Annotated in this window: 47 protein-coding genes, 1 tRNA gene and 2 pseudogenes (2 of these 50 running past the window's edge); 22 read left to right on the top strand and 28 right to left on the bottom strand. The window is 44.9% G+C overall.

From position 1 onward, the window contains the following. Both GWP40_RS13575 and GWP40_RS13570 read right to left on the bottom strand, forming a co-directional pair. Nucleotides 1-226 carry the 5' portion of a hypothetical protein gene (locus tag GWP40_RS13575; protein WP_414162758.1) on the bottom strand. It extends 188 nt beyond the left edge of the window, so the window shows 226 of its 414 coding nt (coding positions 1-226); it begins with the start codon at nucleotides 224-226; its stop codon lies beyond the left edge, outside the window. A gap of 13 nt (nucleotides 227-239) precedes the next feature. Next, nucleotides 240-695, bottom strand: a complete 456-nt coding sequence (locus GWP40_RS13570) for a hypothetical protein (protein ID WP_414162757.1) — start codon at nucleotides 693-695, stop codon at nucleotides 240-242. Nucleotides 696-812: 117 nt separating this feature from the next. Here GWP40_RS13570 and GWP40_RS03170 point away from each other — a divergent pair, with 117 nt between their 5' ends. Further along, nucleotides 813-1,961, top strand: a complete 1,149-nt coding sequence (locus GWP40_RS03170) for a glycosyltransferase (protein ID WP_212566020.1) — start codon at nucleotides 813-815, stop codon at nucleotides 1,959-1,961. Between the two features lie 48 nt (nucleotides 1,962-2,009). Here GWP40_RS03170 and GWP40_RS03165 read toward each other — a convergent pair whose 3' ends face one another. The 3 genes from GWP40_RS03165 to GWP40_RS03155 form a co-directional block, all read right to left on the bottom strand. Continuing rightward, the gene (locus tag GWP40_RS03165; protein WP_212566019.1) at nucleotides 2,010-3,083 is read right to left on the bottom strand and encodes a DUF2804 family protein; all 1,074 of its coding nucleotides are present in this window, start codon (nucleotides 3,081-3,083) and stop codon (nucleotides 2,010-2,012) included. A 28-nt stretch (nucleotides 3,084-3,111) separates the two neighbouring features. Further along, the gene (locus GWP40_RS03160; RefSeq protein WP_212566018.1) at nucleotides 3,112-4,164 is read right to left on the bottom strand and encodes a s-methyl-5-thioribose-1-phosphate isomerase; all 1,053 of its coding nucleotides are present in this window, start codon (nucleotides 4,162-4,164) and stop codon (nucleotides 3,112-3,114) included. A 66-nt stretch (nucleotides 4,165-4,230) separates the two neighbouring features. Continuing rightward, nucleotides 4,231-4,314 (bottom strand) — tRNA-Leu (locus GWP40_RS03155). Between the two features lie 86 nt (nucleotides 4,315-4,400). Here GWP40_RS03155 and GWP40_RS03150 point away from each other — a divergent pair. Further along, nucleotides 4,401-6,369, top strand: a pseudogene (locus GWP40_RS03150) (DEAD/DEAH box helicase). A gap of 140 nt (nucleotides 6,370-6,509) precedes the next feature. Here GWP40_RS03150 and GWP40_RS03145 read toward each other — a convergent pair. The 11 genes from GWP40_RS03145 to GWP40_RS03100 form a co-directional block, all read right to left on the bottom strand. Then, a complete protein-coding gene (locus GWP40_RS03145) occupies nucleotides 6,510-7,649 on the bottom strand; it encodes a M20 family metallopeptidase (RefSeq protein WP_230974567.1) in 1,140 nt (379 codons plus the stop codon). Between the two features lie 302 nt (nucleotides 7,650-7,951). Then, complete coding sequence (locus tag GWP40_RS03140; RefSeq protein ID WP_212566017.1) at nucleotides 7,952-8,347, bottom strand: type II toxin-antitoxin system VapC family toxin; 396 nt, start codon at nucleotides 8,345-8,347, stop codon at nucleotides 7,952-7,954. Continuing rightward, nucleotides 8,344-8,583 (bottom strand): type II toxin-antitoxin system Phd/YefM family antitoxin, encoded by a 240-nt coding sequence (locus GWP40_RS03135; RefSeq protein WP_212566016.1) that lies wholly within the window; start codon nucleotides 8,581-8,583, stop codon nucleotides 8,344-8,346. The genes GWP40_RS03140 and GWP40_RS03135 overlap by 4 nt, the downstream gene beginning before the upstream one ends. Before the next feature lie 333 nt (nucleotides 8,584-8,916). Continuing rightward, on the bottom strand, nucleotides 8,917-9,306 hold the full coding sequence (locus GWP40_RS03130; RefSeq protein ID WP_212566015.1) for a toxin-antitoxin system HicB family antitoxin: 390 nt from the start codon (nucleotides 9,304-9,306) through the stop codon (nucleotides 8,917-8,919). Nucleotides 9,307-9,385: 79 nt separating this feature from the next. Further along, a complete protein-coding gene (locus GWP40_RS03125) occupies nucleotides 9,386-9,688 on the bottom strand; it encodes a hypothetical protein (RefSeq protein ID WP_212566014.1) in 303 nt (100 codons plus the stop codon). 118 nt (nucleotides 9,689-9,806) lie between these two features. Continuing rightward, the gene (locus tag GWP40_RS03120; RefSeq protein WP_206182354.1) at nucleotides 9,807-10,112 is read right to left on the bottom strand and encodes a helix-turn-helix domain-containing protein; all 306 of its coding nucleotides are present in this window, start codon (nucleotides 10,110-10,112) and stop codon (nucleotides 9,807-9,809) included. A 77-nt stretch (nucleotides 10,113-10,189) separates the two neighbouring features. Then, a complete protein-coding gene (locus tag GWP40_RS03115; protein WP_230974566.1) occupies nucleotides 10,190-10,462 on the bottom strand; it encodes a type II toxin-antitoxin system RelE/ParE family toxin in 273 nt (90 codons plus the stop codon). A 75-nt stretch (nucleotides 10,463-10,537) separates the two neighbouring features. Continuing rightward, on the bottom strand, nucleotides 10,538-11,002 hold the full coding sequence (locus GWP40_RS03110; RefSeq protein ID WP_212566013.1) for a hypothetical protein: 465 nt from the start codon (nucleotides 11,000-11,002) through the stop codon (nucleotides 10,538-10,540). A gap of 357 nt (nucleotides 11,003-11,359) precedes the next feature. Further along, nucleotides 11,360-12,790 (bottom strand): polyphosphate kinase 1, encoded by a 1,431-nt coding sequence (gene ppk1 / locus GWP40_RS03105; RefSeq protein ID WP_269140254.1) that lies wholly within the window; start codon nucleotides 12,788-12,790, stop codon nucleotides 11,360-11,362. Beyond that, nucleotides 12,744-13,535: a polyphosphate kinase gene (locus GWP40_RS13235; protein WP_269140253.1), complete on the bottom strand. Its 792-nt coding sequence runs from the start codon at nucleotides 13,533-13,535 to the stop codon at nucleotides 12,744-12,746. The genes ppk1 and GWP40_RS13235 overlap by 47 nt, the downstream gene beginning before the upstream one ends. Before the next feature lie 36 nt (nucleotides 13,536-13,571). Continuing rightward, nucleotides 13,572-15,002, bottom strand: a complete 1,431-nt coding sequence (locus GWP40_RS03100) for an MGH1-like glycoside hydrolase domain-containing protein (RefSeq protein WP_212566012.1) — start codon at nucleotides 15,000-15,002, stop codon at nucleotides 13,572-13,574. 259 nt (nucleotides 15,003-15,261) lie between these two features. Between GWP40_RS03100 and GWP40_RS03095 the strand changes: the two genes are divergently transcribed. The 3 genes from GWP40_RS03095 to GWP40_RS03085 all read left to right on the top strand — a co-directional run bounded on the left by GWP40_RS03095 (nucleotide 15,262) and on the right by GWP40_RS03085 (nucleotide 18,849). Next, nucleotides 15,262-17,646, top strand: coding sequence for an asparaginase domain-containing protein (locus GWP40_RS03095; RefSeq protein WP_230974565.1), 2,385 nt, complete (start codon nucleotides 15,262-15,264; stop codon nucleotides 17,644-17,646). Nucleotides 17,647-17,659: 13 nt separating this feature from the next. Next, nucleotides 17,660-18,097: a GrdX family protein gene (locus GWP40_RS03090; RefSeq protein ID WP_212566010.1), complete on the top strand. Its 438-nt coding sequence runs from the start codon at nucleotides 17,660-17,662 to the stop codon at nucleotides 18,095-18,097. Between the two features lie 116 nt (nucleotides 18,098-18,213). Continuing rightward, nucleotides 18,214-18,849, top strand: coding sequence for a HEAT repeat domain-containing protein (locus GWP40_RS03085; RefSeq protein WP_212566009.1), 636 nt, complete (start codon nucleotides 18,214-18,216; stop codon nucleotides 18,847-18,849). 52 nt (nucleotides 18,850-18,901) lie between these two features. Here the strand turns inward: GWP40_RS03085 and GWP40_RS03080 are convergent, their stop codons facing one another. Beyond that, complete coding sequence (locus GWP40_RS03080; RefSeq protein ID WP_212566008.1) at nucleotides 18,902-19,843, bottom strand: hypothetical protein; 942 nt, start codon at nucleotides 19,841-19,843, stop codon at nucleotides 18,902-18,904. 428 nt (nucleotides 19,844-20,271) lie between these two features. On the opposite strand from GWP40_RS03080, the gene GWP40_RS03075 reads away from it, so the two are divergent. The 7 genes from GWP40_RS03075 (at nucleotide 20,272) to GWP40_RS03040 (ending at nucleotide 32,157) form a co-directional block, all read left to right on the top strand. Then, on the top strand, nucleotides 20,272-20,763 hold the full coding sequence (locus GWP40_RS03075) for a prolyl-tRNA synthetase associated domain-containing protein (RefSeq protein ID WP_212566007.1): 492 nt from the start codon (nucleotides 20,272-20,274) through the stop codon (nucleotides 20,761-20,763). A 264-nt stretch (nucleotides 20,764-21,027) separates the two neighbouring features. Then, on the top strand, nucleotides 21,028-21,936 hold the full coding sequence (locus GWP40_RS03070) for a 2-dehydropantoate 2-reductase (RefSeq protein WP_230974564.1): 909 nt from the start codon (nucleotides 21,028-21,030) through the stop codon (nucleotides 21,934-21,936). 335 nt (nucleotides 21,937-22,271) lie between these two features. Continuing rightward, on the top strand, nucleotides 22,272-24,887 hold the full coding sequence (gene xdh / locus GWP40_RS03065; protein ID WP_212566006.1) for a selenium-dependent xanthine dehydrogenase: 2,616 nt from the start codon (nucleotides 22,272-22,274) through the stop codon (nucleotides 24,885-24,887). A 63-nt stretch (nucleotides 24,888-24,950) separates the two neighbouring features. After that, nucleotides 24,951-26,315 carry a PGN_0703 family putative restriction endonuclease gene (locus GWP40_RS03060; protein ID WP_212566005.1) on the top strand — a complete coding sequence of 455 codons (1,365 nt, stop codon included), beginning with the start codon at nucleotides 24,951-24,953 and terminating at the stop codon, nucleotides 26,313-26,315. Between the two features lie 136 nt (nucleotides 26,316-26,451). Beyond that, a complete protein-coding gene (locus GWP40_RS03055; RefSeq protein ID WP_212566004.1) occupies nucleotides 26,452-27,741 on the top strand; it encodes a glycine/sarcosine/betaine reductase component B subunit in 1,290 nt (429 codons plus the stop codon). A 10-nt stretch (nucleotides 27,742-27,751) separates the two neighbouring features. Continuing rightward, nucleotides 27,752-29,041, top strand: a complete 1,290-nt coding sequence (gene grdB / locus GWP40_RS03050; protein WP_230974563.1) for a glycine reductase complex selenoprotein B — start codon at nucleotides 27,752-27,754, stop codon at nucleotides 29,039-29,041. Between the two features lie 356 nt (nucleotides 29,042-29,397). After that, a complete protein-coding gene (locus tag GWP40_RS03040) occupies nucleotides 29,398-32,157 on the top strand; it encodes a PD-(D/E)XK nuclease family protein (RefSeq protein WP_212566002.1) in 2,760 nt (919 codons plus the stop codon). A 37-nt stretch (nucleotides 32,158-32,194) separates the two neighbouring features. On the opposite strand, the gene GWP40_RS03035 is transcribed toward GWP40_RS03040, so the two are convergent. The 3 genes from GWP40_RS03035 to GWP40_RS03025 all read right to left on the bottom strand — a co-directional run bounded on the left by GWP40_RS03035 (nucleotide 32,195) and on the right by GWP40_RS03025 (nucleotide 36,235). Continuing rightward, a complete protein-coding gene (locus GWP40_RS03035) occupies nucleotides 32,195-33,586 on the bottom strand; it encodes a YfcC family protein (protein ID WP_212566001.1) in 1,392 nt (463 codons plus the stop codon). Nucleotides 33,587-33,606: 20 nt separating this feature from the next. Next, entirely contained in the window at nucleotides 33,607-34,743 is a 1,137-nt protein-coding gene (locus GWP40_RS03030; protein WP_212566000.1) for an amidohydrolase family protein, read from the bottom strand. 79 nt (nucleotides 34,744-34,822) lie between these two features. Then, nucleotides 34,823-36,235 (bottom strand): YfcC family protein, encoded by a 1,413-nt coding sequence (locus tag GWP40_RS03025; RefSeq protein WP_212565999.1) that lies wholly within the window; start codon nucleotides 36,233-36,235, stop codon nucleotides 34,823-34,825. A 155-nt stretch (nucleotides 36,236-36,390) separates the two neighbouring features. Between GWP40_RS03025 and GWP40_RS03020 the strand changes: the two genes are divergently transcribed. After that, nucleotides 36,391-37,134, top strand: coding sequence for a MerR family transcriptional regulator (locus GWP40_RS03020; protein ID WP_212565998.1), 744 nt, complete (start codon nucleotides 36,391-36,393; stop codon nucleotides 37,132-37,134). A gap of 106 nt (nucleotides 37,135-37,240) precedes the next feature. Here GWP40_RS03020 and GWP40_RS03015 read toward each other — a convergent pair whose 3' ends face one another. Both GWP40_RS03015 and GWP40_RS03010 read right to left on the bottom strand, forming a co-directional pair. Then, the gene (locus GWP40_RS03015) at nucleotides 37,241-37,660 is read right to left on the bottom strand and encodes a flavodoxin domain-containing protein (RefSeq protein WP_230974656.1); all 420 of its coding nucleotides are present in this window, start codon (nucleotides 37,658-37,660) and stop codon (nucleotides 37,241-37,243) included. Between the two features lie 188 nt (nucleotides 37,661-37,848). After that, a complete protein-coding gene (locus GWP40_RS03010) occupies nucleotides 37,849-38,667 on the bottom strand; it encodes an SDR family NAD(P)-dependent oxidoreductase (RefSeq protein ID WP_212565997.1) in 819 nt (272 codons plus the stop codon). Nucleotides 38,668-39,065: 398 nt separating this feature from the next. On the opposite strand from GWP40_RS03010, the gene GWP40_RS03005 reads away from it, so the two are divergent. Both GWP40_RS03005 and GWP40_RS03000 read left to right on the top strand, forming a co-directional pair. Then, complete coding sequence (locus GWP40_RS03005) at nucleotides 39,066-39,590, top strand: OmpA family protein (RefSeq protein ID WP_212565996.1); 525 nt, start codon at nucleotides 39,066-39,068, stop codon at nucleotides 39,588-39,590. A 44-nt stretch (nucleotides 39,591-39,634) separates the two neighbouring features. Further along, nucleotides 39,635-40,732, top strand: a complete 1,098-nt coding sequence (locus GWP40_RS03000) for an OmpL47-type beta-barrel domain-containing protein (protein ID WP_230974562.1) — start codon at nucleotides 39,635-39,637, stop codon at nucleotides 40,730-40,732. A gap of 113 nt (nucleotides 40,733-40,845) precedes the next feature. Here GWP40_RS03000 and rlmN read toward each other — a convergent pair whose 3' ends face one another. The 3 genes from rlmN to GWP40_RS02985 are packed head-to-tail and all read right to left on the bottom strand — an operon-like array spanning nucleotide 40,846 to nucleotide 43,394. Continuing rightward, a complete protein-coding gene (gene rlmN / locus GWP40_RS02995) occupies nucleotides 40,846-41,844 on the bottom strand; it encodes a dual-specificity RNA methyltransferase RlmN (protein WP_212566517.1) in 999 nt (332 codons plus the stop codon). A 58-nt stretch (nucleotides 41,845-41,902) separates the two neighbouring features. Further along, nucleotides 41,903-43,069 carry a tetratricopeptide repeat protein gene (locus tag GWP40_RS02990; protein WP_212565995.1) on the bottom strand — a complete coding sequence of 389 codons (1,167 nt, stop codon included), beginning with the start codon at nucleotides 43,067-43,069 and terminating at the stop codon, nucleotides 41,903-41,905. After that, nucleotides 43,062-43,394, bottom strand: coding sequence for a hypothetical protein (locus tag GWP40_RS02985; RefSeq protein WP_016522184.1), 333 nt, complete (start codon nucleotides 43,392-43,394; stop codon nucleotides 43,062-43,064). The genes GWP40_RS02990 and GWP40_RS02985 overlap by 8 nt, the downstream gene beginning before the upstream one ends. A 141-nt stretch (nucleotides 43,395-43,535) precedes the next feature. Between GWP40_RS02985 and GWP40_RS13565 the strand changes: the two are divergent. Together GWP40_RS13565 and ychF are read left to right on the top strand one after the other, a co-directional pair. Continuing rightward, nucleotides 43,536-44,182: pseudogene (locus GWP40_RS13565) on the top strand (DUF4143 domain-containing protein). Between the two features lie 113 nt (nucleotides 44,183-44,295). Next, complete coding sequence (gene ychF, locus GWP40_RS02975) at nucleotides 44,296-45,402, top strand: redox-regulated ATPase YchF (protein ID WP_212565993.1); 1,107 nt, start codon at nucleotides 44,296-44,298, stop codon at nucleotides 45,400-45,402. A 443-nt stretch (nucleotides 45,403-45,845) separates the two neighbouring features. Here the strand turns inward: ychF and recG are convergent, their stop codons facing one another. Together recG and GWP40_RS02965 are read right to left on the bottom strand one after the other, a co-directional pair. Next, nucleotides 45,846-48,023, bottom strand: a complete 2,178-nt coding sequence (gene recG, locus GWP40_RS02970) for an ATP-dependent DNA helicase RecG (RefSeq protein ID WP_212565992.1) — start codon at nucleotides 48,021-48,023, stop codon at nucleotides 45,846-45,848. After that, on the bottom strand, nucleotides 47,959-48,252 hold the full coding sequence (locus GWP40_RS02965) for a hypothetical protein (RefSeq protein WP_212565991.1): 294 nt from the start codon (nucleotides 48,250-48,252) through the stop codon (nucleotides 47,959-47,961). The genes recG and GWP40_RS02965 overlap by 65 nt, the downstream gene beginning before the upstream one ends. Nucleotides 48,253-48,361: 109 nt before the next feature. On the opposite strand from GWP40_RS02965, the gene GWP40_RS02960 reads away from it, so the two are divergent. The 5 genes from GWP40_RS02960 (at nucleotide 48,362) to GWP40_RS02940 (ending at nucleotide 55,755) form a co-directional block, all read left to right on the top strand. Next, entirely contained in the window at nucleotides 48,362-48,577 is a 216-nt protein-coding gene (locus GWP40_RS02960; protein WP_212565990.1) for a hypothetical protein, read from the top strand. A gap of 761 nt (nucleotides 48,578-49,338) precedes the next feature. Continuing rightward, nucleotides 49,339-50,550 (top strand): substrate-binding domain-containing protein, encoded by a 1,212-nt coding sequence (locus GWP40_RS02955; RefSeq protein ID WP_212565989.1) that lies wholly within the window; start codon nucleotides 49,339-49,341, stop codon nucleotides 50,548-50,550. A gap of 484 nt (nucleotides 50,551-51,034) precedes the next feature. Beyond that, nucleotides 51,035-52,528 (top strand): sugar ABC transporter ATP-binding protein, encoded by a 1,494-nt coding sequence (locus tag GWP40_RS02950; RefSeq protein ID WP_212565988.1) that lies wholly within the window; start codon nucleotides 51,035-51,037, stop codon nucleotides 52,526-52,528. A 100-nt stretch (nucleotides 52,529-52,628) separates the two neighbouring features. Further along, entirely contained in the window at nucleotides 52,629-54,371 is a 1,743-nt protein-coding gene (locus tag GWP40_RS02945) for an ABC transporter permease subunit (protein WP_212565987.1), read from the top strand. 304 nt (nucleotides 54,372-54,675) lie between these two features. Then, nucleotides 54,676-55,755 (top strand): 6-phosphofructokinase, encoded by a 1,080-nt coding sequence (locus tag GWP40_RS02940; protein ID WP_212565986.1) that lies wholly within the window; start codon nucleotides 54,676-54,678, stop codon nucleotides 55,753-55,755. An 81-nt stretch (nucleotides 55,756-55,836) separates the two neighbouring features. Here the strand turns inward: GWP40_RS02940 and fusA are convergent, their stop codons facing one another. Continuing rightward, a protein-coding gene (gene fusA, locus GWP40_RS02935; RefSeq protein WP_212565985.1) for an elongation factor G crosses the window boundary here: on the bottom strand, nucleotides 55,837-57,671 show its 3' portion. 229 nt of this gene lie beyond the right edge of the window; the window shows 1,835 of its 2,064 coding nt (coding positions 230-2,064); the start codon falls outside the window, past its right edge; it ends in the stop codon at nucleotides 55,837-55,839.

The raw sequence follows: 57,671 nt of genomic DNA, 5'->3' as shown, positions 1-57,671 counted from the left end.
AACCGCCTAATACAATTTCCATATTGGAAAGGAACGGCTGATTGTACTCAACAAAGCCCTTAAACGTAAAACCGACGGGATTGATTTTCTTCATTTGTTTTTCGGTAATTAACAGCGTTCCCGTTTCGCTGGAAAAATCAAGCCCTGCTTCTCTTTTTAATTGTTCCACTTCATCCGGAGTAAGGTTTGTGTACAATTCATAGATAGGCTGCGGATCAAGCGGCATCCTGATGCCGGTATTAACCCCTAAGGATAGGCGGTTGCGTAAAAAGTACGAACGTACCCCTGAGGTAAGGGTCAACACCGGAGTCATGTGCACACGGCAAAAAAACATCGATCTTCTTGCCAAGCTCTTTATTATACTGCCCCGAAATCTGTCCCGAAAAGCCTTGCCCAAGCCCAAGTGCAAAGTTCCAGCCCAAGCCGCCGAATACGCTGTTATCTTGCAAGCGAAAGTAGCGTATCGAATCAAAAAGATAGGTTAAATCAGCTTCGCCGGTGGTAACATAGCCGAGCGTACCTTTCATACCATCGCCGCCTAAGTAGTCCATATCCTTCTTACTTATCTTGGGATCGGTAAGAGAGCCGGTTAAATTTGCCTTTAGTCCCAGCGTAAAACCGGAATCAAATGCATAGGCGTGGACGACAACTGCGGCCAAAAGTACCGCTGCAACTGTTTTTTTATGTAAGTTCATACTTCTCTCCTCATATTAGGTAATACATAAGATTATTAATGCTATCGGTAAAATACGCAGTTTGTCAAGACTTAGTGTTGATTGTATTTGCCGTTTCTTTTTGATATAGTGTTGACAATGGAACAACGTATCGGCTTTTTATATCTAAAAACAGGCGGTGGACATGTTTCCGGGGCCAATGCACTTATTGCACGCTTAAAAGAAAAATATTCGGATAATGCCGAATATATACCGCAAAACGGCTTCAAGAACTCCAATTGGATTTCGCGTATTTTTTTTGAAAAAGGATATCTCGCAACTTCAAACTACTTTGAACTCGGTTACGTCGCATTTTATCAGTTAACAAAATCGAAAAAGATTTTAACATTTTGTAGATGGCTACTGCGTCCGTTTATTGTAAAAAATCTGGTAACATTTCTTAAAGCCGAAAAAATCACCAAACTGATTTGCCTGCACGAAATACTTATCCCGCTTGCACGGATTGCAATCGATAGGGTGAATCCCAGTATCCCATTAATTTCCATCGTGATGGATCCGTTCACCGCACATCCGTCATGGTTTTATGCAAAAAATACTGAGCTTATTGTTTTTTCCCAGAAATTGCAAAAAGAAGCGATCTCACACTATGGCTTTAAACCGGAACAGGTTCATCAATTTCCTATTATGCTTTCGCGGAATTTTGACCGGCGGTATACGGCCGCGGAAAAAATTGCAGCGAAACACCGGCATGGCATACCGCTTGATAAAAAAATCGTAATGGTTGTCGGCGGGGGGGAAGGCTTAAAATCGACACTTGCGATTGTCAACGCTTTTATCTTTCAGCGATGCCCCGCACATTTAATTGTTATCTGCGGCAAGAATAAAGTGTTAAAAACGCAACTGGAAATTCTGCTTAAAACTACGAACATTACCAATATTCAGGTATTCGGTTTTGTTTCGTTTATGCCCGACTTAATCAATGTATCCGATTGTGTCATCACCAAAGGCGGGCCTGCTACCGTTATGGAAACACTGTCAGTTGGAAAGCCATTAATCCTTGCAAGCTATGTGCGTGGACAAGAACTGGGAAATATGCTCTACGTCGTAAACAATAACCTCGGCTGGTATATTCCTCACCCGCGAAAAATAATAAAAAAAGTAAAAGAGATAATCGCCGACGATTCCTTATTGCATTCTATAGAAGAGAAAATTGACACGATGCATATTCAAAACGGATTGGAACCTATTGCCGATTTTATCTATCGTTTTCCGGAAGTACAGAGCTAAGCACAAAACTAAAGGAGAAAAACTGCGGTAGACACCTGCCGATGTCCTTTACATTCTCATCCTAACTTTTTTTGCGATGCCGGGGAACCCTTTTAATTTGAGCTCTACACCGTCTTCAATTAAAAAAGAGCCTTCAAAAGTGCCGCAGATGGTCTTATAGTCCCGCCGCCAAACGAGGATATTCAGATTCCGCTGAGAGATTGCGCTTGGGGTAAAGGTTAAATCGACCATGCTTTCGGTATCTTGGATAATCCAATTTTTAGAAGAACCGAACGGGTATGTAATACGTACCGGCGGCAACGGGATGCGTTTTCCACCGTAAAATAAAATATTGTCGTTATAGCTGTAGCTGTCGGGAGCGATGGAATTACTTAAATGGAAGGAAACTTGGGTGCCATCAATAATACCCAGCCCGATAACAACACTCCGCTTTGTGCGGGGAGGCGTATAGGTTTTTCTAAAATCCAAAAAGCCGACCGCGGTTGTTTTATTTAATTGTATATCTTGATTATGTCCAAACGTAACCCAACCGTTTACGGCAAATGATCGGAAATACACGGCTTGGCACCGGCGGCTCACAAAAGCAGGAATGACAGCAGAATAGTCGGTGCATTGCGGCGAACGCGAATCAAAATCAAGCCTGCCCTCGCATGACGGCCGGTCGTTGGCAGCAAGAAAATCGAAATCGGCATAGAGCATCCCTTTGGAAAGACGGGAAAAAATGCGAACATATCGCCGTTTAACGCGGCAAGTTGCAACGCTGTACGCAATGTATTTGGGCAGATGCACAAACCCCAGCGGCAAAAGTTGCCGGTAGGCAAGCAAGCGGTTCGTCTGGCGGTTCCACAGCGTTGTTTCCATAAAAGCAAAATATCCGCCATAAAAAAATTCAATTTCGCCGATAAGGTTATCATCGCAAAAAAGGAGCCGCAATGTGTCGGTTATGCGGATATCCGTAAGAAAAGTAGGAAATGGCAAATCGCCAAACGGCTTCTTGACGCCTCGTATGTCAAAGGTATGGAACATCCCCGAGTACGACCCAAACAGCGGTACTGCATTTTCGATGGGGCGGCGAGGAGCCGGAGTAATAATGCGGGTATAAGGAACTTTTTGTATATCCATAGTAATAACCTAGCAATCTCGTAATTATCTAATAGAATCGATCCTGCGGCGTATCAAAATACGCACCAAGTTCTTGGGAACGGTATATCCCCTTATCGGTTACAACCCCACGGATAAGCTGAGGCGGAGTAATGTCAAACGAGGGATATATCCCTTTTACCGCAGGATGAGTATGCCGTACTCCATGGCACGAAAGCGTTTCTTCAGGGTTACGCTGTTCGATGCGGATATCGGCGGCGCTTTTCTTATCTGCATCCGGTATGCCGGTTACATAGTACGGTATATCGAACCGTTCTGCAAGCAGGGCTATCTGAAACGTGCCGATTTTATTCGCGATATGCCCGTCCCGCGTAATGGTATCCGCTGCCGAGGTAAAAAGATCGACTTGCCCTTGCTGCATCGTATATGCAACCATATTGTCGGTAATAACGGTGGTATCAAACCCCATATCGGCGGCGCAGCTTGCAGTTAAGCGGGCGCCTTGCAGAAACGGCCGCGTTTCGGCACAGATTATTCTAACGGGATTATTGTGCGCGCGGGCTGCCTTCAGCATCATCCCGACAATCGTTTCTCCAAAACACTGGGTAAGAACGCCACCCCCTTGCGGGAAAAGCTCTGCAAGGTAGTTTCCAACCTTTTCCATTATACCGTAACGCCGATTCAGCGAATCTATTGCAGTGTTAAAAAGGGCGGTTACTACATCTTGCCCCGCATTCAAGGCATTTTCAGCCACAGCAAGACTGCCTGCAGTAATTTGCCCCATTCTGTTTGCCGTCGTCGGTCGGGCATGAGCCAACCCCTGCGCCGCCTCTTCAAGAAAGTGCCGCTGCTTTTCCGCCCCTTCATTCCGTACTTGATATGCGGCAAGCGCCATCCCCATAGCGGCAGCCGTGTACGGTCCGGCGCTCTGGGTTACCATATCGGCAATCGCCTGTCGGACTTCATCCCACGAAGAACATTCAACATACGTTATTTTTTCGGGATAGATGCGCCGGTCAAGGATTCTGACACGTCCTTTTTCATACCATGCGACATTTTCGTATTGCAATAAAAATGCAAGTTCTGCGTCTTTTCGTTCCATATTTCATTTTTAGTAGTTTTGATAGATTGAAGACCGGTGGATTAACAAGTGGTGAATTGAAGAACATGCCGGCGAAGGGACTTGAACCCTTACGGAGTTGCCCCCAATAGATTTTGAGTCTATCGTGTATACCAATTTCACCACGCCGGCTTTCGAGGGGATACTTTAGCATATTAAGTTTCTTTTGTAAAGTAGGCTATGAACTTATCGTCGTATCTGATATACTCGCACCGATTATGGATATATCTTTTAGAGATTTGGGACTCGATGAGTCCGTGTTGAATGCGGTAGCGGCAAAAGGATTTGAAGAGCCGACTCCCATTCAAGTGTTGGCAATTCCGCGCCTCTTAAACGGCGATGCGAACGTTATTGCAAAGGCGAGAACGGGTACCGGTAAAACCGCCGCCTACGGATTGCCGCTTGTACAGGAATTGAGGGAACCGCGGGAAAAACCGCGTGCGTTAGTACTGGTACCTACTCGCGAACTTGCGCTGCAAGTCGCTTCGGAAATAGAATCGTTTAAGGAAGGACCCCATCCCCGTATCACCACCGTATACGGCGGCGCGTCGATTGTCGAACAATTACGAAACTTAAAGCGCGGATGCGAAATTGTTGCCGGAACCCCCGGCCGTGTTATCGATCATTTGGAGCGCGGCTCACTGAATTTGGACAGTATCGAATATTTTATTTTAGATGAAGCTGATGAAATGCTGAACATGGGCTTTATCGAAGATATCGAAACGATATTCAAAAAGGCAAATCCCGATTCGCGGGTGCTGATGTTCTCGGCAACGATGCCCAAGCAGATTTTGAAAATCGCTGCCGACTTTATGGGCGAATATGAAATTGTAGAAGAAGAGGCGTCGGAAGAACCGCTGCCGCTTACCGAACAGTTTTTTTGGATGGTGAGGGAAGAAGATAAAACCGAGGCATTGGTTCGCCTGATCGACACCGCCGAAAACTTTTACGGGCTGGTCTTTTGCCAAACTAAGGTTGACGCCGATGCGGTTGCGAAAGAGCTTGATGAGCGGCATTACGAAGCCGCCGCTCTACATGGAGACATCCCGCAGGGGCAGCGCGAAAAAAATCTTGAGCCGGTTTCGGGCGGGGAAAACCCGTATTCTCGTTGCAACCGATGTCGCCGCCCGCGGTATCGATATCGAGGGGATTACGCACGTTGTCAACTATTCCATTCCGTATGACGGCCCCACGTACACGCACCGTATCGGTAGAACCGGACGGGCGGGGGCGAAAGGGACGGCGGTAAGCTTTATCCGCCCGAATGAGCGGCGCAGGATTGACTATTTGCGACGTCATGCACGAGGCGAGTTGCAGGAAGGAAAAATTCCTTCAATAGAGAAAGTTCTCGCACAAAAACAGGAGCGGCTCTTTTCCGAGTTGCGGCGTCAGCTGGACACCGTCCGTGCCGAACATACGGTCAACAAGCCCTTTATCGAACTCGCTCGGGAACTCTTAGCCGGAAATAAAGCAAGCCTCGCCGCCACTGAGGAAAACGCCATTGCGTCCTACACCGAGAATACCGAAAGCAACGTCAAGAATATTGACAGCCCTGCGGATAGCATAAACGCCGCCGATAACATAGACGCGGCCGCAAATACTGCAAACGTTGACGAAGCCGTTGCTTTCGGTGATGAGGCTGCCGCTGCCCCCGCCGCAGGGAATATCGACAGAGCCGAAGTACTTGCCGCCGTGTTGCAGTTGCACTACGGTTCGGTGCTGTCTGCTTCCCATTACAGAAATATCAAAATCCCCCGCACCGAAGACAAGCGGGGAAAATCATCCGGCGGGAATACCATCAGGCTCTATATCGGATTGGGCAGGAAGGACGGGACAAGCAAGCGGAGCCTTGCACAGTTTTTCAGCACGCTGCTTTCCATCCCCGAACACGCAGTTGACCGCATCGAATTATTCGACCGCTTTTCGCTTGCGGATTTACCGGCCGACGCTGCTCACGAGGCACTGAGGCTTTCAAAGAAAAAAGCAAATATGCCGCACATCCACATCGACACAAAATCGGATTCCGTAAACGAAAAGAGTTCGCACACAGCCGGTTATGCAAAAAAAAGCCCTTCACGAAAACTGCGTGAAGGGAACCGGCGCGAAGCCTTTTTCCGCGACAAAGACACGAGAAAGAAACATCCTGTCAGCGCAGGCTCCGCCGCCGCCTATAAAAAGCGGAAATGATACGTTGAGGATTTTCAGTAGCGGCACGGATGCCGCGCGTATTAAGCAGAAACAAGTTTGACACTGGTCAAACTTGTGTTCAGCAAAGTACAGGGATGTACTTCGCTGAACGAGCGACGAAGTAGATACGCCGTATATTTTCAAAAGGTAAGCATTATGGAAAGATACAACCTCGCCGCCCGATAAAGTTGAGAAAGCTTAATATGCTCGTTTTCGCGGTGGACGACGGCAAGATCGCCTGGGCCGATGATAACGGGAACGAGTCCCTGCTTTACTAGTATGCTGCCGTCGGTAGAACCCGCAAAGATGTCCGGGATATACGGTAAGCCGGCGGCTTCCAGCGCTGTTTTGCAGCGCTGTACCAACGGTTCGCTTTCCGCCGTTGCCCACGAAGGGCGCCTATCGATAACGGTATACGACACTTGAGCGGTAGGAACTTCTTGATGCAATGATGCAATCAGTTTATCCAGCTGCGCCCATACTGCATCGATGGGATGACCGACGGCAAGCCGCGCATCAACGGTAAATATGCAAGTATCAGGGACTACCTGCGGTTCTACTCCCGCCTGTATCGCCAGTGTCCGCCAAAAGGACTCCCCGTTTTCCGCCGAAGAATAGTCCGACAACTCGGTATGCTTAATCTTTTCTATTAAATTGATTGCTGTGTAAATCGCATTATCTCCGGCGCCTGCTTGTGAACCGTGAGCTGTTTTACCCCGTACACAGACATCCGCCCATGTTCTCCCTTTCCCTTTTATGCACAGCTTTAAATCGGTTGGTTCGCACACCACTAACGAGCGGGCGCCGTCAAACAGCGGAGAGTATAAAAGCTTCTTCGAGCCTTTCATGTAGTTTTCTTCATCGATTGTCGCGGCAAAGATAATATCAGTCGGCGGAACAATACCGTGCCGCTGTAAAACAGACATTGCATAAAGCGCAGCTGTCAGTCCGCTTTTCATATCGCTGCTGCCGCGGCCGTAAAGAATACCGTCTCGTGTTTCGGCGCCGAACGGGTTAAAGTTCCATCGTTTCCGCTCTTCGTCGGAAACCGGTACGACATCCATGTGTCCGGTAAAGATGATGCTATTTTCACGGGTTTTCCCGCACACCCGAGCGACAATATCACAGCGGCTTCCTTCAACCGGAATCCGCTCATATTCAATCTTATTCGCTTGTAAAAAATCTTCTATATATTTCACCATCGGTGCTTCGTTCCCCGGCGGATTAATACTGGGAATTTTTACAGCGCCTGCAAAAAAATGCGCAGAGTTCATCATCATCGATATAATCAAAATAGTTTTGCATTGGTACTATCCTTTATCCTTTAAAAGCTTACCACTCAATTTTGAGTAATTTTCCGTAGTGAATTTCAGTAAATCATCTTTATTTCTTGCCCGCGTCATAGCTCTCTCCTATCCCAAAGCGTCTCGCAGAGCCGTCCACATAACATCGTTTTAAACTGCATTGCCGTGCCCGTATAGGGCTTGGCGTGGAAATTGCATAAAAGAGCGCAGCCACTTTAGTGACACAGCGACATAAGCAATTTCCATGGCAAAGGCTTTTGTCAGCGTTGAAGCGGGTGTTAGGATAAGATTTTTAAGCCATATTTTTTATACTTTATAACCTGTGTATCAACAGATAAAAAATAATAATCAGAGTTTATTGATTGCCAAATCATAATTCTATCAAATGGGTCTTTGTGTTCTATCGGCAATTTATAAAAACTAATTAATTCATCATTTTTAAAAGGTCTACATTTAAAAAAACTATTTTCTACTTCTTCATAGAATTCTTCAGGAGTTATTCCTTTTAGGGATAATTTGCCCATATTACATTTTATTGATATTTCCCATAAACTAGCTTGACTATAAAAAATTTCATTTTCGTCTGCTAATAATTTATTATAAACTGATTTAGATATTTTACTTGTATCAATAAATGCCCATAATAAATAGTGCGTATCTAATAGGATTTTCATACATTAATAAACTCTTCATCTGTTATTGTCCAGTTCTCACTGAATTCAACCTTTACTTTTCCTTCTAATGTGCCAAGCTTTCTCGCTTTGATTCTTTTGTACTCGTCAATTGGAACAATCACGGCTATCGTTTCTTGTTTTCGACCAAAGGCAATACCAATTTCATTACCTGATTCTACTTCTTTCAAAAGCGCGGAAAAATTCATTCTTACTTTAGCTATCGATAAAGTTTTCATATACGTATATCATAATATATATGTACAACATAGTCAAGTTGTTCTTAGTTAGGGTTTCTGGATTATAAATAAAATATATAACATTTAAAAGCTTTGCTTTCGTGATTTATAACAGTATTTTTGTTGAATTTTATGCAAAAATCTATATTGGAGAGATTTAAATAATCAAATTTTCCTGTCAGTATTAAAAAATTTTAATAATAAGGATAACTGCCCTTTTATTTCAAAAATCAATCATCAAATTTTGTTTATTATTCGTGCCGCAGGCATCCGTCTAACTTGCGTTTTAAACCGCAACGCAGCTTGTCTGCGTTGTCGGCTTTGAAAACGGTGTTATACGAATACAGCTTGTTCTTGCGATAATATATGTTCTTTTTCTGAATTCTTTGCAAGAAGATATACGCAATATTGGTTCATACTTACTCCTTCCTTTTTAGAATCTTCGGCAAGAGTCTTGTGCAAAGATTTTGGAATACGTAGTTTGAATTGACCGGAATAAGAATCGGCACTTTTTGGTTCTGCAATTTCAATATTTTCTTCAATGGCAGCCAAGAACCACTCCTTTTTTGCATCTTCTGCATTATTAACTGCATCAGAAATTGTTGAACCGCAAGTTATACAACCCGGAAGGTCTGGATATGAGGCTACAAAACCTGATTCTTCTGAATCCGGAATAATTTCCAGTTTATATGGCATTTTCATATATTCATCAATTGTTTTCATATCAGTTCTCCTTTCCCTTGTGTGCCTCTTCTGATTCTACAACCTCTTTTACCATTCTTACATAAATAATTTTATTGTATCACTCCAGATCACAATGATAAACAAAAAGTTCTATTCCTTTTTCATCAAAAATTATTTCCGCTCTCCTTTTAGTCGCTTCATAAGTTGGATAGCCTTGCTTTGTTTTACCGTTAGAATCAAGGCAATAACTTATATGATTTGGTGTCTGACGCTCTTTTGGTGAAAGGTGCCAGTAACCACATCGTGAGCATTTATAACTTACTTGTTCATTCCCATATTGTCTTTTCACATATTCAATAGCTTCTTGAGCTTCATATTCAGATTCATAGTCTTTAAGGGTGAACCATCTTTTTTCTTGCAAATATCACTATCAAACATTTTTCCTCCTAAACTGCTGCCCGAAGGGCAGTCCACATAACATTCGCTTAACCTGCATTGCCGTAAAGGCAATGTCAGGTTGAAGCGGGTGTTAGGTCTTCTTATACTTTCAAAAGAACTTTTTCCTGGTTTTTAGAAAAAGCAAGTTTTGGATAAGTAATAATTTCAAGTCCCATTCCGAGACTGTCGAGATAGTCTATTAAAGTTGAAATTTTTATATCTTTCCTTTTTTCAATTTTAGAAACAGATGACTGGGTAAAATTAGTCATTTCTGACTGTTTTACATTCTGTTCTTCGCGAAGCTGTGCAAGACGAATTGTCATAATATCCTGCTCGGCTTTTATGTGAGTGCGACGAACAGCCTCTGGAGACATATTACTTTCCATCATTTTGATTGCGTCTTTCATTTTCTAACTCCTTCTCATGTCTTTCAACTATTACTTCGGATTCGGCTATTAAATCTTTGTAAAACTTATCCCGGTCTTTACCTTTCTTGTCTCCGCCAGTAAGCAAAAAATGCATTTCTAGCAGAATCAAAGTAATAGGCAACTCTCAAAAGATGTTTCTGAGTCTGGTTTCTCAGTTCTTTAAGGTTACTAAGTTTCTTAGAACCATGAAGGACATCTGCATACGGACGTGAAAGATTTGGCCCGTATTGTTGTAGTAAAAGAACTCTTTGCAATACGGCTTCCTTACATTTTTCGTCCAATGTTAGAAACCAAGCATCATATTCATCTGATGAATCTACATTCCACATAATTTATTATATGAACTAAAGTGAATATTTGTCAAGAAGAAAAAGGCGGGCTTGACCCGCCAGATTATTTAATTATTATGGATAGGTAAATTCAGCAACATTGCTCCAAGCACTGTCAGAAACATTATATGCAGGACTTGTTACTTTTAACCAGAAATAGTACTTTTTCCCAGATGTTGGCTTGAAATAAGGTGCAATATTATAGACATAATTTACGGTACGTGTATTTTCCCCTGCTTCTACAGTAACAGAAGTATTTGTATCACTATAATCGGCTTTAGAAGAATCATTTGTAGTTGAATACCCTAAAACAGCTTGATATGCGCCATCTATGCCTGTTTTTCCATTATATGTAAATGAAAAATTAACATCACAACTAATTGTGTTATCCGTAATTGAATTGATAACCAGATTTGTCGGGGCAGCAAGTTTAGTTATTGTGTTCCCATCATCATTTGAACTGGGATTTTTGCATCCGGTGAATACAACCGTTAATACCAACGCTACAAAAATTGCAGCATTTTTTAATAAATGTTTCATAAAATCCTCCTACGATTTTATTTTCTTTAGTCGAAAATATGTTGGAAGATTTACCTTATTAACAATAAGTGCCGCTGTGCGGCATCAACCTAACACCCTTTCGACCTTTCCTCATAATATCATAGGACAACCCTATTCGCAATCTAAACTTACCTGTTTGAAAATCATCATCTTTCTACCATAACATCAGCCGGAACACATCACTAACGGGCAGATTAGGCCTATCTTCACTAAATGATATAAAGACGAATCACATTCGGTCGATAGGGCTTTGAACGCCGAAACCACCGCGGTTGAGGACGTGGGTGTAAACCATAGTGGTTGAAACATCGCTGTGACCAAAAAAGCTCTCTAAAGCTATTCATCGGCAGTTTGACTTTCAAAAAATCGATGCAAGGCTTCTTGCGCCCGAATCGGCGCCTGATCCTCTTGCGGAGTTTGACGACGCCAGCTTCCGTCCGGCAGCATTTTGAACGCCTTTACATTATCTGCAAAGTACACGCTAAAAAAATATTCCAGAAGCTTCTGATTCTGCTTATCCAAAACAGGAAACAGCAGCTCTACTCGCCGCTCAAGATTGCGGGGCATCCAGTCCGCGCTGGAAAGGTACCATTCAGGATTACCACCGTTTTCAAAATAGAATATCCGGCTATGCTCCAAATAGCGGTCGATAATACTGACGACACGGACATTGTCACTAATGCCACGCTGCCCGGGAATAAGCATACAGATACCCCGCACGTTTAAATCGATACGGACACCTGCCTGCGAAGCCTTGTATATGGCGGCAATCAGTTCAGGATGAGAAAGGCTGTTCATCTTTGCGATAATGCGGGCAGGCTTATGCTGTCGCGCAAAGTCGATTTCCCGCTCGATATATCCCAGCAGGATATGCTTGAGTGCGTCAGGCGCGGTAATGATATAGCGGGGTGTCTCTTGCGTATATTTGCCGCACAGACGCGAAAAAATAATGTGCGCATCGGCAATCATCCGTGGATGAACGGTAAACAACGATATATCCGCATAGAGCCGCGCGGTGGTGTCGTTGTAGTTGCCGGTCGACAGGTGCAGATAGCCCTGCTCACCGTGCGCCTCACGCCGCATAATCAACAAAAGTTTTGCGTGAACCTTCAAATGCGGCAGATCGTACACCACCCGCACACCGTGCTTTTGCAACCGCTTTACCCAGCCGAGATTCCGCTCCTCATCAAAGCGCGCTTTTAATTCCACAAATACCGTAACCTGTTTTCCCTGCTTTGCAGCCTCTACCAGCGCGCGCACAACAGGCGAGCTTTTACTGGTACGGTACAAGGTCATGCGGATGGACGTTACGGCAGGGTCTTTCGCGGCGTCAGACAAAAGCCTGATAACCGGTTTATATGACTGATACGGCACGTGCAGTAGAATATCGCGGGTTTTGATGCTATCCCATAGCGTACCGTCAGAGGGAAAGGCAGGGTGTGCAAAATGCTTCCATTTTTCATTCCTCAGCCGTTTAAACCCGTCTATTTCCGTGATTTTTGCAAAAGAGGAAAGCCCAATGGGCGCCTCGCTTAAATAGACATCCTTTTCTCCCAGCTGAAACAGCCCGCTCATGCGTGCAATGAATGCCGGTGATTCATGGGTACTCGTCATCCGCACGACAAACGAGTGTCGACGCCTAATAAGAACTTCTTCCAATGCCTCGATAAAGCTGTCATCGGAGGAATCGTCAACCGTCAGACTGGCGGAACGATTAATCTTAAAGATTCCCGTTCCGGTAATCCGGCAGTCGGGAAAAAAAGGCACCGCCGAAATATCGAATCAGCTCGTCGATCAGTACGAACCGAACCTTTTTTGCAGGGGTGTTGATTTCGCCGTCTACCGGTGAATTAATGTCGCGTTTCGGCGATTCATGTTCACCCTTCGATACTGCACCTTCGTTGTCTGATAGTGATTCCCGTTCATTCTTAGGCGGTTCATGTCCCGCTTCCGATTGCAAAAAGACAAAGCGCGGAGCCGACGACACCGGCACAATTGCCAGCCGGTCTTGTCCGCCTGCATCATCCGAAAGCAAAAACCCGACATGCAGCCGCACATTGGCAACACTGTCTGCAAGTGCCTGTTCATTTTCGGAAACTTGCGGGGTAATAATCGGGTAGAGGCGCCGGTAAAAATAATCTTTCAAAAAATGCCGCTCCGATTCGGAACATTCTTCCGGCTTGCAATAGGCAAACCCATGCGCTTTTAGCTGGGGTAAAATTTCGGTATTTAACACTGCTTCTTGAATGTCAAACAAGACGCGCGTTTTTTGCACGATGGCTTCTAACAGCGTTTCTACCGGCCAATCGTCAGCGTCGGCAGGAGAATGCCCGCTTTTATAAAGCTCCTGCAAGCCGGCCACCCGCACCATAAAAAACTCATCAAAATTTGAAGATACGATACCGATAAACTTGAGCCGCTCCAAAAGCGGTACCGTAGAAGAGCACGCTTCCGCCAATACCCGCTCGTTAAAATCGATCCATGAAAGTTCCCTGTTAAGATAGTCCATCATAGTGAAGGTCTCGCAAAACCTTGCAGGCAGCTCCGCTTACAGTTTATCGATGAGCATCGAACACTTACCGGAAGGTATCGGCAGCGTTTTCTTTTTTTGTCCGAGGATATTGATGGTAAAGTAATAGAGCTTTTCGCTTTCCATGTGGATTTCCCAGCCCCGCTGCGTTTTTGACGACAGGATGGTAACAAGGTTCCGTTTCAGGCTCAAGTTTTCGATGCCCATCACCTCAAGATTCGGAATAATCCAATCGACGGTTTTCCGCGGGAAGCTGATGGAAAGCCCAATCACATTTTCGATCATCAATGTGATGGTCGAGAGCGCTGCTGAAAAGAGATATTGTTTGCGCGGGAAATTTTCATGGTCAGGCCATTGCGCATGGCCTTCTTTTTGCGGCAAATACGCTTCCCACAACGCGCCTTTTTTGCTGTTGCCGTCGGGAGCAAGGCCGTCAAGCACATAGTAGATATGCCGGATAGCGCATTCTCGCGCAAGTTCCCACCGCTCATATTTTTCCAAGCCCTTAATGACGATAAAGTTCAAATGCGGGAATACACTGCCTAAGGCTCCCATACCGCGCTCATTATACGAAGCGTCATCAAGCGACAAACTGGGAATGGGATGGTCGGAGCCGAAGGTTTCGGGATTCAGCAAGTGCGCGGAAAGCTGTTCGGCTTTATCCTCATTGGGGATTTCGGCAAGCAGCGGCCAAAAACCGGCGATTGTCTTTTGCGGTAACTGCTGTTCATTCGCATCGATATCGTGATAAAAACCGGTTTCGGCATTCCACATTAAATTATTAATACGGGTTTTCAGTGTAAAATAAACCCGCTTATACTGAAAACTCAATTCCTTGTCGTTAAGAATATCGCCCAGCACCGACATATACAGCGCATTAACCGCGACCGCTGCGTTAAAGTCTACCAGATATGCGGCTTTCTTGCGCGGCGTATTGTACATCTCTACGGCTGCGAGCGGGACGGTATATAATCCGTTCGGTTGTTTAAACGAAGTATCCAGCCACTTCATATAGCGGGTGAGTACCGGCATGACATCCTTCACCCGTTTTTTATTCGCCGTCTTGTGGAACATATTGTATTCCGCCCATGCAAAAAGCGGCATACCGACACCTTCGGGATTATCGCTCGAAAACACCGGCTCACCGGTTTCGACATTATACCGAGACCGAATCGCTCCCGACTCTTCCTGATGTGCATAGAAAAAATCCAATCCCTGATTCGCACTATAGTTTCGGTTTGAATAGACAAAAAAGAACGATGAAAAGATGGTTTCATACTGATTTAAAAACCATCCATTGTTATCGGGATACAGAAAGAAACTTTCAGTTGTTCCTTTTTCGGTCTTTATATTGAATAAAAAATCCTGAATAAACGACCACGTTCTATCATAAATATCAACAAAATCCTGATCATAAAAATGAACTTTTGGAAAATCGCGCTTGTTCACCACTGCTCCTCAACAACCCACCGCTTTTATTCCTAGTATTTTTGCACAGTTTTAACCGTAACCATTTAAAGAGTGCCGTCCCGTTAAACACTGAGAAAAATCATGCAAATAATTGAGCGAATCTTTCGCGTATATAGTATATCATATTTTTTCGCATAGTTGTATAATTTTTTCAGTTTTTTGTATATTCTGATCAAAATCTCTAAAACCTATCGATTTTTTTAGAGCTAATATCATTTCTGTGTTGCAGGAGGAACGCTTGTACCAATCATTTGTTTTTCTTGAAATCCGCATTTTAATATTATCGGATGAAAAAGCGTTTTGCTCATGCAAAGCAGGCTCCTCTGCCGACAGCTGTCCTATTTGTACGCGCACACCGGGATATCCGCCGCTTTTAAAAGAACGCATTGCCCGCGATGCGTACCGGCTTGCCCAAAGTCTCGGCTGCACGCTTATCCCAAAAGCCCAATATGAATATCCTTCGGGTATGCCGACGCTCCCTTCCGAATATCAGCTCTGCGGCGCTTCGGTAAAAATTGCGGAAAAAGGCGTGCTTGATATCGAATTTCACAAACACAAAAAGCAGATTGATATTTTGGAAATACGCATCGAAGAAGATGCGGGACGCCTTATGCACGCCGACGGCAAGGCTTTTATGGATTACAGCTCCGCGGGAATGCCGAGCATCAGGATACGCACCGGTAATAATCTTGAACTGGGCGAAGAAGCGGAGATGTTTTTAACCGAACTGAACAACCGGCTGCGGTACATCGGACTCCTCACCGATTCCGACAGTAGTCATAAAATCCGCTGCAATGCCTATGTTGCTTCTACCGAATTTCCCAATCCACCGCAGCACTATGTAAAACTGCGGAACCTTAACTCTTTTAACTTTGTACGGAAGGCGGTAAACGAAGATTTACGGCGGCAGGAAGATATGCTCAAACAGGGGAATGACCCGATTTCTGAAAGCCGACTGTGGAATGCCCGCATGGAGCGTACCGAACCGTATAAAACACGGGATTTTATCGATTATGTTAAAACAAAACCGGTAGAAGAGCAGGCTTTTTACACCGCGCCGGATACGCTGCTGCAAGAGGTATTGCAGACTGCTCCGGAAAATCAGCAATCGCGAAAGCTGCGCTATATTCAATCCTTCGGTCTATCCATTCCAATTGCACGGGCGCTGTGTACCGAGGCGCGGCTTGCGGATTTTTTTGAAGCGGTGCTGCAATTCGGAATTGAGCCGAAAATCGCCGCAAACGGGATTCTGGAAGATATTCTCCCGCTGCTGAAGCGCGCCGGTAAAACAATCGACGCCTTTGTTTTGCAGCCTGAATACTTTGCCCGTATTTTGCGGCTTGCGCAGGAGGGAACAATTAACCATCCGATTGCCCGCACCCTGCTGCAAAAGATTATTATCGACGGCGCTGACCCCGCAGCCCTGCTTGCTCAAGATGAATGGATAAAGATATCAGACGAAACAACGCTGAGGACTCTCGTGCAAGAGATGCTTAGCAAACATCCGAAAGAAGCGGAACTGCTCAAAACCGGTTCGATGAAATACCTCGAAATCCTGTGCGGGCAGGTGATGAAGCGGACAAAAGGATTTGCCGACCAGCAGTTGGTAAAGCAGCTTATTAAGGAAGAATTGAATATCCGCATTATCTATGTGCTTTCGATGGGTGGCGCAATTTCGGCTACCATACAAAACGGACAGGTGAAAGCGGGAAGTACCAAAATTCTGTCCGAGCTTTTGGATACCACTATTGCAAAGCGGCATATCCGCATCGAGCCGACCATTTCCGACGGGCTTTTCAGCGAAGAGCTGGAGCCGGCGGATTGGGCACGGCTTATCCACACAATCTGTGAAAAAATCGCTTCGGGGACAGCCAACGGTATCGTGATAACGCACGGAACCGACACGCTCGTCTATACCGCGCCGCTGATATACTGGCTTTTTGCCGACACGCCGGTCTCCATCGTATTGACTGCATCCGGCACTGCCCCTTCGGAATCGGAGGAAGCGCGGCGAAACTTTAACGCGGCAATCAAGCTCGCTTGGGAAAAAGAAAACGGCGTCTATGTTTCTTTTAACGGTAAGGTGCTTTCGCCGCTCAATCTCAAGTTTGTCGATTCCGGCGATATCGGCTTTGTAAACTGGAATATGCAAACGCCGCTCTTTCGGGGTGAAGGACTGCTTTCGGATTATGAAGAAAGCGACAGCCTCGTTTTTGAAAGCCTCTTGAGCGAAGCTGCCGACAATATGTTTTTGATAAAAACCTATCCCGGCATTCGGAGCGAGCGGCTTATTTCATTACAAAAAGATATACGCACGTTCTTTTTAGAGCTGTACGAAAACGGTACGGCCAATATGAAAGACAGCTCATATTCTTTAAAAGAATTTTTGAAACGCGGCAAAAAACAGCACTGCAGGTTTTACTGTACTTCTCAACAGGAAGAAGCGATCGACTTTTCCAACTATGCCAGCGCGCGGGACTTATGGAAAGAAGGCGCCGTACCGATGGGGATGCTCACAACCGAAACAGCCATTGCACTGTACTATGCAGCATCTCTCGTATGCGACACCCAAGAGGAGCTTGATCGTATTATGGAAACAGCTGCGCTCTTAAACGAAAAATAAAAAGGAAAGACTCATGAAGCAACTGATTATTACCAACAACCCTAAAACTGCCGAATACATTGAACGCCAAAGTAAAACACGGAATAGCAGCACAAAAGCAAACACCTCGAATAGCGGCGCCGAGACGGATACCTCAAATAACACCCTTGAAACCGCGGATATTGAACTGATATTCTGCGCGTCGCGGGACGAACTGTACACACAGGTGCGCGACCATATCCACCGGAACTGGAAGCTGCAAAACCATGCAATGTATGGGAACATTCAGCTGCACAAGCAGCCGTACCGCAGTATGGTGTTGGCGGAAGGAACTGCGCTGGATACCCGATCGTTGCAGTTATGGGAGCAAGCCATGGAGCGGGTAAAACGCACTAATCCGCCGAGTTATTCGGAAAAAGTGCTGGAAGACTTCCAAGCGCTAGACCTTTCTTTATTTAGAAGCGCCCTATAGGAAGCCTTTAAAAGCTATACCTGAGTTTTTAGAAGATGCCCTATAGTATCTTGTACGTAAATATGATAAACAGATAAATCTTATCACACACGTATCAGTACCCAGAGGAAGAAAAGATGAATAAAATTATTGAACGCTTACAAGGTATTACCTATACGGCACAAACAAATCCTGCAACGTTAACCGGTGATGATATTGCATTTGTTACTCAAAGCGTTAAAAGCAACAACGAGAAAGTAATTGCGCAGGCATATACCGCTATCGGTCACATCGGAAATAACAGACCGGAAAAAGTTATGCACCTCATAGATGGAGCCTTTGCTGCATTAAAGGACAGTAACTGGGAAATTCGGGAACAAGCCGTTTTAGCGCTTGGTCGCATAGGCAGGGCGGATATCAACACGGTAAAAAATCGGCTGGATAAAATTATTCAATTACATTGCGATTCCGTACCCAAAGTACGGGCGGCAATGCTGGAAGCCTGTCAAAGTATTGCCAACGCCAAAGCGTCCGTCTTTAAACCGTACATCGGCTTATTTGAACGTATGCTGGACGATCCCGACAAGGAAGGTGTACGTGAGCACGCGCCGGATATATTCCGCATCATCGGGAAATACGAACCGGAAATGGTTGAACGCTCATTGGTGTTGTTAAAGGAAAAACTACGCGACCCTTCCCCGACAACGCAAGCTCGTGCCGTCGAAGCCATACGCACAATCGAAACATTCTTGCGCAGACCCCCGACGGTGTAAGCCATTTATTAGGGCATCGCTAAAAATCTAACCGAGTTTCTAGAGATGCCCATTAGTTATTAGGGAGATTCACATCGAAGATAATCCCCACACGCTTAAAGATTATCTTGTCCCGCTTACTTTTATCGATTGTACGGGTTTGATAAAATTTTTTCAAATCCTCAGCTGTATAATTATGAGCGGTCTTCCATTGTGCAATAAGTAGGATTGTCAGTTGATCGACAGGTTTAAAGCTGAGGATTGGTCCAAACACGACATTATAACGATCTTCGCCCCAATTACGTTTATCGGCGCCAGAGGGGACTTTAAAAAAGGTCTTTTCAGTTTCCACTCTAAAGGCAATCATATTCATCGGCAGCGGCATTTGGTAACCGAGCACGTATGAAGCGCAATAGGTAAAGCCGTTTCTATTTTCGCCGTCATCATTCTGAAACACCCACGAATCAAGCGCGCTAAGCCCTGTTACACCTCGGTATAAAAAGTACTGATCAATCCTTGCGATTATATGAGTCCAATCGGTTGGGATAAGCGCTCCCAAATCAAATTGTAAAGCGGCGCCGAAATTCGCAGTGTAAAATGCGTTTTTAAAGTTAATAGGAACTTTCTGCGTTGTGCCGGAAACATTCTGATTTAACGCAAGACCGTGCCACCCTGCAAGCGTCCAGCCAGAGCCAATACTTGCACCTCCGTATACTTCCAAAAAAGCGATCGGAGTCCACACGATATCAAACTTTCCTTCCACAGTAACCGGTGTAAGTTCAGCCCCCAGCTTAAATTTAATATTATTACCGCGCATAAACGGATTATTAAAGTTCAAAACCGGAACTTTAATAACTTCCGTTACACTCAGCTTGCCTGCCCAAGGATAGGTAACAGCGAGATTGATATTTGTCGAATATTTTACCTTTGACTTTTCCTCTGCTCCTTCTTCCTGCGCGGAAAGAGTACCAAGAATCAGTAAGGCACCAATCATCGATGCAACTAGTTTCTTCATAAACACTCCTTAGCGTACTCGTTTTTTTTCAAGACAGCATAACATAAAAATATTGTTCATAAAAACGGCACACTATCAAGCCTACACGGATGCAGCTTTTTATGCAAGACCTCGACAGCGCAATTACAGGGTAAACGCATCAGGCCGTTTTTAACATCCCCGCGGAAAAATTGAGACTATTCGACCAGAGTTGAACCTCTTTGCGGTTCAAATGGTCTCACAGTCTCAATTTTTCCGCGATTTTTATCTACTCTGCCTGATACGTTTACCCATTTGCCGGAAAAATGTGCGAAATTTTAAATCAACACCCCCGACGCAAACGTCGGGGTATTAAACCGCACGAATAAAATTTCGCACAGGATGTGTTGTCTTTTCTTTTATTTATGTTATAGTATTTAAAGAATCTCATAAGGTACAAGGAGATTTTTATGACACCAGCTGAAAATGTTTACAAAGCATTACAGGATATGGGTATCAGCTATGAAGTAATTGAACACCCACCGGCTTTAACTACCGAAGAAGCCGACAAATACATCGAAGGCAAAGAAGGGTGCCGAACAAAAACGCTCTTTCTGCGAAACAGAAATAAAAAACGGTGCATTCTACTCATTATGGATGAAGTGAAACGGCTCGATATGAAAAAGTGCGCGGAAATGCTTGAAGAAAAAGAATTTAAGTTTGCGTCAGCAGAATTATTAGCAGAAAAACTCGGCCTTGCAGCTGGAGTGGTGTCGCCGTTCGGTCTATTAAACAACACAGCGCATGACGTAACCGTATACTTTGATAAAGCGATGCTTGACGAATACCGCATTCTAACCTTTCATCCGAATGAAAATACTGCAACGGTTTTTATCGATTCCGGCGACTTGCAGCGTTTTATCAAAAACACCGGACATGAGTATTTTATCATCAATGTGTAAAACATAGACGTTTAAGTTTGCTTTATAAACTTGACTTCGTTTTCCATAAGTCTGTAATTGCCTATACCTATAAAATAGAGAGACTTATTACGAAACAAGAAATTTTAATGTTAACACTGGGGATGTCTCAAAAGTTGGTTGCTTTTTCGCCATCCCTCATCAGCAAAGCTGATACAGAAAAAGCCGATAGGCTTTCAGTTTTTGGACAGCCCTAGTGTTTCCCTAATAGAGGTGGTTATATGAAGGTTGTTATTGCCGGTTCAGGTGCAATGGGCTGTAGCTTTGGATTTATGCTGCAAAAAAAGCGGTAATGATGTAACACTGCTGGACGGTTGGCAGGATAATATCGATGCAATCCGGAAAAATGGGTTGCACTTGCAGGACGGTACTGCGGAATTATCGACAAAAATCGATATTTATAAACCGGAAGAGTTCAAAGGGACTGCGGATTTTGTCATTGTGTTTACAAAATCAATGCAGCTGGAAACGATGCTGAGCAGTATTAAGCATGTGTTGCGGGATGATACCAAAATACTCTGTCTTTTGAATGGACTGGGGCATACGGAAACCCTGAAAAAGTTTATCGCGCCTAAGAATATCTTTATGGGCGTAACGGTGGTAACTGCCGGAATGAAGGGACCGGGAAGTGCGGTACTGTCGAGTCATGGTAAAACAGAAATTCAGAATATTGTACCGGAAGGGAAAGCCGGTGCAGAGATGATTGTAGAAGCACTCAATAAAGCGACCATGCCTGCAGTATATTCCGATAATATCCTGTGGTCTATTTGGCGGAAAGCCGCGCTTAATGGCGCAATGAACAGTACCTGCACAATTATGGAATGCAATATGCTGGAGCTTGGCAGCATTGCAGGCTGTAAAGATATGATGCGTTGTATTATCTCCGAGTTTGCCGCTATCGCAAAAACGCAGGGTGTTACGCTGGATGTTGATTCCGTAACCGATTATGTGTATGGATTTACACAACCGGATTTTGTCGGCGCAAAGCACTATCCTTCAATGCACCAAGATTTAATCAAAAACCACCGTTTAACCGAAATTGATTTCTTAAATGGCTATATTTCCCGCAAGGGCAAGGAGCTGCACATTCCTACACCGTATTGCGATCTGATTACTACCTTTATACACGGCAAAGAGAAATTATTCGGTCTATAAAAGTGGGCGACGCTGCGGCTGAGCCGTGTGGTTACCGCATTACCAAAACCTCTTTTTAGACAGACATGAGAGGTTGCCTTCACCTATCAGAGCAGCTACGCCGAGCAAATCACGGGTGCGGTCTGTATCCGGCATTACATTCCCGTAAAATCAAACTATTTTTTTGGTATCCTCATTTTCTTTTTTTATTGTTGATTTTTCCATTTTTATCCCTTATACTCATAATATAGTAGAGTCAGATAGTTTAGAATATCCGTTATGGATATCGACAATTAACGGAAGCTGCTACGGTTTCCGTTAGATTTAATATAATACCGTTCCGGATGGAGTATGCTATGGTATCATTAACCGTTAACGGCCGGATTGTTGAAGCCGAAGAAAATCAAAAACTTATCTATTTTTTACGCGATTCGCTGCACTTAACTTCCGTTAAAAACGGGTGTATGGAAGGCGCCTGCGGAACTTGTACTGTTTTAATAGATGAAAAACCGATGAAGGCTTGTGTTCAAGTTACCGGTAGATTAGCAGGAAAATCAATCATGACGCTTGAAGGCTTTCCCGAACGCGAGCTTGCCGTATATCAATATGCGTTTGCCCACTGCGGTGCAGTGCAATGCGGCTTTTGTATTCCCGGTATGATTATCTGTGCAAAAGCGCTGATAGACGGAAACCCCAATCCCTCATCTGCGGATGTAAAACAGGCTATCCGCAACAATATTTGCCGTTGTACCGGCTATGTAAAAATTGAAGAGGCTATTTTATTGGCGGCAAAACTGCTGCGCGAAAACACGTCTGTTCCGGAAGCAAAAACCGAAACAGCGGTAGGGATCAGCGCGCTTCGTGTCGATTCATACGCGAAAGCCGCAGGTACCGCCGAATATACCGATGATATGTATCCGGATGGAATGCTCTACGGAAGCGCCGTGCGCACTGCATATCCGCGGGCAAAGGTTGTGTCTATCGATACCGAAGAAGCTGAAAAGATGCACGGCGTTCATCTCGTAATGACGGCAAAAGATCTCCCCGGTATGCAAAAAATCGGACATTTAAAAAAAGACTGGGATGTGCTTATTCCGCTTGGCAAAGAAACGCATTATTTAGGGGATGCCATCGTTCTGATTGCCGCCGAAAGCCGCGAGATTTTGGAAGCTGCAAAAAAAGCGGTAAAAATCGAGTATGAAGAGCTGCCGCCTGTGTGTTCTATGACAGAGGCAATGGCAGAAGATGCGCCGCATGTCCACGAAGGAGGGAATCTTCTTTCAAAAGAGCATCTTGTGCGCGGCAATACTGATGAGAAACTGAAAAATTCAAAATACGTCGTCTCGCATCATTATTCCGTGCCGCCGACCGAACACGCCTTTTTGGAGCCGGAAACGGCAGTTGCAAAGCCGGACGGAGAAGGCGGTATTATCATCTATTCGGGTGATCAAGGCGTGTACCAAACAAAGCGGGAATGCGCAGAGGCTACCGGCTTACCCATTGATAAGGTACGGGTTATCGCCAAGATGGTCGGCGGCGGCTTCGGCGGTAAGGAAGATATGAGCGTGCAGCACCATGCGGCTATCCTTGCGTTACAGACCGGACGCCCCGTCAAGGTGAGTTTAAGTAGAAAAGAAAGCATTATCATCCACCCGAAGCGGCACGCGATGGAGATGGATTTTACCCTCGGTTGCGATGAAAACGGCTACCTCACAGGCTTAAAAGCAGTGCTTCACTCGGATACCGGCGCTTACGCCTCGCTCGGCGGGCCGGTGCTCCAGCGTGCCTGTACCCATGCGGCTGGGCCGTATAACTATCAGGATATCGACATCCTCGGCTGCGCATGGTACACCAATAACCCGCCGGCCGGTGCATTCAGAGGATTCGGCGTAACACAGAGCTGCTTTGCCGTTGAATCGTGCATCAATTTATTGGCGGAAAAGGTCGGCATCAGTCCGTGGGAAATCCGCTATCGGAATGCAATCCGTCCCGGGCAGGTACTGCCGAACGGTCAATATGCCGACGATTCAACCGCTCTTGTACAGACCCTCGAAGCGGTAAAGCCGTATTACGATGCGCATCCCAAGGCGGGAATTGCCTGTGCTATTAAAAACTCGGGACTTGGAGTCGGTATTCCCGATTTCGGGCGCACAACTCTGCGGCTTCAGGCGGACGGCGTACATATCTATTCGAGTGCGGCCTGTATCGGGCAGGGGGTAGGCACAATTCTGTTGCAGATTGTCAGCGAAGTGCTTGATTTGCCGCGCAGCCTATTGCATTACGAAACACCCGACACCAAGTTTGCGCCCGATGCGGGGAATACGACCGCCTCACGGCAAACCGTATTTACCGGCGAAAGTACCCGCATAGCGGCTACCGATGTAAAAAAAGCGCTTGAAGAAGAACTGCAAAAGCGCGGCAAAACGGGAAAACTTTCCGAACATCAGGATATACTGCCCGAATTGTTTACCGCCCTCAGTGGTAAAGAATTTTTTGCGGAATATACCTTCCCGACGGACAAAATAGGATCCGATAAACCCCATCCGGTAAGTCATGTTGCGTATGGATATGCAACGCACCTTATCGATTTGGATGAAGAAGGGAAACTTGCATATATCGAAGCGGCGCATGATATCGGTCGGGCTATTAATCCGATTTCGCTGCAAGGGCAGATCGAAGGCGGTGTTGTGATGAGCCTCGGGTATGCGCTGACGGAGGACTATCCGCTGCAAAAGGGTGTTCCGACTGCTAAGTTCGGTACGCTCGGCCTGTTTAAAGCGCCGCAGGTACCGCCGATAAAGGTTGATATTATCGAACAGAACGATAATGAGCTTGCATGCGGTGCAAAGGGAGTTGGCGAAATTGCCAGTATCCCGACGGCTCCTGCGGTAGCGCTTGCGTATTATAACCGCGACGGTATCTTTAGAACCAAACTGCCGCTGGAAAATACGCCGTATAGCCGGAAAAAGTAAACGAAAACGAAAAACCCGATTGACTGGGAAAGGATTGAAAAACCGGAAGATGCTTGAAAATAAATGAACCAGACAGGATTAGAAACTAAAATTAATTTTACGGGAAAGAATAAGCTTACAGATGAAGAATTTGTTGAGTATTATGAGCAATTATGGGATAAAACTCCTCATAGAGGAATTAATTGGCCAACAAAAGAACAGCTTGCTGAGAGTAAAAGAATAAGTTTAAACCGATATAATTTTTCTGAAGACACGTATGCAAATGATGAAAAATGGGTAAATGGTTCAACTTTTGGGTGGAACGACTACGAAATAAGTAATTACGGTCGTATAAAATATAAAGGTAGTATTGTTCTCCAAGATGACAACGAGTTAGATGGCTACCTTAAGTTATCTAAAAGCAATAAAGAAGTTGATCACAATATAAACGTTTATGAACTCATCGGAAGAGCTTTCTTAGGGAAAAGAACGAATGATGACTATGATATTCATCATATAAATGACGATGGCTACAATAATACGCCTGAAAATTTAATTTTATTAACTAGAAAACAACATAATTTAATTCATTGCAATATAAAAATAAAAAAAGAGAATGTTATAAAAGAACTAAAAAAATATAATTATTGTACTTTGATTTTGCACTTATCTAACTACAAAGCCTCCGTATTGAATACTCCAGAACAAATGAATTACAGAGGGAAAAAATATCGCCATATTTTACCAGAAGAAAAAAGAATGCTGAATCTCATTGATTTAGGATATAAAGATTCTTTAGAAAAATATATTACTGAAAGTAAGATAAAATTGCATAGAGATTTTTCGCATTTAAATTCGTCACAGGCTCTTTGCTTGAACTTATTTTATCCGTTACTGAAAGACCATAATTTGCATTTCGTAAATAATAATATTTCTTTATCTGCTATAGGAAAATTTGAACATATAGAAGAAACCTCGTTTGAAGTTTCAGGCGAATATACAAATTTTGATTTTTTTATTAATGATTCAAATACAAAATATTTTTTTGAAATAAAATATACAGAACAAAATTTTGGATCAATTAATACTAATAATCCAACAGAGGTGTATCGCACTAAATATAAAAATAATTATTTACCACAACTAAAAAAAATCTGTGATGAAAAATATTTAAACGATGACTTCGAGGATGAATTTTATAAAAAATATCAGCTTTGGCGTAATATCTGCCATGTAGATATCGGTACAATTACTTTTGTATTTTTAAAATCACGAATTAATTTGAGAAGTGAAATCGATAATGCAATAAAAAAATGTAAACCTGAATACGCAGCGAAAATAGACATTATCTATATTGAAGATTTAATTGGCAGATGTCTTGAAAACAAGAACTTACCTTTTTATAATCACTATTCAGAGTTTTATAATAAGTATTTAAAAAATATTTAACGACTATTGGGAACCTCTAAAATCTACAGTTTTTAGCGATGTCCGGCATAAATTGACAGCTTAGATTAATTGCAATAAAATAGTATAGTATACTTAGGGGGTAGTCTGCCCCTTTCAAAAAGTATAGGAGGTCGATATGAAGCTTGAACTGGGAATTATTCCCATTCATGAGATGCGGTTTGCAGCAAAAACCGCTATCCAAGGAACTTGTCTCGAAATCAACAAAGATGAGCTTATCTCTCTTATTAAAGAAGACCCGCTTATCACTGATGTTTCACTGACAATTACAAAACCGGGCGATAAAACTCGTATTATTTCCGTTAAAGATGTTATTGAGCCGCGCTGCAAGATTGAAGGCAGCGGTGTTTGCTTTCCCGGATTCTTCACCGGCGAAGAAGATACGGTCGGCTCCGGTAAAACTGCCGTACTCCGCGGTGCAGCTGTTGTAACAACCGGTACCGTTGTCGGATTCCAAGAAGGAATTATCGATATGAGCGGGCCCAGCGCCGAATATACACCGTTTTCCCGCACGGTGAATCTCGTGGTAAAAGGTACCGTTAAAGATGACACTACCCGAGCCGTTAAAGAAAAATCGTTGCGTTTGATGGGGCTTAAAACCGCCCGCTATTTGGGTAACGCCGCAAAATCCGTTGCTCCGGCTGAAACCGAAGTTTACGAAACGCTGAACCCGATTGAACAGGCCAAGCAGTATCCCAATCTTCCGAAAGTCGGCTATGTATATGCGCTCCAGAGCCAAGGACTGCTGCACGATACCTACTATTATGGTGTTGATGTTAAGCAGATTGTGCCGACCATTATGTATCCGACGGAAGCGATGGACGGCGCAGTCGTAAGTGGCAACTGTGTTTCCGCCTGTGATAAGAACCCGACGTATGTACATCAAAACAGCCCCGTTATCCACGAACTGTATAAACGGCACGGAAAAGATTATAACTTTATCGGTGTTATCGTAACCAACGAGAACGTAACGCTTGCCGATAAAGAACGCTCTTCTTCCCTGACTGCACGCCTTGCGGAACAGCTCGACCTTGATGCGGTTATTATCTCCGAGGAAGGGTTCGGGAATCCCGATGCCGACTTGATGATGAACTGCCGCAAGATCGCTGCAAAGGGCATTAAAACCGTATTGCTAACCGACGAATATGCAGGTCAAGACGGAGCCAGCCAGTCACTTGCGGACGCTCATCCTTCCGCAGATGCCGTTGTGTCGAACGGAAATGCCAATCAGGTTATCAAACTGCCTAAGATGGACTTGGTTATCGGTGATCCCCAACAAGCGAACGTTATTGCAGGCGCATGGGACGGCAGCTTACACGAAGACGGAAGTATCGAAGCGGAATTACAGGTTATTACCGGCGCAACCAATGAGCTGGGCTTCTGGAATTTATCCGCATGCGGATTATAAGAGGTAAACAATGAAAAAGATTGTACACTATATCAACCAATTCTTTGCCGGAAAGGGCGGAGAAGATGTTGCCGATTACAAGATTGAAGTAATCGACGGAAATGTCGGCCCCGGTATGGGGATTCAAGCAGCGCTCGGCGACGGTGGAAAAATCGTTAAGACGATTATCTGCGGTGATAATTATTTTAACGACCATACCGACGAGTGTATGGCATTTATTCAAGATGTTTTAAAGAAAAATGAAGCAGACTTGCTGATTGCCGGTCCCGGTTTTAACGCCGGCCGTTATGGTATGGCATGCGGCGGCGCTGCAAAAGCGGCAGCTGCACTTGGTATCCCTGCTATCACCGGTTTATACGAAGAGAATCCCGGATACGATGTATTCAAAGCCTTTATGTATACCGTTAAAACGAAGAACTCTGCTGCCGATATGCGCCATGCAGTACCTGCAATTGCCGCAGTTGCAAAGAAGGTATTAAACGGTGAAGCAATCGACCTTACCACCGACGGTTTACTGCCGCGCGGAATCCGTCAAAACTACTTTGCAAAAGAACGCGGGGCAAAACGCGCCGTCGATATGCTCGTACAAAAACTCAAGGGTGAATCTTTTGTTACAGAATATCCGATGCCGGTGTTCGATCGCGTACCGCCGCATGCGCCTATCACCGATATTTCCAAGGCGGTTATCGCATTGGTAACTTCAGGTGGTGTTGTTCCGAAAGGGAACCCCGATCATATCGAAGCATCTTCCGCTTCTCACTACGGAGAATATTCTCTAAAAGGCATCTCCGAACTGACTTCCGAAAACAGTGAAACGGCGCACGGCGGTTATGATCCCACCTATTGTAACGCTAACCCCAACCGTGTATTGCCGGTCGATGTATTGCGTGATATGGAACGCGAGCACAAAATCGGAAAGCTGCATGAGCTGTATTATACGACAGTCGGTAACGGTACCAGCGTTGCGAATGCAAAGCGTTTTGCTTCCGAAATTGCCGGAAAGCTTGTAAACGCCGGAGTGCAGGCGGTCATTCTTACCTCTACGTGAGGCACCTGTACTCGTTGCGGTGCAACGATGGTTAAAGAAATTGAAAAAGTTTTACCGGTTGTGCATATTGCAACCGTAGTCCCGATTTCAAAAACAGTAGGAGCGAACAGAATTGTACCGGCGGTAGCAATTCCTCACCCGCTCGGAAACCCCACGATGAACGCAAAGGACGAAAAAGAACTACGCCGTGCGCTTGTCGAAAAAGCCTTAAAAGCCTTACAAACACCCATCACGGAGCAGACTGTGTTCTAAAAGACCGGCTAACGGTTTCGGCTGTTAGCTGATGTCGAAAACAAGAAGTTCTTGTGTGAACGCCCGCTAAAGCGCATCTGTTTTAGCGGGCGTTTTTATGCGTGCGGTTTAATCTCCCAGTGCGCTGTAGTATGGCTTTATCATTCGTAGCTTTATAATTTGGCATTACTTGTATTTCCTGATATTTACCCTTATCTGATATCTATGAGGTTTCCTATTGAGTTTGAGAGATGCTCAATCCGATTTTTTTGTGTATAATACATTATTGAGCTTTCATCGCTGATAGAAACCAGATCATAGGCATCTCTAAAAAGTCGGTTAGATTTTTAGAAGCTTCACATATTTAAGAGGTTATTATGCGCATCATATCCGGCTGTTCCACTATAGAAGACTGTATCCGCCGCTACGGTACGGACGCCCGCACCTGTTTTGTGTTTCCGTCACGGATTGCGGCTCGGCTTTGGATGCATCGTGCGCTTGCGTTGACCGGCCTTGCAGCGGTTCCTGCCGAACTGTTTATTGCATGGGATGCCTTTAAGGCGGAGTGCTGTATCGCTCAAGCGGAAAATAAAAACCCGGCGTCTCAGATTATCCGCCTGCTCTTTGCGCATCATATTGCAGCCGATAATGCTGCGGCGGAAAAACCCTTTCTACAGAACATCATCCCGGCGGACTACGCAGCCGACGGCGCCATATTTGCGCAATGGATTGCCGGTATTTTGCCGCAGTTGGATCATTGGGAAAAACGCGCGGCGCAGCATAAAGCCGGTAAAGACGCCGAGTTCTCCGATTTACGGATTTTGAAAAAAGCATATACGGAATTTTTGGACGCACACCGGCTCTTTGAACCTTCTTGGGCGGGGGCGGAATTTATCCCGCATACACAACAGTACATTTTACTCTATCCCGAATTAATGGAAGACTTTGACGAGTATCGCAGTCTATTGGAAAAACGGCCTGAACTGTCGATACTTCCCGCCCCAGCCTTTAACGCTGAAACAACGCCGCTTATCCAATTCGGCACCATGCGGGAAGAAATTCGCTCTACGGCGCTCGCAGTTGAGCAGCTCTTGGCAACCGGAGTTCCTGCCGATGATATTGCGCTCAGCATTGCCGGTATTGAAGATACCGTACCGTATCTCAAGCGGGAGTTTGCATTGCGGAATATCCCCGCGGAATTTCGGCTCGGGTTTAAACTCGGCGAACAGCAGGCGGGGCAGCTCTTTCCGTTGCTTGAACAGTGCGTACAGGAACATTACTCGTTTGAAAGCCTTAAACCGCTGCTGCTCAATCCTCATATTCCGTGGAAGCATCCCGCGCAGATACAAGCGCTCATCAATTTCGGTATAAAAAACAACTGTCTTGTTTCGTGGAAGGATGAAGGTCACTATAAAAATGTCTGGAAGGAGGCGTTTAAACTCCCTATCCCGTATAATCCTCATAGCAGTGCTGAGGAGGAGCAAGCCGAAAAAGAGCAGGCAAAAGAATGGCTCCTTCCCTTTATGAAAGCTGCGGAGCGGTTCGTGCAGGCTCAAAGCTTTTCCGAAATGCGGCGGCAGTACATCCTCTTTAGAGCGCAGTATCTGAATCCCGACGGCTTCTCAGCCGAAGACAATGCCGTCATCGGCCGCTGTATCACACTGATGCAGGAATTGGTACAGCTTGAAGAGGATTTTGCCGACTGTCTGCCTGCACAACCCTATCGCTTTTTTACCGCTCAACTTTCCCGCGAAATCTATGTACCGCAAAATACCGGAAGAGCGGTCAGCATCTTTCCGTTTAGAGTCGCGGCAGCTACTCCTTTTGCGCATCACTTTGTGCTCAACTGCAACCAAAAAGCAAGCAGGGTAATCTATCAAAAACTTCCCTTCTTACGGAAAGACAAACGGGAAGACCTCGGCGTTGTCGAAAAAGATGCAACGCAGGCCTTTTTTGCGGTGTATGCAATATACGGCACCGTGCGCTTTTCCGTTTCCGAACAAACCTTTTCGGGCTTTACCGTCAGCAATGGCATTTTTACCGCCTTTGCCTCCCGCCCCGACCTGAATGACAGCGATTCTCTTTTGCAGGAATATCGCTTCTTTAAACGGGAAGAACCTGCGCCGGAAGCGCTGTATTCCGTTCAAAAAGCGGGATTTGAACAATTCGCCGGTATTAAACAAGCGCGCGGCTTTTCCTTTTTAACCGAACCTTTTAACGGCAGCCTACCGGTACTTTCGGAAAAGCTCAAGGTCGGACACTATACGGACGGGGCATTCCGCATCAGTCAAAGCGGCTTACATCTTTTTTCCGGCTGTCCGGCTCAATGGTTTTTGTCGTCGGCGCTTTCCATCAACGAAGAAGACACTGATGCGGAACTTTTCAACCCGCGCTATATCGGTATCATTTGTCATCGTATTTTGGAGCGGCTCTATCAGCGTATACGGGAAACCGATAGGGTGTTTATCTCTGCGCATCTCGCCGATTATAGGACGTGGGCTGAATCGATATTTAATGAGACCGTTCACAGCCAAACCGATTTTCGAGGGCCGCTCGCCGCGCCTTTTATCGAATCGATTAAAAAGCGCAGTTTAAAAAGCGTTGACTTTGTGCTTACGTTCGATGCGGAAAAGCTGGACGGTTATACGCCGTATATGATGGAAGGCGAGCTGCAGTACCGGAGCGGAGACATCCTCTATCACGGACTCGTAGACCGCATCGCCTATCAGGAAGCGGAAGACCGCGCCGTCATCCTTGATTACAAAAGCGGCAGCATTCCGGCGGCTTCGGATTATCAGCCGGAAGCCATGCGCGACTTTCAAATGCCGATGTATCTGTTCCTTGTAGAAAACGAACTTTTTAAGCAGGAGACGGAGCACGCTTTTTTCCTCGGTATCACAAAGGAAGAAATAAAATACATTGTCAACGATAAGGCGGCAATACCGCAGGGCAGCTCCCGTTCTAAAACGAGGGAAGAATTCGAACCGTCGATTCAGGCTTTTTTACAAACCGCGCAAGAATACGCACAGCAGGTCGATATGGAAGACTTTAGAAAACCGGCAGCCGTACAATGGCAGGATTGTATGGGATGTCCCTTTCACACTATTTGCAGAACAACTTTTGCTGTCGAGGAATAAGACTTATATCTGTTGTATTTAATAGTATACAATAGATTTAAACGTACACCAAAACCGATAGAGCGGCAAAGATAATCTGCAATACTACCATAATCAAAAATAAAGGCGCCATAAATTTATACCACTTATTTATTGGTATTCCCATAAGACCACATTCAACGGCACATGCTGTAGGCCAAAACATATTTGAGAAACCGTCTCCGAATTGATAAACCAATACGGCTGTCTGACGGCTTAAATGTATAATATCGGCGACGGGAGTCATAATAGGCATTGTAATTGCAGCTTGACTTGAAGAACCGGTAATAAAAAAATTTATTATATTCTGAATAAAGAGCATCCCAATGGCGGATATATATTTTGTTCGTCCGTATAAAATACTCGATAAATAGTAAACAATTGTGTCGGATATTTTTGCATTTTGCATTACCAATACAATACCTCTGGTAAATCCTACAACCATCATAGAGCCTACCATACTTTGAGTCGATTTAATAAAAGTTTTACATATTTTATCCGTCGAATATCCTGAAGTTATTCCGGTTATAATCATCATCATAAGGTACATCGCCGCAATTTCATTAATATACCATCCCAGTTTGGTTGTCCCATAAAGCAACATAGCGATTGTAAAAACAAACAACATCAAACAAATTTTTTGTCTTACTGTTATAACGGCTTCTTTCTGTTTAAAAGGGAAAATAAGCGTCCGTTCTTCGCCGTATAAAATAGACTTTTTAGGATCTTTTTTTACTCTTCTTGCGTACTGCAGTAGATATAAAATAACCGTTACTTCAAATACAATAAAAATTAAAATTCGATATTCAATCCCGGAATACATACTGATACCGGCAATACTTTGCGCAATACCTACTGAAAACGGATTTGTCGTAGCTGCAGCAAATCCGGTAGCAACTCCGACAAACACTATAGCGCCTCCTACTACGGCATCATATCCTAAGGCAGTAACAATCCCTATAAAGACAGGCACCATACCGTATACTTCTTCATAAATTCCCATCGTTGAACCAAGGACGCCAAAGATGAGCATACCGACAGGAATAATCAAATATGTTTTTTTACCCAACGCTTTTATAAGAATATTTATCACACTGTTTAATGTTCCGTTATCAATCAACAGATATACATAACCATAAGCAAAAATCATTAAAAACATTATTCCGGCTGCACTGACATACCCTTTTTGAAGCGTCAAAAAAATATCAAAGAAATGAGGCTTTATACCCTCTGCATAATGAAAGCTATCGGGAATAATTATCATTTTCCCCGAACTTTCATCCAGCACTCTATCAAATTCTCCAGACGGAATAATATATGCAAGTACTATAACCGATAACAGAATAATACCTAATATCACATAAGTATGAGGCATTTTAATATTAAGAAGTTTATTTTTTAATTGTACCATAGCAACTCTCCTTAATATAATTAAACAACCATGGCTTTTCCTGCAATATATACGGCTTCAACATTCGTATCATAATCAAACGGATGTTTTGACCAAATTACCACATCTGCATCTTTTCCTACAAGAATTTCGCCTTTTCTATCATCAATGCCCAATACTTCAGCAGGATTCTTTGTTATAGATTTTAAACCTTCAATTTCATCCAAGCCTGCGCGAACGGACTGCGCTGCATAAACCGATAAATAATATATCGGAGTAACATCGTGATCAGCTGTAATACATATTTTTATGCCGGCTTTATTTAAAATCCCTGCCGTTTTAAAACTTCTGGACATGCTTTCCAGTTTTGAGCGAGGATACATCGTTGGGCCAAGAATAACAGGATATTTATGTGCAGCCAAATGATCGATTATAGCTTCTCCATCGGTACAATGAATGATAACCAACTCAATATCGTATTCCTTACATATTCTTATAGCTGTACATATATCGTCACAACGGTGCGCATGAGCATGGAACGGAATCTTTTTATCTATTGCTAAAAGCATATTTTCTTTTCCTATATCCCGCTTAAAATAATCGCCCCGTTTCAAAGCTTCGTTCTTTCTATGTTTATAATCAAGGCTCTCTTCGATACATTTACGCAAAAGGTACGCGTTTCCCATTCTCGACTTAAAAACATATCCGGCCTTTTTCGGATTCTCGCCGAAACTGCATTTTATTGCGGCTTTCCGTTTTATCAACATCTCTTCAACTGTTCTACCATATAATTGGATAACGCTATTCATTCCTCCAATTACACTATCGCTACCGGGACATACACAAGCGCATGTTACCCCGTGAGCAGTTGCTTCTTGTACAGCAGAATCGAAGGGATATATTGCATCGATTGTATCAAGATACGGCATAACTGCTTCACTATAATCATTGCAATCATCTCCGATTGTGCCACGCCCTTCTTCGCTAATACAAATATGGCTATGTGCGTCAATCAGTCCCGGTGTTATATATTTATTTGAAGCATCACAAATTTCTTCATTTTTATCGGCATCCAATGTTTCTGCAATTTCGGTTATTTTTCCATCAATAATTCTAATATCTTGCCGAACAAATCCGCCGGCTTGAAAGTTTAAAACATTTCCATTCTTTATAAGCATAATGACTCCACTCCTCTATTTAATATATCGTTACTTATTGAATATCTCTAAAAACTGACGTTTTAGAAATTCCTTATCATTAATGATACCCTATAGTTACCGCAATTGTCATAAATACTATTTCCAACAACAGCACGATAACAAAGAGTGGCGTAACAAATTTATACCATTTATCAATCGGCACACCCATTAAACCGCAGCCTAAAGCACAAGAGGTAGGCCAAAACATTTCCGCAAACCCATTCCCGAATTGATAGGCCAACACGGCTATTTGCTTGCTTAAACCGATTAGTTCAGCAGTAGGAGCCATAATCGGCATTGTAATTGTCGCTTGACTGGAAGAACCCGTAATAAAAAATTTTATGATATTCTGCAAGAAGAGCATTCCAAAAGCAGATATATATTTACTTGTTTCCGAAAGTAGGGATACCAAATAATAGACAATCGTATCTGAAATCATTCCGTCCTTCATAACAATTAAAATCCCACGGGTAAATCCTACAATTAACATTGATGATACCATAGACTTTGTAGATTCGATAAATGTCTTACATATTTCCGTAGCGGAATAACCGCTCGCAATGCCTGCAAATATCATCATCATTAGAAACATGGCTGCTATTTCGTCAATATACCAACCAAGTTGAGTCGTGCAATATAATAATATACCTAAGGTAATAAAAAAGATAAGCAAACAAACTTTTTGCCTTCCGGTCATTTTTATACTTGTCAGTTCCTCAATACTTTTCTCTTTTATGATATAAGGATCGGAACCGTATAGTATCGATTTTTCAGGAGTTGCTTTTATTTTTGCAGCATAGTGCATTATATAAAATATTGCAGCAGCTTCAAATACAACAAAAACCGCAATTCTTAATCCTAATCCCGAATAAGCGGTAACGCCTGCTACGTCTTGAGCAATAACGACATTATACGGATTAAAAGTACCTGCGGCATATCCGATCGTAACCCCCAGATACACCATTGCACCACCGACTATTGCATCGTAACCTAACGCTATTGCTATTCCTACGAAAACAGGGAAAAGGCCATATACCTCTTCAAAAATCCCCATTGTTGAACTTAACACTCCAAGAACAAGCATGACTATCGGAATCATAAGCTGTACATGTTTACCGACAAGTCTAACGAGTGCTCCAAGAGAAGCATCCATCGTTCCATTTTTTACCAGTACATATACAAATCCGTATGCAAATATAATTAAAAACATAATATTGGCTGCATCGACATACCCTTTCTGTAAAGAGAGAAATATATCAAAAAATCCTGGAGCTTTAGTGTCAATAAATTGAAAACTGCCGGGAACGACGACCATTTTTCCGGATATTGGTTCCTTTACTCTTTCATATTGCCCTGCCGGTATGATGTGGGTAAGGATGGTCATAATAATAAGAATACTTATGAGAATTACATAGGTATGGGGAACTTTAATACGTTCAAACCATTTTTTTGTTACTACAGTGTCAGACATACAAATACCTCCTGTAAAATGAGAAGCGCAGGTAATCCGCAGCTCTCTTATAAAAAATCCAATAGCCATTTATTTAAGGTAACCGGTTCTTTAGATTCATCATAAAGCTTAAAGTAACTTGAATGTCAACAAAAATTTTATTATTATTTCGTTCTATGAATAAGGACTTAACAATCGGCGAAGTTTCGGAGCTTTTAAATATCTCCTGTCCGACATTACGGTATTGGCAAAAGGAAAATATTTTTCCTGTTAATCAAGATGGTATGAATAATTATAGAAAATATTCGGTTGCAGATTTAGTCAATATTGCCGAAATCTCGTTTTATCGCAATCTTGGTATTCCTATAAAAGAGATGCGCCGGTTTAATATGTTAAATTTAAATGATTACGAAAAAATACTTAATGATGCCTATACAGACTTTGAAACAAAAATAAACAATTATAAAATAATGTTGAAAAAAATTATTTTAAAAAACCGACAAATAAAAAACATAAAAGAGCTAAAAAATACAGAATATGCGTATGAAGATATACCCTTTAACTATGTTGTAAAGTTTGATTACGGAGACAAGCAAAAGCTAATACAATACGCGAATAATCCTTCCCTCTATGTACGTTGCATTAACAGCTCGGATATTAATGATGATGAGAGGGGTATTATTACGCAATATCCCGATAAAACGGATAAAATTCTTTGGAAAAAAACTGAAAAACAGCGTTATATTGTTTTTCTTGTAGAAGAAATTGTAAATCGAAATTTTTTAAACAATATCCCTGAAAAGCTAAAAATAATACATAAAAGACATAGAACGGGAAAAATTCTCGTAAACTATTTAATAAGCGAAAGCATACGCAATCAAAGAATAGATTATCTAAAAGCCTATATAGAGATACTTTAAGGAACCTCTAAAAACTGATTCGCAGTCCGCAAAGCGGATAACTTAATGAATTTCCTTACAGAACAAGCCGATAGGCTTGCCGTTTTTAGAGGTTCCCAAACAAAAGTTATTTTGCGAATACCGGTTGAACGGCTTTTACCCATTCATCAATCTTTTCGGCAACTTTAGCATCGCCCTTGTCCAAGCACAGACCGAGCATTCTGCCGCCTCTTTCCATGCGGGAGAACTTAAATTCATATCCGCAGGGGCATACATCACCGACAAAGCGGGCGCCGCTAAAGCGGAGCTTATCATAGAAGTCTGCTGCGCCGGAGCAGAAGCTGTCGGGGTGGCGCTCTTGGCTTCCGACGCCGACGATCGCTACATTTTTGCCGGAAAAATCAACGGTGTGCAGCAGCTTTACTTTACCGCCCCAGTCTTCCATTAAGGCGCCGAAGAAATAGCTGGAAGACATCAGCACCACGTTCTGATACCCTGCTATCGCATCTACGGTTGTGTCTTTCATATTGTGTACATCGGCTCCCAGTTTTTCTGCAATCTGTTTTGCAAAAGTTTCGGTTACACCACCTTTACTTGCATAAAAAAATTCCTGTTTTGCTCATATAAAGCTCCTATTGCTCTTATTGATGATGGATTTATCATTGCTGATACATCAATTGTTGTAATAATATAATCATTCCCATAGAAAAATCAAGAATAATTCTTATTTTTTTATCAGCAGGCATAGAGTTTTCGAACGATAAAGAGGGCTAAACTACGAGGCAGTAAGCGATACAGACTTATCAACAGAGCATAGGAAGCGTTATAGGGATAAAAGAAGCCAATCCGCTTTTTATCCGCTAACGAAGCAATAAAAGAACCGAGCTTTTCAGCCGGTATGCCGTGCCGTTCATCATGCTCCATTTTTGAAATACTCTTTGTAATTCTCCCGAAATACACATCATTACCGGCATTCGACTTGTTACGAACATCCGTAAACGGAGTCGCAACATCTCCCGGCATAATAAGCGCACACTGTATACCAAACGGAAAGATTTCCGCGGCAAATGCCTCCAATAATTTTCCAAGCGCTGCTTTGGAAGCGGAATAAAAAGCCTGAAAGGGAATAGCAATTTCTCCTGCGACCGAACTCACCGCAAGAATCTTTCCGAAGCCTTGCTTCCTCATGTATGAAGCAGCTATCTTCATCGTTAAAAAAGCGCCGAAAAAATTTACTTCCAGTTGTTTTTTTGCATCTTCAAGCTTCGTAAACTCAACAGCCCCCGAAATACCGAAGCCGGCAGCGCAAACGCAGACATCCAATCGAGCTTCCCGTTCCCATACCTCGGCAAAGACCTTGGTCAGTGCATATTCATCCGTCACATCCGCTGAAAAATGACCTTCACCTTCAGGTGTTTGAACATCAAGCATCCGTCTGCTGACGGTATACACGCGATAGTCTCTATCTCTCAACGCTTTTACCGTTTCAAAGCCGATTCCGCTTGTTCCTCCCGTTACCACTGCAATCTTTTTTACCTCTTTTTTATATTCCATATTCGTAGTGCCTCGCATTATCGGGTTTTCTGTACAATAATAATACACAAAAATAATACACAAAAAATCTGCATAGAGGAACAGCTTTTGCTATAAAGAGGCTGTAAAGAGGCTTGACAAAAATGATGATGATGATAGTATGACAGCTACGGTGTAGGAGCACCGGTTTTATAGAAAGCTTAATAGCGGATAGGAGAGTATTTCGCTATAACAACATATCCCTTGGCAAGAGTATCGGCCGATATTCTTTGAATCTCAATAAAAAACGTCAATTTAAAATAGAAACGGTATTAGTGAATCTAAAAAGAAGGTTTATTTTAAGCGGCACGGATAGTACCGCTTAAAAACACTGCGAGCTTGCGTACCGCAAACATCGTGTATTTTAAGGAGGTCAAAATTTGAGCAAGCTAAAAGGTATTCTTCTGTTGCTAATCGCGGCAATTCTGATGGGATGCGCCACACAGCCTCAGCAACCGAAGGAAGAAAAACCCGTTGTAAAGCAGCAACCGGTTAAAACCGCTCCTGCGGAAGAAAAAAAACCTGCCGAACCGGAAAAAGCACCGGAACCGCAGCAAAGCGAGAAAAATAATACCGGTAACGAAACAACGGTTTATTTTGCTCCGAAGATGTATAGGATTGATACGTTTACCGCGCATAAGTTGGACAGTATTGCCGAGCTGTTGAAAGCGAAGGATGTAACACAGATAAAAATCATCGGACATTGTGCAAAATTAGACAGCACAAAAGAAGAAGAAAGACTGTCGTTACAACGTGCGCTTGCTGTTGCACGGTATTTTGAAGGAACCGGCGCCTTTAAAGCAGGTAATATGACCATATCGGCGGAAGGGGCTGAGCACCCTGCAGGATCTCACACGGAAATTTCCGAACGGAAACACAACCGCAGAGTCGAAATTTATTATTAAAAAAGATGCCTAAGTCATCTTTTATAGTTTTGGAGGTAAGATTTATGAAGAAATCACTCTTTGCCGCTGCTTTTGCGGCTCTTTGCTTCTCAGTTTGGGCACAAGTGCCTGAAACAATGACCCCTGATTATCAACGCGCGGCAATGCAATACCGCAACGATGATAAGCATTTTGTCAACAGCGATGTATTCTTTAAGCTCAATTCGGCAGATAAAGAAACGGGTCTCGACTTTGTTGAATTCTCATTGGACGGTGCAAACTTTATGACATATCACAATCCTTTCCAGATTTTGGAAGAAGGTAAGCACGATATCTCATATCGCGGTTTCGATAACAGCAGAAACCTTGAAGTTGCAAAAACCATTTCCATCATTGTTGATAACACAGCGCCCAAAACCGAGCTGAATACAACTGAACCGTTATTTTACAAGGGCTTGACTGCTTACTGTTCTGCAGAAACAAAATGGTACATTTCGGCGAACGACGATTTAACCGGTTCCGGAACTGCCGGAGCCTATATCGGCACGGATTTAGATGCTTTAACGCTCCATGGTAATGGAAAAGAAGATGAAGATGCTTATTATTCTGTAAGCGAAGAAGGTCCTGCAAAGATATATTACACGGCTGTCGATAATGTCGGTAACTTGGCTCCGCTTGAAGTAGTCTCTGTTGTTGTTGATACAACGGCGCCTACCGTTTTCATTGAGAACAGCGACCGGCTTATCAATAAAGATGATGCATACATGATTTTCCCGAGCGACGATGTTGTTGATGAAGAAGGACGCATTATCGTTTCTACAAAGGAATCGGTTGCGTTTGGTGCAACTGACGAACTTTCCGGTGTTGACGCTCTGTATGTCAAAATTAATGATGCCGATTATGTCAAATATATTGAGCCGCTTCAGTTTTCTTCCGACACTGTTTACAATATCGATGTAAAAGCAATCGATAACGTCGGTAATGTATCGGAGCCTGTCTCCTACAAATTCTATGTAGACAAGATTACTCCTGCATCCGATGTAGAGATTATCGACAGAGATGGAAACGAACCTGCAACATGGAATGTTCCTGCTGAGGATGCAACCACTCCTGCTGAAAATGCAACCGTTTCTGCCGAGGAAGCTCCTGCAAACGGTCAATAAATCGGGTACGCTAAAGTTTTAATAAGGTGCACGGTATTTTGCTGTTGCAGTTAAACCTTTAGTTGATTGGAGCGTCGGCTAATCTCAATGATTAGTCGGCGCTTTTTTATGCATTATTTGGCGCTTCCCTTTTTTCCTAATTGTCCGCAAGCGCCGCCGATTGTTCTGCCGCGCTTTTGCCGAATCGTTACATTTAAGTTTTCCGCCGTTAAATGCTGATAAAAAGACCGTATTTCGGAATCCGAAGGGGTGCTATACGGTAATTGCTGCACTGGATTCCACGGGATAAGATTGATATGCACATTGAGACCTTTGGCAAAAGCGCACACTTGTTGCGCTGCCTTATAGGAGGTATTGACGTCTTTGAGCAGTGCAAGCTCTAGGGTTACCCGCTTATCGGTTTTATCATTAAAATAGCGGATTGCCTTTTTTAATTCGCTGAGCGGATTAGCCTTTGTAACAGGCATCAAAATTGTCCGCAAGTCTTCATCCGCAGTAGTCAGCGAAACAGCAAGGCGAATATCAAGCTGCCTGTTCGCAAGTTCATAAATACCTTTGCAAATACCGGATGTAGAAAGCGTTATCCGTCGATGCGAAAGATTTCTGCCTTTAGGGTGAGTGAGAACGGCAATGGTTTTCGCGATACTATCGAGGTTCAACAACGGTTCACCCATACCCATAAACACGATATTATCAAGCTTACCGCAGATGTTTTCCAGATGTAAAAATTGCTCTACAATTTCGTTGGGAGCAAGATTACGCAAACAGCCGAGCTGTCCTGTTTGGCAGAAAGTACAGCCCATCGGGCAACCGACCTGACAGGAAACACAGGCAGTTCTCCGCATGGCTTTGTCAAACAACAGCACGGTTTCTATACTGCTGCCGTCATGCAAGCCGATTCCGAGCTTTACCGTACCGTCAGGATCCTTCAGTACGGTTTCGCATACGGTATTGCGCGGCGTATATTCACCGGCAAGCCGTTCCCGCTCCTTAAGCGGGAGATTTGTCATTTCTTTAAAAGATGAACACCCGTGTGCAATCCATTGGAAAATCTGCATAGACTGAAACCGTTGCGGTAAATTGCATACCGCAGCAATTTCTTCCGGCAGCATTCCTGAAAGGGCGTTTTTTTCTGCAACGTTGTTGTCGCTTTGTTCCAATCAATACGCCTTAATTTTGTAATGAAAAAAGGGTATCGCTTACCGCTTGGTTTTTGATGCCGTACTGTTGGAACGCTTGCAGCACTTCAATTGCTTTTGCTTTCTCGTTTGTATGAATATAACAGTCTGCAAGCTCAAGATAAATACGGTAATTTTTCCGGTCTGCCTGCATCAAATGCGTTAAGCTGGTTATCGCCTCATCGTATTTCCCCTGAATCTTACACAGAATTGCAAGACCGAGTATTGCATAGGAATCGTAATCGATATCAAGTGCACGTTGATAAATATGTTCGGCTTTTTCATAATCACCGATATGCCGGTATGCATCACCCATACGAGTAAGAATAACCTTATTATTCGGATCTTTATTAAGAATAGCCTCCCAATATTTTATTGAATGCTGCTGCTGCTTCATACCGCGGTAGCAGTCCGCAAGACCGAACAAACCGTAAAAATTATCGGGATCTTTTTCAAGGGCTTTTTCAAAATAATAAACGCCATGGTCAAATTGCTTCATCTTTCGGTAACAATTTCCAATCGATGTTAAGATACGGATATCGACATTGTCAGGATTTTGATCAAAAATCTTTTGCCAATAAACAAGTGCTTCGCGATACTTCTTAAAATCGTAATGCAGATGTCCCAAACCGATAAGTGCATACGGGTTATTCTCCTCGATCTCAAGCACTTTTAAATAAAGCTTTTTTGAATTTTGAAAATCGTGTATCTTGCGATATGCATCGGCAACGCGGGTAAAGACGGTAATATTTGCATTATCATGTTCCAAATATTGTTCCCAAATCTCTATGGCCTTTGCATATAAATTCATATTCTTATAGCAATCCGCCAGCCCGAACAACGCATAATTATTCCCCGGATGGTGCCGTAAACATTCGCTGTAATATTCTGCAGCCTCTTTACATTTATTCCGTTTTCGAGCGGCGTCCCCAAGTCCGACAAGAGCATAATTATTATTTTCATCAAGCTCTAACATTTTTTTAAATTCAGTTTCTGCCCGATCAATTTCATTTGCTTTCAAGAAAAGATAACCCTCACGTGAAAGTCTTGTAAGCTCATCGGTTCCTTCTGCATGATGAAGTTCTTGAGCGGAATCTAATGACGCAGGAAATAACGAGTCGGTCTGCTCGGAATAACCATTTTCAATACTTTCAAACATTTTCTACTCCTTTTGGTTCAGTATCTATTAACACTCTAATAAGCCGAACAAGCGAATCAATGATCGGTTCCGATTTGCGTTTATTTTTTGCAAGACAATACATACGAAGCGCTTCTAACGTATTATTTTTTGCAGCATAATAATCGCCTACTCTTGTAAGACCATCCGAATAGCCGGTAGTAATAAAAATACGTTGAGCTTCGTTTATAAAGCCTTCGTTAAAGAGCTGGTTACCGCGCCGATTTAATACTACCTTTTGTTCAGAACTGAGAGGAGTGAGTGCGTTTTCAGTTACTTTAATAAAATGCTTATTATCCGATCCCATTTTACTTCGTCTTTAATAAATTCATAAACTTTTCTGAAAAAACAGAACTATTTATTTAATACTGACACTCCCATTTTTTTATTTAATACTGACACTCCCATTTTATAAAATAGATACATTTATGACAAGCCCCCGCATTGAATCACGTTAAATCTAACCGAAAAAGGAGTTCCTCAGAACAGCTCATTCTCATGGGCATCCGTTCCAAGTCAGCTTGCAAAAGAAAACAAGAAATTTCTTTATTCTGTTGTAAAAGAAAGTGCCAGAGTCCGTGAATACGAAAGCGCTATCAACTGGCTCAAAAATGCGGGGCTTTTGCTTAAAGTGCACCGCATAAACAAGCAGGGAATTCCGTTGAAAGCGTATGAAGATATGGAACGTTCAAAATTTTTATTGTAGACACAGGTTTGTTTTGCAGTATGACAGGTTTAAGTGCAAAGATTTTACTTGAAGGAAATAGACTCTTCACGGAATTTAAGGGAACCCTTACCGAGCAATTTGTGTGCCAGCAATTGATAAGTGAGTTTGAAATAGCACCGTATTATTGGTCGGCGAAAGACGGCACTGCAGAAGTTGATTTTATTTTTCAGAATGACGATCATGTTATTCCTGTCGAAGTAAAGGCGGGAATTAATCACCATGCTAAAAGTTTTAAGCTGTATAGAGATACCTATCATCCTGAAATTGCATTCAAATTTTCTTTGACCGATTTTGTTGATCAGGGTATTTTGAAAGATGTGCCTTCGTACGATTTGCCGGTAATCAAAAAATGGCTCGAATTTATCTGATCCTTTGACTTTTCGCCCGCTTCGGTATACAATCCGATAAGATAAAATGAAGTGAGATCACAGGAATTTTAGCTGTCTTTCTATGTGATATAATCGATTAAAGAGGTTCCCCTATGGCTATAAACTGCGGTATTGTCGGACTGCCGAATGTCGGCAAGTCGACCATCTTTTCTGCATTGACCCGTGCCCCTGCGGAGGCGGCAAACTATCCGTTCTGTACCATTAACCCGAATGTCGGTATCGTCGATCTGCCTGATGAACGGCTCGCAAAGCTATCGCAATTTTTTGAACCGAAAAAGACCATCCCCGCTGCCGTCGAGTTTGTCGATATTGCAGGACTCGTAAAAGGCGCTTCAAAGGGTGAAGGGCTCGGCAATCAGTTTCTTTCTCATATCCGTGAGGTAGGAGTTATTGCGCATGTCGTGCGCTGCTTTGACAATCCCGACATCGTTCACGTAAATAACAAAGTTGATCCCGCCTCGGATATCGAAACTATCAATATTGAACTCGCACTTGCCGACCTTGCCTCGCTGGAAAAGCGGGCGGAACGGGCGGATAAGGCAACCCGTATGGGTAAAGATATGCAGAAAGAGGCGGCGATTGCGATGAGCGCTATTGCAAAAATCAAGCCGTTGCTGCAAGACGGAAAGGGCGCCCGCAATGCCGATTTGACCGATGAAGAGCGAGCCGTGATGTACGACACGCACCTGATCACCATGAAGCCGCAGCTGTATGTTTGTAACGTCGATGAAGACGGAATAAAGAATGGCAATGCTTATATCGAAACGGTTAAAAAAATCGCCGCGCAAGAAGGAGCCGAAACCGTTGTTATCTGCGGAAAGTTTGAAGCGGAGCTTGCCGATATCGACGATGCGGAAGAACGCACCGCCTTTTTGGAAGAGATCGGGCTCAAGGTTTCGGGCTTATCGGTTCTTGCTCACGCAGCGTATCATTTAATCGGACTGCGTACCTTCTTTACCGCCGGAAAAGACGAATGCCGCGCATGGACTATCCACGCAGGAGATACCGCCCCCAAGGCAGCCGGCGTTATCCACACCGATTTTGAGCGAGGCTTCATTAAAGCGGAAGTTTACAGTTTTGACGACTTCCTTAAATACGGCTCTGAACAAAAAATCAAAGAAGCCGGCCGCTACCGCCAAGAAGGCAAAGAATACGTCGTGCAGGATGGGGATATAATGTTCTTCAAATTCAACGTCTAGCACCTTTTGAAATATACGGCGCATCTGCGGTGTCGCTACGGAGAAATAAATGCTCAACGTACAATCAGTACGTCTCCGCTTTATTTCTCCTAAGCTCCTAGCATCTGCATCGTCTATTTCAAAAGGCTTACGGAAAGTATGTTTTCCGATATGCCGTTGCTGCGAAAAAATTAATCCTCAACGTATCATTTCCGACACGGATGTCGGTGGCACTACGCAGTAACAAGTTTGCCCCGCAAACTTGCAGCCCAAGAATATACACGGATGTATATTCTTGGGCGAGGATGTCCGTGGTTCCATGCAGCAGCAAGTTTTTCGCTAGAAAAACTTGTCGTTGAAAAGCGTACACGGAAGTACGCTTTTCAACATGCCTGCGGTTAATTTTTTCTCGCGCCTCGGATCTACGCCACATCTTTTCAAAAGGCTTACGGAGAGGACATCATCTACTGCGTCGCTCGTTCAGCGAAGTACGTCCATGTACTTCGCTGAACGCGCTGTGCGGCAAGCATTTCGAAGGCGGCGATGCGGGCTTTTTCCAATAGCGCAAAGTCGCGGATAGGATCGGCAAGCTCAAAACCGCAATAGCCGGACTGCTCAACGCCGCCGATATCCCCCGGCCCCCGCAGCTTCAAATCTTCCTCCGCAATAACAAACCCGTCAGTCGTGCTTGCCATCACCTTGAGCCGCGCCATGCCGGTTTCGGTAATATTTTTTCCATAGAGTAAAAAACAATAGGATTGCTCGCTGCCTCGCCCGATTCTGCCCCGCAACTGATGCAACGCCGAAAGGCCGAAGCGGTCGGCGTGTTCGATAACCATACAAGTTGCGTTCGGCACATCGACACCGACTTCAATAACACTAGTAGCCACGAGGATATGAATAGTACCTGAGCGAAACTCCTGCATGATAGCCCGCGCTTCGTCCTCCGGCACCTTGGAATGCAGGAGCGCAAGCCGGTGATGGGGGAAATCCCGTGTCAGCTCCGCGAACATATCTTCCGCCGATTTTAGGCTGAGTGTATCCGAATCTTCGATAATCGGATACACAAAATAGGCTTGCTTTCCGGCAAGGATATCCTGCCCGATAAAATAATACACTTTTTCGGCCTTGCTCTCGGGAGCAACATAGGTAATCACCGGCTTACGCCCGGGAGGCATCGTTTTGATGACGGAAATATCGAGGTCGCCGAACATCGACAGCGCAAGTGTCCGCGGAATAGGCGTCGCACTCATCATCAAAAAATGCGGAGCCTTTTTTCCGCTGTCGATGCCCTTTTGGATAATTGCAGAACGCTGGAGTACCCCGAAGCGATGTTGTTCGTCGATGACAACCATACGCAGGTTTTTATACAGTGTTTGTGCGGAAAAAAGGGCGTGCGTACCGATGATGAGGTCGATATTACCGGAGGCGAGCTGCTGCAAAAGCTGAGAGCGTCCCGCCGCCTTGAGGTTACCGGTTAAAAAAGCGAGCCGTACGCCGAGCGGTTCCAAGAGCTTTGCTGCGTTATCGGCATGCTGCCGTGCCAGCAGCTCAGTCGGCGCCATCAGCGCCGCCTGTCCGCCGCCCTCTATCACTTTTAAGCAGGCTAAAAATGCAACCAATGTCTTACCGGAACCGACATCTCCCTGAATAAGGCGGGCGGCGGGCGCCGTTCCATCGAGGTCGGCGTTAATCTCTGCGGTAACGGCTTGCTGGTCTGCAGTAAGCGTAAACGGCAGGCGTGAAAGCAGCTCCTTTTGCAGCGGGCTGTATGCGTACTGGTACTGGAGCGTATCCGTCGCCGATTGGCCGCCTGTTTCCTCTCCGGCGCATCCATCACCGCCGGTATGAGCTTCCGGCACCGCTTGACTGTCTCCCTTTGCCGTCTGGGCAGGGAAGCCGCTCCCCTGCCCTTTTGCCCCCGTCGTACGCGGCAGCATACCGCGCCGTTCGAGTGCGCGCATACCGACAGCTGCCTCGTACAGGAAGAACTCTTCAAAGATGAGCGCGGTGCGGGCATTTTCCGCCTCCTGCATAGAAGCGGGGCGGTGCATTGCAAACAGCACGGTTCTTTTATCGGGGTAGCCGTATTTGTTTAATACATCGGTAGGAAGCTCGGAATCGATTCCCCGCGCATACGAGTTAAGCGCCTGATCGATGAGTTTACGCAGTTTTGTCTGGGTAAGCCCCTGCGTCAGCGGATATACCGGCAAAATACGGCGCTCCGCCGTATCATATTTTTCTATATCGAAAGAACTCGATTGGATAGCCCCGTATTTAACAGAAAAACTTCCGTAGACCAGCGCCTTTGTACCTTCCGGAAACGATTTTTCTAAAAAAGGCCGGTTAAAGCACGCCAACTCGCCGCGGGTTCCTTCCGAATCGCAGACAATCAACTTGAGCGTTTTCATACGCCCGTAGCCGAACCATTGCTGATCCATAACCGTTACCGGAACATTCAATTTATGAAACGCATTCCATTCGCTGAGCGTATTATACCTGCTGCGGTCTTCCCATGTGCGCGGCCAGAGCCGTAGTAGATCACCGACCGTCGAGACCCCCAGCCGGCTCAGCTGTTCAACAGTTGTTTTTCCCGCCCCATACAGATTTGACACAGGCGTTTGAATTTCTCCAATCAGCATAATGGCAGTATACCACAAGAAAAAGCCTTACGGCGAGATGTTTCGAGAGTATCATGTCCGACAAATCACATTCAAAGACCGCATCTTTATTATTAAGCACCGAAGGCGATGAAATGAGTCCGTCCTTACCCCATGCTCCGTTCGAAGCAATCACCAGTTTTTTCGGTTTAACAGCGATAAAACGATAAAAACCGTAGCCTGTTTCATTACCTGACATATTTTTGTACACAGCTGCATCATCAACAAGGGTAATTTCACCATCCAGAGCCCCGCCGCTTTTTTTGTACTTTTGATATGTTGAGGATCTTCAGAAGCGGCAGGGATGCCATCGTTCAGAAATGTCCGTCATTGTGCATTCGTGGGCTACGAGTTTGCAAGCAAACTCGCTTCTGTATGGAACCACCGACGTCCTTGTCGGTTCTGAAAAGCCTTTTACCATTAGCTTTTTTGCAAATAGCCTGTCCGGAAGTGTACATCCGTGTACACTTTTTCCCGACATACTTCCGTGTATGTCGGGAAAAGACGAGTTTTATACAAAACTCGCTTCTGATTAATATCCCGCCCGTCCTTGGGCGTTCTGACGACGAGTTTTTGCTGTGCAAAAACATCGCTGCTGCTTATAACCACGGACATCCGTGTCCGTTCTAAAACTACAAGGCGCGAGTACAAATTAACCGCAGGCACGCTAAAGAATGAACGTCGGTGTTCATTCTTTAGCTGCGAGTTCGCAGTGCGAACTCGATTCTGCTTGGAACCACCGCCATCCATGGCGCTGTTGAACAGTGTCCTTCCGTGTACACTGTTCAACGTCGAGTTTGCGGGGCAAACTCGCTGCTGCTTAATTTCACGGACATCCGTGTCCGTTCTAAAACTACAAGGCGCGAGCAAAAATAAAGCGGAGACGTACTTTTTGTACGTCGAGCATTTATTTTTGCGCAGCAACGCCGTAGATGCCTCGCCCACGAATGTACATCCGTGTACATTCGTGGGCTACGAGTTTGCAAGCAAACTCGCTTCTGTATGGAACCACCGACGTCCTTGTCGGTTCTGAAAAGCCTTTCACTGTTAGCTTTTTTGAAAATAGGTGGAGCAGATGCTAGGAGCGTACAAAAAACACCCGCAGGCGTACTTTTTGTACGTCGAGGACTGTTTTTTGTTAAGCGACAACGCAGATGCCCGCCTATTTTCAAAAAAAAGGTTTTGAAAATTTTACACTTATATAGTATAATATGCAGTCGTACGGATATTTAACTTCTACCGCTCAAAGAGCACAGTTAAAGTTAAATACCGACTTATTTTGAGGAGGCAGATATCTATGAACTATGTTTCAAAAGTATCTCACAAAGTTGTATTGGCTGTACTGGCATGCAGCCTTTTGGTTCTTGCAAGCTGCGGAGAAAAAAGCACCGCAACGCTCAACAAGGATAAGCCGCTCGTATTCTTTAACCGGCAGCCGTCCGATCCGACAACCGGTGAAATCGATATGACGACGATGAACTGGAACGACAAGACCTACTATGTCGGTTTTGACGCTGCAGGCGGGGGAGCCGTTCAGGGGGCGTTGATTGTGGAGTTCCTTGCCAAGGCTGACGCTTCGATCGACCGCAATGGCGACGGCGTGTTAGGCTATGTACTGTGCATCGGCGACGTCGGGCATAACGATTCCAAGGCGAGAACCGAAGGTATCAGGCGAGCGCTCGGCACATGGGCAGGTTCCACCGATCCGGGAGCAGTTCAGGAAGGTTCAATCACCATCGCAGGAAAGACCTTAAAAGTCGTAGAGCTTGAAGGAAAAGCAATGACCGGAACCGACGGTTCCACATGGAATGCAAACGCCGCAACCGAAGCAATGGGCGGCTGGGCAACCAAATTTGCAGATCAGATCGACATGGTTGTTTCCAACAACGACGGTATGGCAATGGGCTGTTTACAGGCTTCAAACTATCCGGCAGGCGTTCCGATTTTCGGTTATGATGCAAACGCAGACGCGATCGAAGCAATCGGAAACGGCAAACTTTCGGGAACCGTTTCTCAGAACGTAGACGCACAGGCAACTGCGACACTGCAAGTATTACGCAACTTGCTCGACGGTTTAACAGGAGAGGACGTATACACCAAGGGTATCTCCGTTGCCGACAAATACGGTAATAAGATCACTGCGCCCGTACAGTACTGGGCAGACGTAAAAGCCGTTATGGCGGAAAACTCAGGCGTAAATGCCGAAAACTGGCAGAACTACTCCGGCGGCAGCCGCGACACGGGCATCAAGCAGACACAGGCCGATAAGAAAAAGGTATTGTTGACAATCTACAACTCTGCCGATAACTTCCTTTCTTCTTCGTATGTTCCGGCACTGAAATACTACGCTCCGCTTTTGAACATCGATCTGACAATCGTACAGGGCGACGGACAAAACGAGTCCAGCTGCTTGGATCGCTTTACCAACCTGAACAACTTTGACGCATTCGCAGTCAATATGGTAAAGACCAACTCCGGCGCAGACTACACCGGCAAGCTGAAGTATTAAATAGGAAACTCCTGACATCCTGTCAGTAGCGGCACGGATGCCATCGTTCAGAAATGAACGTCCGTGTTCATTTCTGAACTTCGAGTTTTTCTGATGAAAAACTCGATTCTGTATAGAACCACTGACATCCTGTCAGAAAAGCGATGTTTTTGCCGAATGGTAAAACTTGTCGTCCAGATTTTGACATGGATGTCAAAATCTGGACAGCGGTAGGGATAGAAGCGGTATCCTTTTTAGCGCCGGTGTATTGCAACGGCAGCCTTCGACGCGAGGAGAAGCGCTGCGGGATTTTGCAGAAGCGCTAAAAAGATACAAGCGAATAGCCCGACCTGCTTCAAACGGCAGACCTCGTTTGCCGTTTGAAGCAGGGAACGCCCAAAATAATAGTAAAGATTAATAAATATATAGAAGAAAAAAGTTGTTGAATGTACTGCACTGGGGGCTTTGCGCTCCGAAACTGAAAAAAACCATGTAAGGAATAGCTATGGAAGACACGGTACTTGAAATTAAAAATCTTTCAAAGTCTTTTGCTAAAAACAAGGTGTTGGAAAATATCAGTTTGACGGTGAAAAGAGGGGCGGTTGTCGGACTGATGGGAGAAAACGGCGCCGGAAAATCGACGATGATGAAGTGTCTGTTCGGGATTTATGCGAAGGACGAAGGACGCTTTTTCCTTGAGAATAAATTGATCGATTTTAAGTCTCCCAAGGATGCGCTGGAAAACGGTGTGGCGATGGTGCATCAGGAGCTGAACCAATGCCTTGACCGTACTGTGATGGATAACCTCTTTTTAGGAAGGTATCCTGTCCGGTTCGGCGCGGTGAATGAAGTGAAGATGCAAAAGGATGCGGATGCGCTGTTTGCGTCTCTTAAAATGAATGTGAATGCACGCACGATTATGCGTACGATGTCCGTTTCGCAGCGGCAGATGGTAGAGATTGCGAAGGCTGTTTCGTATAACGCGAAGGTTATCGTGCTGGATGAGCCGACGTCTTCTTTGACGGAACCGGAAGTTATTAAACTGTTTTCTATTGTACGGTCGTTAAGCAAGAAGGGCGTATCGTTTGTATATATCTCTCATAAAATGGATGAGATTTTTCAGATATGCAGCGAGGTGGCGGTACTGCGCGACGGACGGCTGACGCTGGCAAAAAATATCAATGATACGAATATGAATGAATTGATCTCGGCGATGGTCGGGCGTTCATTGGAAAAGCGCTTCCCCGATGTGGATAATGAAGTTGGGGAGGATTATTTTGAGGTGCGGAATATTACGACCCGCTATGAACCTCAGCTAAAGGATATTTCTTTTACGGTAAAAAAGGGAGAAATTTTCGGGCTGTATGGGTTGGTTGGCGCGGGGCGGAGCGAGCTTTTGGAAAGTATCTTCGGTCTTCGCACTATTGCATCGGGCGAGATGCTCTTGGCCGGGAAAAAGCTCCATTTTTCCAATTCCAAGGATGCAATGGACTATAACTTTGCGCTGGTAACCGAGGAGCGGAAGTTCAACGGGATGTTCGGTAAAGCTACCATTAAATTTAATACCGTTATTGCGAACATTGAAACTTATAAAACATTCGGTGTGCTGTCAAACCGCAAAATGCAGGAGGCTGCCGACCGTGAAATAAAGACGATGCACACAAAGTGTGTTTCTGCGGATGAGCTGATTAGCGCGTTGAGCGGGGGGAATCAGCAGAAGGTGATTATCGGCAAATGGCTTGAACGCCAGCCCGACATTCTTTTGCTGGATGAACCGACCCGCGGTATCGACGTCGGGGCAAAGTACGAAATTTATCAGCTTATTATCAATATGGCGAAAGCGGGAAAGACGATTATCGTTGTTTCGAGTGAGATGCCGGAAATTTTAGGCATTACGAACCGCATTGCCGTTATGTCGAACTACCGCCTTGCCGGTATTGTCGATACCGCTACCACCGATCAGGAAGCGCTGCTGCGACTTTCCGCTCGGTACCTATGATGCATAGCCTATAACGAGGTAACTCTAAAAACTCAGATTGGATTTTTAGAACCACCTACCATTGAATATAATTGAACACGGAAATTGACCGGAGGATAGGATGAAAGATACACCCGAAAATAGCACACAGTACACGTTCTCGCAGGAACAAATTGCGCAGGCAGATACGGCAAAGCTCTTGGAGGAAGATGCCGTTCTTGCCGAGTATACGGAGCGGCTCGACGCATTGCGCAAAAACGGAGTGAACAAGGTTTCCGCATTGACGCAGGAGATTACCGCCGTACGCAAAAATAAATTGATAAGCGCCGAGGAAAAGAACACCCGGATTGCAGCCTATCGTAAAGAGATTGAAGAGGCTAAGACCGTTGCGGCGCGGTATAAGGATGAAGAAAAAGAGCTGACGCATAAGGCGATACAGCGGGTGAATGCGCTTTCCGATGCTTTTGAGCAGGAAGTAAAAAAGAATGAAAATGCAAAGGCGGCGCGGTATAAGCAGGAATATGCGGAGAAGGTGCAAAGCATTACGGAGGCAGCAGAGAAAAAGAAGCAGGAGATTACCGCCGCTTTTGCGGGGAAAAACTCCGAAGAAGAACGGCGGGAAGCGCAGCAGGAATTGACCGCTGCGAACAATGCGTTTAAGTCTGCGCTTTTCGATGCGAAAAATCAGTATCAGACGGCATTGTGGAAGTGCAAAAATGCAAAGCATCAGGTGTATGTCGATCGGGTACAGAAAAATATCCATCTGCGCAACAGTAAAACCGATTTTGCCGAGGACTTTAAACTCGGCTTAAAGGATTACGCCTATAAGTTTACTCCCGCGCAGTTCTTTTTGGCAAACGGATTGTACATTGCGATTGTAATCTTCTTTGTGGTGTGTATTATCGTTGCGCCGCTGTCGGGCAGCGGGAATCTCTTGAGCCTTGCAAATATCCTGACGATTTTGGAACAATCTTCGGTGCGTATGTTCTACGCGCTGGGCGTTGCGGGAATTATTTTGCTGGCCGGTACGGACTTGAGCGTCGGGCGCATGGTCGCGATGGGCGCGGTTGTTACCGGTTTAATTCTCCATCCGGGAACGAACATCGTAACGTTCTTCGGTATGGGGCCGTGGGATTTTACCGCGCTGGCGATGCCGATACGGGTAGTGCTTTCCCTCGGAATTTCCATCATTTTCTGTGTGATATTCAGCGCCTTTGCGGGCTTCTTTTCGGCATGGCTGAAAATTCATCCCTTTATTTCGACGCTCGCGACGCAGCTGATTATCTACGGTCTTTTATTCTTCGGGACGAGCGGTACGCCGGTCGGTTCCATCGATGCCGGTATTAAGGACTTTTTCGGCGGCCGGTGGGAGCTTGGTGTTGTGGGCGGCGAATTGGTAACCTTCCCCAAGTTGATTATCCCTGCGGTTATCGCTATCGCGATTGCGTGGTTTATCTGGAATAAGACCGTACTCGGCAAGAACATGTATGCGGTAGGCGGCAATGCCGAAGCCGCAAGCGTGAGCGGCATCAGCGTATTCAAGGTAACGATGAGCGTGTTTATCATGGCGGGTATTTTCTACGGCTTCGGAGCATTTTTCGAGGCGTTTAAAGCGAATGCCAGCGCAGGTACCGGACAGGGTTATGAGCTGGACGCCATCGCTGCCTGCGTAGTCGGCGGTATTTCGTTTAACGGAGGTATCGGTAAGCTTGAAGGCGCGGTGCTCGGTGTTATCATCTTTACCGGTTTAACGTACTGCTTAACCTTCCTCGGCATCGACACCAACTTACAGTTCGTGTTTAAAGGCTTTATCATCATCGCCGCCGTCGCCCTCGACAGCGTGAAGTATTTGAAGAAGAAGTAAAACACAGGGAAATCGTACCAGACGCTTATATTGATATTCCCGCAGAATAATGAGGCTGTTCAACCAGAGTTGAACCTCTTCGCGGTTCAAATGGTCTCACAGCCTCATTATTCTGCGTTCTTGCTTTATTTGTCTGGTACGATTTCCCTTTTTTTGAAATAAAAGTGCACGAAATTTTCCTAAAATTTCGTGCGAAAGGAAGATAAACACATCATCTTTTTTCTAATATCTGCTGTTTTTTATGGCTATTACTATCGGTGTTTTTTCGCTTGCATAAGCAGAGAAAGCAGGGTATTCTTCTTATATGACTGCACATAAACGCCTCGGCATTTTAACATCGGGGGGCGATGCTCCCGGATTAAACGCTGCTATCAGAGCTTTAGCTCGGACAGCGATGAACCGTTACGGAATGGAAGTGGTCGGTATTGAGCAAGGATACCGCGGCCTCATCGAAAATAAGTACCATATATTGACTGAGCAAGATCTTTCCGGCATCCTCGCGCGCGGGGGGACTATTTTGGGGGCTTCCCGTGAAAAACCGTTTAAAGACCGCGGCTGGCGTAATGCGGACGGCAGCGGGGCGGTGGATTGTATCAAAAAAAATTACAAAGACTTACGGTTAGACTGTCTTGCCGTTCTCGGCGGCAATGGGTCGCAGACTACTGCCGATATGCTCGTAAACGAAGGCTTAAACATCATCGGTATTCCGAAAACCATCGACAATGATATTGTGCATAATGATATGAGCTTCGGATTTCACACCGCGCTTGATATTGCAACGGATGCGATCGATCGGCTGCATACGACAGCGGCAAGTCATAACCGAATTATGGTGATAGAAATTATGGGGCATAAGGCGGGATGGCTTGCACTCTACGCGGGTATTGCCGGGGGTAGTGATGTTATTATCATCCCCGAAATCCCCTACCGGATTGAAGCAATAGCCGAGCACTTGCTGGAACGCCGTAAAAAAGGAAAACATTTTTCAGTTGTTGCAGTTGCCGAAGGCGCCATATCGTTTAGCGAAAAGGATATGAACAAAAAAGCGTTAAAAGAATCGCGCAAATCTATGGTCGGTTCAATCGGATATCGGGTTGCAGGGGAGATAGAAGCGGCTACCGGCGCCGATGCGCGGGTTACGGTGCTCGGTTATTTGCAGAGAGGTGGTACTCCTTCAGGCTATGACCGCATATTGGCAACACGCTTTGGCGCCGTTGCGGCTGAGTTTGCCGCCGAGGAACGGTACGGCGTTATGACAGCTCTGCAACAGGGGGGTATCACTGCCGTACCGCTCAGTAAGGTCGCCGATAAGGTCAAAAAAGTACCGGAAGATCACCCGATGATTCGCGCTGCGTGGGATGTCGGCACCTGTTTTGCCGGTTAACCGACCGGCGCAGCTTTCTAACCTAATGACAGGTGGAAAGCGCACACCGTTTTACCCGTCAACGGCTCGTCGGCTATGCGATTAACCGCCGAGACAGCCTTTTTTAATTTCAAAATGGCTAAAGCTCATCGTAAAAGAGGCTCGGCCCTGCGTAACGGAGCGTAAATCGGTGGAAAAGCCGAAGAGTTTTGCCATCGGCGCTTGTGCATGAACAACATCGATATTCGGCTTTGAATCCATACCGAGTACTATGCCGCCGCGCTGCGTCATCTGGCTCATCGCATCTCCAACAAATTCCTTAGGACAGAGAATATCGACATTCATTACCGGCTCAAGCAGTTCGGGGGCGGCTTTTCGGCACGCCTCATCAAAACCCATCGCAGCGGCGGCTTCAAACGCAAAGGTTGTCGCAGTCAGCTCGTCGTATTCGGCATCGATGAGGGTTACGCCGATGTCTACGCACGGATAGCCGTATTGAATCCCCGAATTAAAGGCGCCGCGAATCGCGTGCTCCACCGCCTCGATAATATCTTCAGGCAGGGAATGCGCCTGCGGAGTGCCGCCCGTCGAAACCTTAACCGTGTTCTTAAAGCTGTTTCCCGAACCTCGTTCAAGCGGTTCTACACGGAGCGTAAGCTGTGCTGTCTGTTCTTTACCGGCAAGTACCTTGCTGAATCGCTCGGTATGTTCCGCCGTTTGAGTAATGGACTCGCGATAGGTTACCTGCGGCTTACCGATACGGGCTTCCACCTTAAAGTCCTGCAGCATACGGGTTGTAAGAACGTCCAAGTGTAGCTCCCCCATACCGGAGATAATCAGCTGTCCCGTTTCCGCATCCTCACGGCTTATAAAAGTAGGATCCTCCCGTGATAGAATCGCGAGCGTTTCTTTGAGTTTATCGCTTTCCGAAAGGCTTTTCGGCTCGATAGCTACGGAGATAACCGGTTCGGGGAACTGCATAGATTCAAGGAGTATCGGCATCCCCTCGCTGCCGAGCGTGTCGCCCGTTTGTGCTAATTTGAGCCCGACAAATACGGCAATATCGCCCGCTTCCACACTGTCCATCGGTTCGGATTTATTGGAGTGCATCCGCAGGATACGGCCGATCCGCTCACGCTTTTTTTTGCCGACATTATATACCTGATCGCCTGCCTTTATTTTTCCCGAATACATGCGAACATAGCAAAGTGCGCCCGCTTCCCGGTCATACTGAATCTTAAAGACCAAGCCGAGCGGCACGCCATCGCTTTTGCAGGGAACGGAAACAGGCGTTCCTTTTTTCAGCTGAATCCCCTCGGCAGGCGCAACTTCATCGGGTGCTGGAAGATAGTCCACGATTGCGTCGATGAGCGGCTGAATACCGATATTGCGCCGCGAAGCTCCGCATAAAAACGGAATATACTGCCGTTTAAGTACCGCGGTACGGATTTCTTTTTTGATAAGTTCTGCCGGAATGGGTTCTCCTTCAAGCATCAACTCCGTTACCGTATCGGAATAGGCGGAAACAACATCCAGCATTTTTTCGCGGTATTTTTCCGCCTCCGCACGGTATTGGGCGGAAAGCGGGCTGCGGGTAAATTTTTCCCCTTCCGTTTCCGCATCCCAGCGGATTTCTTCCATTGTAATCAGGTCGATAACACCTTCAAAACTTTCCGCACTGCCGATAGGAATTTCAAGCGGCATTACCGTGCAGCCGAATTTCTCTTTAACATCTTCCATCGCCGCAAAAAAATCGGCGCCGATTCTGTCCATCTTGTTCACAAAACAGATGCGCGGTACATTGTAATGATCCGCCTGCCGCCACACTGTTTCCGTCTGCGGTTGCACCCAACCTACTGCACAGAGTACGGCAACCGCGCCGTCGAGCACACGCAGCGAGCGCTCTACCTCAGCGGTAAAGTCAACGTGCCCGGGCG

The sequence above is a fragment of the Treponema vincentii genome (assembly GCF_018336815.1).
Lineage (GTDB): Bacteria > Spirochaetota > Spirochaetia > Treponematales > Treponemataceae > Treponema.
This window is presented reverse-complemented; position numbering and strand designations above follow the sequence as displayed.

What these genes read in the sequence shown, in the direction of transcription:
- GWP40_RS13570 (WP_414162757.1), bottom strand. Translation starts at nt 695, where the DNA reads ATGAACTTACATAAAAAAACAGTTGCAGCGGTACTTTTGGCCGCAGTT.
- GWP40_RS03170 (WP_212566020.1), top strand. Translation starts at nt 813, where the DNA reads ATGGAACAACGTATCGGCTTTTTATATCTAAAAACAGGCGGTGGACAT.
- GWP40_RS03165 (WP_212566019.1), bottom strand. Translation starts at nt 3,083, where the DNA reads ATGGATATACAAAAAGTTCCTTATACCCGCATTATTACTCCGGCTCCT.
- GWP40_RS03160 (WP_212566018.1), bottom strand. Translation starts at nt 4,164, where the DNA reads ATGGAACGAAAAGACGCAGAACTTGCATTTTTATTGCAATACGAAAAT.
- GWP40_RS03145 (WP_230974567.1), bottom strand. Translation starts at nt 7,649, where the DNA reads ATGATGATGAACTCTGCGCATTTTTTTGCAGGCGCTGTAAAAATTCCC.
- GWP40_RS03140 (WP_212566017.1), bottom strand. Translation starts at nt 8,347, where the DNA reads ATGAAAATCCTATTAGATACGCACTATTTATTATGGGCATTTATTGAT.
- GWP40_RS03135 (WP_212566016.1), bottom strand. Translation starts at nt 8,583, where the DNA reads ATGAAAACTTTATCGATAGCTAAAGTAAGAATGAATTTTTCCGCGCTT.
- GWP40_RS03130 (WP_212566015.1), bottom strand. Translation starts at nt 9,306, where the DNA reads ATGAAAACAATTGATGAATATATGAAAATGCCATATAAACTGGAAATT.
- GWP40_RS03120 (WP_206182354.1), bottom strand. Translation starts at nt 10,112, where the DNA reads ATGAAAGACGCAATCAAAATGATGGAAAGTAATATGTCTCCAGAGGCT.
- GWP40_RS03115 (WP_230974566.1), bottom strand. Translation starts at nt 10,462, where the DNA reads ATGTGGAATGTAGATTCATCAGATGAATATGATGCTTGGTTTCTAACA.
- GWP40_RS03110 (WP_212566013.1), bottom strand. Translation starts at nt 11,002, where the DNA reads ATGAAACATTTATTAAAAAATGCTGCAATTTTTGTAGCGTTGGTATTA.
- GWP40_RS13235 (WP_269140253.1), bottom strand. Translation starts at nt 13,535, where the DNA reads ATGATGGACTATCTTAACAGGGAACTTTCATGGATCGATTTTAACGAG.
- GWP40_RS03090 (WP_212566010.1), top strand. Translation starts at nt 17,660, where the DNA reads ATGAAGCAACTGATTATTACCAACAACCCTAAAACTGCCGAATACATT.
- GWP40_RS03085 (WP_212566009.1), top strand. Translation starts at nt 18,214, where the DNA reads ATGAATAAAATTATTGAACGCTTACAAGGTATTACCTATACGGCACAA.
- GWP40_RS03080 (WP_212566008.1), bottom strand. Translation starts at nt 19,843, where the DNA reads ATGAAGAAACTAGTTGCATCGATGATTGGTGCCTTACTGATTCTTGGT.
- GWP40_RS03075 (WP_212566007.1), top strand. Translation starts at nt 20,272, where the DNA reads ATGACACCAGCTGAAAATGTTTACAAAGCATTACAGGATATGGGTATC.
- xdh (WP_212566006.1), top strand. Translation starts at nt 22,272, where the DNA reads ATGGTATCATTAACCGTTAACGGCCGGATTGTTGAAGCCGAAGAAAAT.
- GWP40_RS03060 (WP_212566005.1), top strand. Translation starts at nt 24,951, where the DNA reads ATGAACCAGACAGGATTAGAAACTAAAATTAATTTTACGGGAAAGAAT.
- GWP40_RS03055 (WP_212566004.1), top strand. Translation starts at nt 26,452, where the DNA reads ATGAAGCTTGAACTGGGAATTATTCCCATTCATGAGATGCGGTTTGCA.
- GWP40_RS03040 (WP_212566002.1), top strand. Translation starts at nt 29,398, where the DNA reads ATGCGCATCATATCCGGCTGTTCCACTATAGAAGACTGTATCCGCCGC.
- GWP40_RS03035 (WP_212566001.1), bottom strand. Translation starts at nt 33,586, where the DNA reads ATGGTACAATTAAAAAATAAACTTCTTAATATTAAAATGCCTCATACT.
- GWP40_RS03030 (WP_212566000.1), bottom strand. Translation starts at nt 34,743, where the DNA reads ATGCTTATAAAGAATGGAAATGTTTTAAACTTTCAAGCCGGCGGATTT.
- GWP40_RS03025 (WP_212565999.1), bottom strand. Translation starts at nt 36,235, where the DNA reads ATGTCTGACACTGTAGTAACAAAAAAATGGTTTGAACGTATTAAAGTT.
- GWP40_RS03020 (WP_212565998.1), top strand. Translation starts at nt 36,391, where the DNA reads ATGAATAAGGACTTAACAATCGGCGAAGTTTCGGAGCTTTTAAATATC.
- GWP40_RS03010 (WP_212565997.1), bottom strand. Translation starts at nt 38,667, where the DNA reads ATGGAATATAAAAAAGAGGTAAAAAAGATTGCAGTGGTAACGGGAGGA.
- GWP40_RS03000 (WP_230974562.1), top strand. Translation starts at nt 39,635, where the DNA reads ATGAAGAAATCACTCTTTGCCGCTGCTTTTGCGGCTCTTTGCTTCTCA.
- rlmN (WP_212566517.1), bottom strand. Translation starts at nt 41,844, where the DNA reads ATGCTGCCGGAAGAAATTGCTGCGGTATGCAATTTACCGCAACGGTTT.
- GWP40_RS02990 (WP_212565995.1), bottom strand. Translation starts at nt 43,069, where the DNA reads ATGTTTGAAAGTATTGAAAATGGTTATTCCGAGCAGACCGACTCGTTA.
- GWP40_RS02985 (WP_016522184.1), bottom strand. Translation starts at nt 43,394, where the DNA reads ATGGGATCGGATAATAAGCATTTTATTAAAGTAACTGAAAACGCACTC.
- ychF (WP_212565993.1), top strand. Translation starts at nt 44,296, where the DNA reads ATGGCTATAAACTGCGGTATTGTCGGACTGCCGAATGTCGGCAAGTCG.
- recG (WP_212565992.1), bottom strand. Translation starts at nt 48,023, where the DNA reads ATGCTGATTGGAGAAATTCAAACGCCTGTGTCAAATCTGTATGGGGCG.
- GWP40_RS02960 (WP_212565990.1), top strand. Translation starts at nt 48,362, where the DNA reads ATGTCCGTCATTGTGCATTCGTGGGCTACGAGTTTGCAAGCAAACTCG.
- GWP40_RS02955 (WP_212565989.1), top strand. Translation starts at nt 49,339, where the DNA reads ATGAACTATGTTTCAAAAGTATCTCACAAAGTTGTATTGGCTGTACTG.
- GWP40_RS02950 (WP_212565988.1), top strand. Translation starts at nt 51,035, where the DNA reads ATGGAAGACACGGTACTTGAAATTAAAAATCTTTCAAAGTCTTTTGCT.
- GWP40_RS02945 (WP_212565987.1), top strand. Translation starts at nt 52,629, where the DNA reads ATGAAAGATACACCCGAAAATAGCACACAGTACACGTTCTCGCAGGAA.
- GWP40_RS02940 (WP_212565986.1), top strand. Translation starts at nt 54,676, where the DNA reads ATGACTGCACATAAACGCCTCGGCATTTTAACATCGGGGGGCGATGCT.